We start from the raw sequence: 55772 nt of genomic DNA on the forward strand, positions 1-55772 counted from the left end.
TGGTTGACGGCGTGGTTGGTCGGCTCGCCCGTCTTCTCGTCGCGGCGCAGCCGGTGGTACGCCGCCACCTCGGTGAGGTCCGGGAAGTACTCGGCGAGCCCGCCCGGGACGGGCACGCTGCCGTGGTCCAGCAGCTCGGTCGTCATCCCGGACTGCTGGGCCACGATCGCGTCCACCGAGCCCAGCAGCCGCACGGGCGCCCCGCGCCGCACCCCGGGCTCGATGAACGTGCCGCGCCGCCGGTGACGGCTGATCAGCCCCTCGTCCTCCAGCTCCTTCAGCGCCTGCCGCATCGTCAGCACGCTCACGCCGTAGTGCTCGGCCAGCTGCTCCTCCGTGGGCAGCCGGAGCGGGTCCTCGGGGGAGCGGCCGAGTATCGAGGCGCGCAGCGACTGCGACACCTGGTACCACAGCGGCAGCTTGCGGTTCAGGACGATCGAATCCGGGGCGAAGGAGGTCACGCGGCTATCCGTACCTGTCGATGAACGTGAGGCGCAACCGAGGCGTCATGCGCGGAAATGGCGCTGGAGCCCCTGCCACACGTCGTCGTAACGCCGCTGGAGGTGGTCCGCGCCGGCCGCGTGCCCGGTGAGCGTGACCGGCCAGCGGGTCTCGAACATGAACGCCAGCCCGTCGTCGATCTTCTGCGGCCGCAGCTGCGCCGCGCTCGCCCTGTCGAAGGTCTCCCGGTCCGGGCCGTGCGCCGACATCATGTTGTGCAGCGAGCCGCCGCCCGGCACGAAGCCCTCCGCCTTGGCGTCGTAGGCGCCCTCGATCAGGCCCATGTACTCGCTCATCACGTTCCGGTGGAAGTACGGCGGCCGGAACGTGTCCTCGCCCACCAGCCAACGCGGGGCGAAGACGACGAAGTCGACGCCGGCCAGGCCGGGGGTGTCCGACGGGGAGGTCAGGACCGTGAAGATCGACGGGTCCGGGTGGTCGTAGGAGATCGTGCCGATCACATTGAAACGGCGCAGGTCATAGACGTAGGGCACATGGTTGCCGTGCCAGGCGACGACGTCCAGGGGGGAGTGGTCGTAGACGGCCGTCCAGAGGTTGCCGCAGAACTTGTTGACCACCTCCACCGGTCCGGACACGTCCTCGTACGCGGCGACCGGTGCGCGGAAGTCCCGGGCGTGGGCGAGCCCGTTGGCGCCGATCGGGCCGAGGTCGGGCAGTTGGAACGGGGCCCCGTAGTTCTCGCACACATAGCCTCGGGCGGACTCGTCCAGTAGCTCCACACGGAAGCGCACCCCACGCGGGATCAACGCCACATGGGCGGGCTCCACATGGAGTCGACCGAACTCGGTGTGCAGCAGCAGTCCGCCATGCTCCGGCACGATCAGCAGCTCGCCGTCGGCGTCGGAGAACACCCGCTCCATCGAGGCGTCGGCGTGGTAGAGGTGGACGGCCATGCCGGTGCGCTGGGTGGCGTCGCCGTTGCCGCCGAGCGTCCACAGCCCGGCGAGGAAGTCCGTGCCGGCCGGCGGCTCGGGCAGCGGGTTCCAGCGCAGCCGGTTGGGGTCGGGCACGGTCTCGGTGAACGGGGCCGTACGGATCGCACCGTTGTCGGCGCGGGTGAACGCCGGGTGCGCGGCCGACGGGCGGATGCGGTAGAGCCAGGAGCGGCGGTTGTGGGCGCGCGGCTCGGTGAACGCCGTACCGCTCAACTGCTCCGCGTACAGCCCGAGGGGTGCCCGCTGGGGCGAGTTGCGGCCCTCGGGCAGGGCGCCCGGCACCGCCTCGGAGGTGTGTTCATTGCCGAACCCGGTCAGATACGACAGTCCCGCGGCGGTCTTCCGCGCTTCCCCGCGCTCGAATTCCCTCGCGCGGGAGGTGCCCCCGTCGCTCATGATCGCTCCCTTGCGCTCTTGTCGCGCGCCTGATGCGCTCCCGATTCCTATGTATCACCGTAGGAATAGCGCGCGGCCGGCGCAAGAGGGCTCGGGGAACTCCGTCGGAGGGACTGCGAAAGGTGGCCGGAACCCGACTTCAGACGGATTCGGGGGACCGGAGGGCTGTTCTACTCTCCCGGACATGCCCATGACGTCGTGGATCCGCAGGACGCCCGCCGCGCTCGCGGTGTGCGTCCTGCTGCCGCTCGGCGTGGCGGGCTGCACGAGCGGCCATGCGCACGACGGCGCGGACTCGCCCTCACCGGTCGGCAAGGTCCTGGACGACACCGACGAGACCGGCCGGCATCTGCGCGAGGTCGACCGGAAGGACGCGCCCGAGGTCGGGGTCGAGGTGACCCCGTACCTCGGCGGCGGCTGGGACGTCCGGCTGACCTTCCGGCACTTCCACTGCTCGGCACCCGGCGCGGGGCGGACGGCGGTGACCGGGCGCGGGCTCGTGCACCTCCTCGTCGACGGCCGCGAGGTCACGCGGCTGCGCACCCGCGCGTACCGCCTGCCCGACCGGCTCGTCCCGCAGGGCACCCACCACGTCACCGCGCGCCTGTACGCCGACGACGGCACCGTGTGGGCCGTACGGCACAAGCCGGTGCAGAGCACCGCCGACATCACGGCGTCCGGTGCGCAGACGGCGACGGCCGAGCCCTCGACCGGCACGGCGGCCCCGGTCGTCGGGAAATGAGTGCGTCAGCCACTCTTCTCCGTACGGGAGGGCGAGGTTCACCGGACCCCGGCGGAGAGGCATCATGAAACCCGTGCCCCATGCGACAACGCTCCGCCGCGCGCCCGTTCAGCGGCGCAGCGCCGAACGGCTGACCAGGATCCTCGACGCCTGCGCCGAACTCCTCGACGAGGTCGGCTACGACGCCCTGAGCACCCGCGCCGTCGCCCTGCGCGCCGGTGTCCCCATCGGCTCCGTCTACCGGTTCTTCGGCAACAAACGGCAGATGGCCGACGCCCTGGCCCAGCGCAACCTGGAGCGGTACACCGAGCGCGTCACCGAGCGGCTGAAGCGGGCGCGGAGGGGGGACTGGCGGGAGGCGATGGACGCCGTCCTCGACGAGTACCTGGCCATGAAGCGCACCGCACCCGGCTTCTCCCTGGTCGACTTCGGCAACCAGATACCGGTCGGCGCGCGCCACACCGAGCCCAACACCCGTGTCGCCGACCGGCTCACCGGGCTGCTCTCCGGCTACCTCGGCCGCACGCCGGACGACGAACTGCGCCGGGTCTTCCTGGTCGCCGTGGAAGCCGCGGACGGCCTCGTCCAACTGGCCTTCCGGACCGACCCGGACGGAGACGAGGCGATCATCACGGAGACCCGGGAACTGCTGCGGGCGTACTTGGGACGCGTGCTCGACTGAGGCGGCCGGGACCGCCGGGGTGACGTGCTCGGCCACATCCGCGCCCGGTGGAGTGCGAACGGTCGTCCAAGGGGCTCCCCTCCATGCGTACCGGTCGGTATGCTCGCCCCGAGCCCTCCGTGCTCGCCCGGCATCGCCGCCGCCCCCCGGGAGGACCCGTGTCCCGCACCGCCCTGCGAATCTGTCCCCTGTGCGAGGCCACCTGCGGGCTGACCCTCACCGTCGAGGGCACCCGTGTCACCGGCGCCCGCGGTGACCGCGAGGACGTCTTCAGCAAGGGGTTCATCTGCCCCAAGGGCGCCTCCTTCGCGGCCGTCGACTCCGATCCCGACCGGCTGCGCACCCCGCTCGTGCGCAGGGACGGCGAACTGCGCGAGGCCACCTGGGAGGAGGCCTTCGACGCGGTCGCCGCCGGTCTGCGCCCGGTCGTGGAGAGCCACGGCCCCCACTCCGTCGGGGTGGTCCTCGGCAACCCCAACGTGCACACCGTGGCCGGCGCCCTCTACCCGCAGGTCCTCCTCGCCGGCCTGGGCACCCGCAGCCTGTTCACCGCCTCCACGGTCGACCAGATGCCCAAGCACGTCTCCAGCGGGCTGCTCTTCGGCGACGCGAACGCCATCCCCGTGCCGGACCTGGACCACACCGACCATCTGCTCCTCATCGGCGCCAACCCCCTGGAGTCCAACGGCAGTCTGTGCACCGCCCCCGACTTCCCCGGCAAGCTCAAGGCACTCAAGGCCCGCGGCGGACATCTGACCGTGGTGGACCCGCGCCGCACCCGCACCGCGAAGCTCGCCGACCGGCACCTGGCGATCCGCCCCGGCACCGACGCCCTGCTGCTCGCGGCGATGGCCCACACCCTCTTCACGGAGGACCTGGTCGACCTCGCCCACCTCGCCCCGCATGTCCGGGGGCTCGACGAACTCCGTGCCGCCATGGGCGACTTCACCCCCGAGGCCGTGGCCGAGGCCTGCGACATCGACGCGCCGGTCATCCGCGCCCTCGCCCGTGAACTCGCCGCCGCCCCCACCGCCGCCGTCTACGCCCGCATCGGCAGCTGCACCGTCCCGCACGGCACCCTCGCCAGCTGGCTGGTCGACGTCCTCAACGTCCTCACCGGCAACCTGGACCGGCCCGGCGGCGCCCTCTTCCCGCAGGCCGCCACCGACCGGACGCCCCGACCGGCGGGCCCCGGACGCGGCTTCGCGCTCGGCCGCTGGCACTCCCGGGTGCGGCAACTGCCCGAGGCCAAGGGAGAGTTGCCGCTCTCCGCGCTCGCCGAGGAGATCGACACCGCCACCGACGGGGGCGCACCGGTCCGCGCGCTGATCGCCGTGGCCGCCAACCCGGTGCTGTCCGCGCCCGACGGCGACCGCCTCGACAAGGCCCTGGACTCCCTGGACTTCATGGTCAGCGTCGACCCGTACCTCAACGAGACCTCGCGCCACGCCCATGTCGTGCTGCCCCCGCCGCCGCCCTCGCAGAGCCCGCACCACGACTTCGCCTTCAACACCCTCGCCGTGCGCAACCAGGTCCGCTACACCCGCCCCGCCGTCCCGCTGGAGCCCGGCCGGATGGCCGAGAGCGAGATCCTCGCCCGGCTGATCCTCGCGGCCACCGGTATGCACGGCGCCGACCCGGCCACCGTGGACACGATGGTCATCGACCAGACCCTCGGCAAGGCCGTGCGGGAGCGGCACTCGCCGGTGTACGGCCGCGACCCGCGTGAGCCGGCCGCACAGCTCACCGGCGAGAGCGGCCCCGAGCGGCGGCTGGACCTGATGCTGCGCCTCGGCCCCTACGGCGACGGCTTCGGCGCCCGGCCGGGCGGGCTGACCCTGGCCCGGCTGCTCGCCCACCCGCACGGCATCGACCTCGGCCCGCTGCGCCCGCGCCTGCCGCAGCCGCTGAAGACCGTCAGCGGCAGGATCGAGCTGCTGCCCGAGCCCCTCGCCGGCGACCTGCCCCGGCTCCGCGCGGCGCTGCGCGAACGCCCCGCGGGACTGGTCCTCGTCGGCCGCCGCCATCTGCGCTCCAACAACAGCTGGATGCACAACGTGCCCGCCCTCACCGGCGGCTCCAACCGCTGCACCCTGCACATCCATCCCGAGGACGCGGTCCGGCTCGGCGTGCGGGACGGGGCGGACGTACGGGTGAAGGGCGCGGGGGGAGAGGTGGTGGCGCCCGCCGAGGTCACCGACGCCGTACGGCCCGGTGTGGTGAGCCTGCCGCACGGCTGGGGACACGACCGCCCCGGCACCCGCCTCGGCCACGCCGGCACGGCACCCGGAGTCAACGTCAACCAGCTCCTCGACGGCACCCTGCTGGACCCGCTCTCGGGCAACGCGGTCCTCAACGGCGTCCCCGTCCAACTCGCCGCAAGCCTGTGACCTGGACTTTCGCGCTTATTGCTCACACGTCAACATCTTGTTAACGCCGGGAGACGGGACCTAACGTCATCGCACCGCCGACCCCCAGGTGGGATGTTCAAGGGCGAACGTTAGGTATCCATTCATGCTGACCATCCTCGGCTTCGCCATGATCGCGACCTTCCTGGTCCTGATCATGCTGAAGAAGATGTCGCCGATCGCGGCGCTCGTGCTGATCCCCGCACTCTTCTGTGTGTTCGTGGGCAAGGGCGCCAAGCTCGGCGACTACGTCATCGACGGCGTCACCGGCCTCGCGCCCACCGCGGCGATGCTCATGTTCGCGATCGTCTACTTCGGTGTGATGATCGACGTCGGCCTCTTCGACCCGATCGTGCGGGGCATTCTCCGGTTCTGCAAGGCCGACCCGCTGCGCATCGTCGTCGGTACGGCGGTCCTCGCCGCGATCGTGTCCCTGGACGGCGACGGCTCCACCACCTTCATGATCACCGTCTCGGCGATGTACCCGCTGTACAAGCGCCTGAAGATGTCCCTGGTGGTCATGACCGGTGTGGCCGCGATGGCCAACGGCGTGATGAACACGCTGCCCTGGGGCGGCCCGACCGCACGGGCCGCGACCGCGCTGAAGGTCGACGCGAGCGACATCTTCGTGCCGATGATCCCGGCCCTGGCGACGGGTCTGCTGTTCGTCCTGGTCCTCTCCTACGTCCTCGGCCGCCGCGAGCGCACGCGGCTCGGCGTGCTCACGCTGGACGAGGTGCTGGTGGAGGAGCAGGAGACGGTCCTGGTGGGCGCCGGGGCCGGCACGGGCACCCAGGCCGGGGGCGGTGCGGGAGCCGGCACGGACGCCGCCCCCGAGGAGCCCGAGGACGACGGCTTCCAGGGCCTCGACCCGCACCGGGCCACCCTGCGCCCCCGGCTGTACTGGTTCAACGCGCTGCTGACGGTCACCCTGCTCACCGCCATGATCATGGAGTGGCTGCCGATCCCGGTGCTGTTCCTGCTCGGCGCGGCCCTCGCGCTGACCGTCAACTTCCCGCACATGCCGGACCAGAAGGCCCGGATCGCCGCCCACGCCGAGAACGTCCTCAACGTCTCCGGCATGGTCTTCGCCGCCGCCGTCTTCACCGGTGTGCTCCAGGGCACCGGCATGGTCGACCACATGGCCGACTGGCTGGTGAACAACATCCCCGACGGGATGGGCCCGCACATGGCCCTCGTCACGGGCGTGCTGAGCATCCCGCTGACGTACTTCATGTCCAACGACGGCTTCTACTTCGGCATCCTGCCGGTGCTCGCCGAGGCGGGCCAGGCGCACGGAGTCTCCTCGCTGGAGATCGCCCGCGCCTCGATCGTCGGCCAGCCGCTGCACATGTCCAGCCCGCTCGTCCCCGCCGTGTACGTCCTGGTCGGCATGGCCAAGGTGGAGTTCGGCGACCACACCCGGTTCGTGGTCAAGTGGGCCGCGCTCACCTCACTGGTCGTGCTCGGCGCGGCCGCCTTGTTCGGCATCATCTGAACCTCCGGAGAGGGACCGACCCATGGCGCCCGGTGGGAACCGCGGCTGGCTGCTCCGCCTCGTCCTCGCCTTCGGCTTCGCGCAGGGGGCGGTGTCGATGGCCCGCCCCGCCGTCTCCTACCGGGCGCTCGCGCTGGGCGCCGACGAACGGGCCGTCGGCGTCATCGCCGGGGTCTACGCCCTGCTGCCGCTCTTCGCCGCCGTACCGCTCGGCCGGCGCACCGACCACGGCCGCTGCGCACCCCTGCTCCCGGCCGGTGTGGTCCTGATCTCCGGCGGCTGCGCCCTGAGCGGACTGGCCGACTCCCTGTGGGCGATGGCCCTGTGGAGCGGGGTGATGGGCCTCGGCCACCTCTGCTTCGTGATCGGCGCCCAGTCGCTGGTCGCCCGCCGGTCGGCGCCGCACGAGCAGGACCGCAACTTCGCCCACTTCACCATCGGCGCCTCCCTCGGCCAGCTCATCGGCCCGATGGCGGCCGGCGCCCTGATCGGCGGCCCCGACATGGCGGGCAGCAGCGCGCTGGCCCTCGTGGTCGCGGGGGCCGGTGCCGCGGTCGCCTTCACCTCGCTGTGGCACATCGAGGACCGTACGGCTCCAGGCTCCCGCGGCCCGCGAGGCGACCGGGTGCCGGTGGCCGGGATCCTGCGCGCCCGGGGCGTGCCCGCGGGCATGCTCGTCAGCCTCTCCGTGCTGTCCGCCACCGACATCCTCACCGCCTACCTCCCCGTGGTCGGTGAACACCGGGGCATCGCCCCCTCGGTGGTCGGGGTGCTGCTCAGCCTCCGCGCCGGTGCCACCATCGCCTGCCGGCTCGTCCTCACCCCGCTGCTCCGGCTGCTCGGCCGCCCCGCGCTGCTCACGCTGACCTGCTTCCTGGCGGCCCTGTTGTGCGCGGGAGTCGCGCTGCCGGTGCCGCTGTGGGCGCTGGGCGCGATGCTCACCGTCCTGGGCTTCTGTCTGGGCGTGGGCCAGCCGCTGTCGATGACGACGGTGGTGCAGGCGGCGCCCGACGCGGCGCGCTCGACGGCGCTCGCGCTGCGCCTGACCGGCAACCGGCTGGGCCAGGTGGCCGCCCCGGCCGCCGCCGGCCTGGTCGCGGGCGTGGCGGGGGTGGCTGCTCCGTTCGTGATGCTCGGGGCGTTGCTGCTGCTGTCCTCGGGGGTCGCGCTGCGCTCGCCCGAGCGGCCCGGCGGGCGGGAGCGTGCCGGGCGGCAGGGGGCGCGGCGTTCCGGATTGCGCCGCATGAGCGATCTCTGACGACGCGCCGGGTGTCGTTTCGTCAGGAGCGGCGTGTATCAAGCACAGTCCATTCGAAAGAACGATTTGTATGAAAATCGTCTGACTCGGAGGAATGTGCATGGTCACCCTCACCTCACCACGTGCCTTCGGCCCCCGTGCGCGCGCCACCGTCGTCCTCACCGCCCTGGTGGCGGGTGCGTCGTGGGTGGCGGCACCGACCGCGGCGGCCCAGGGGGAGAACGGCGACATCAGGGTGCACAGTGTGGGCGTGCCCTACGGTGTGACGAAGGACGAGCCGACGGTCTGCAAGTTCTACCTCGACGCCGTCAACTTCGACATCCTGCCCAATGTCGCCTACATCATCCAGGCGCAGCCTCCGCTGCCGACCTCCGCCACCATCACCGGCGTCATCCAGTTCGCGAGCGGCGCCGGGCACACCGACGCGATCGGGCTGACCGACGGGCAGTACAAGCTCACCTGGGTCGCCGCGGGCGCCGTCAAGGAGAAGCTCTTCCGCGTCAACTGCCATGACGGCCGGCACGACGGGGGGAACGGTCCAGGCGGCCAGATCGAGGACCACCAGGACCACCGGGACCACGACGACCGCCAGGACCAGCGGGACCACGACGACCGTCAGGACCAGCGCGACCATGACCGGGAGGACGGCTCGGGCTGGAGCAGGGGGGACCACGACGATCCGCCGAGGGGCAGTGTGCACGCGGGCGGGGGCGGTCTCATCGACACGGCCGCCGCGTACGCGCCGGTGGCCGCCGCGGGAGCCGTGGGCCTGATCGCGGTCGGCGGCGCCCTGTACATCCGGCGCGGCCGGCGACGTCCTCATGGCGCCGCGTAGGCGCAGACGCAGGCCCTGGTACCGCACCCGTGCCTATCGCCTCACCAGGACGGCCCTGCTGGTGACCGTCCTGGTGACGGTGGGGCACCGGTGCGAGGGGGGACAGACCGGGCCTGGCCGGGCCGGCGGCCCGGACGCGGTGGCGGCCGCCGGCGGAGAGGGCGCCGGCGAAGAGCGGTCCTGCAAGGCCCCTCCCGACTCGCCTCCGCCGCTGCCCCGGTCCCGGCCGACGTCCTTCCGCATCCCGTCCCTGGGTGTCGACGCCCCGATCACGGCCCTGCGGCTGGACGGCGAGCGGCAGTTGGAGAGTCCGCCCGTCGACAGGCCCAAGCTGGTCGGCTGGTACCAGGACGGCCCCACGCCGGGCGAGGCCGGTACCGCGATCGCCGTCGGCCACCGGGACACGGCGACCGGTCCGGCCGTCTTCGCCGCGCTCGCCCAGGTCAGACCCTGCAAGCCCATCGAGGTCAAGCGCGCCGACGGCCGCACCGCCGTCTACACCGTGGACCGGATGAAGGTCTACGACAAGGCGGGCTTCCCGGACAAGGAGGTCTACGGCCCCGCCCAGCGGCCCGAACTGCGCGTGCTGACCTGCGGCGGCCTCTACAGCCGGCGCACGGGCTACACCAGCAACGTGGTGGTCTTCGCCCACCTGACCGCGATCAAGTGACGAGTTCCGCCGCACCCGGACGAATGGGCGGCTGCCGCCCCGGCGATGATGTCCTGGTACGTCCGGCGGCACGTCTGGCGCTGAAAAACTAACGCCGCTAGTTTGTGTGCCGGACGACGCAGCCCCGCCGGGAGGAAGCAGCATGAAGGCACACGACGGCCTGTACATCGACGGCGCCTGGCGCCCCGCCGCGACCACGGAAGTCATCGAGGTGGTGAACCCGGCCGACGAGCAGGTCATCGCCCACGTCCCGGCGGCCGGCGCCCCGGACGTCGACGCCGCGGTCCGCGCGGCCCGCGCCGCCCTTCCCGCCTGGGCGGCCACCCCGCCGGCCGAGCGCGCGGCCCGCCTCGCCGCCCTCCGGGACGCCCTCGTGGCCCGCAAGGACGAGATCGCCGAGACGGTCACCGCCGAACTGGGCTCCCCGCTGCAGTTCTCCCAGGCCGTCCACGCCGCCGTACCGATCGCGGTCGCCGGCTCCTACGCCGAACTGGCCGCCACCCACTCCTTCGAGGAGAAGGTCGGCAATTCCACCGTCCTGCACGAGCCCGTCGGCGTGGTCGCCGCGATCACCCCCTGGAACTACCCGCTGCACCAGATCGTCGCCAAGGCCGCCCCGGCGCTCGCCGCGGGCTGCACGATCGTCCTCAAGCCCGCCGAGGACACCCCGCTCACCGCCCAGCTCTTCGCCGAGGCGGTGCACGAGGCAGGCGTACCGGCCGGTGTGTTCAACCTGGTCACCGGCCTCGGCCCGGTCGCCGGGCAGGCCCTCGCCGAGCACCCCGGCGTGGACCTGGTCTCCTTCACCGGCTCCACGGCGGTCGGCAGGCAGATCGGCGCGGCGGCCGGAGCGGCCGTGAAGCGGGTCGCCCTGGAACTCGGCGGCAAGTCCGCCAATGTCATCCTGCCGAGCGCCGACCTCGCCAGGGCGGTGCACGTCGGCGTCGCCAACGTGATGTCCAACTCCGGCCAGACGTGCAGCGCCTGGACGCGCATGCTGGTCCACCGCGACCGGTACGACGAGGCCGTCGGGCTGGCCCGGACGGCCGCCGCCAAGTACGCCGACCGCATCGGCCCCCTCGTCAACGCGGGGCAGCGGACCCGGGTGCGCGGCTACATCGAGAAGGGCATCGCCGAGGGCGCCCGACTGGTCGCCGGCGGCCCCGAATCCCCGTGCGAGAAGGGCTACTTCGTCAGCCCCACCGTCTTCGCCGACGTGACACCCGCGATGACCATCGCCCAGGAGGAGATCTTCGGGCCGGTCCTGTCGATCCTGCGCTACGACGACGAGGACGACGCGCTGCGCATCGCCAACGGCACGGTCTACGGCCTCGCGGGCGCCGTCTGGGCCGGGGACGCGGCCGAGGCCGAGGCCTTCGCCCGGCGGATGGACACCGGTCAGGTGGACATCAACGGCGGCCGGTTCAATCCGCTCGCCCCCTTCGGCGGATACAAGCAGTCCGGAGTCGGCCGGGAACTCGGCGCGCACGGACTGACCGAGTACCTCCAGACCAAGTCCCTCCAGTTCTAAGGAAGTACGCGACCCATGGCCGTACGAGCCGCCGTCCTGCCCGCCATCGGCGCCCCCCTGGAGATCACCGCCGTCGAACTGCCCGACCCGGGCCCGGGGCAGGTCCGGGTCCGCCTCGCCGCCGCGGGCGTCTGCCACTCCGATCTGTCCCTGTCCGACGGCACCATGCGCGTACCGGTCCCGGCCGTCCTCGGCCACGAGGGCGCCGGCACGGTCGTGGCCGTCGGCGAGAGCGTCACGCATGTCGCCGAGGGCGACCCCGTCGTCCTCAACTGGGCCCCGTCCTGCGGGCGTTGCCACGCCTGCGGGCTCGGCGAGGTCTGGCTGTGCGCCCATGCCCTCAGCGGCGCCGCCGACGTCTACGCCCGCACCGCCGACGGCACCGATCTCCACCCCGGACTCAACGTGGCCGCGTTCGCCGAGGAGACGGTCGTCTCCGCGTCCTGTGTGCTGCCCCTGCCGAAGGGGGTGCCGCTGGAGGACGCGGCCCTCCTCGGCTGCGCCGTCCTCACCGGCTACGGCGCCGTCCACCACTCGGCGAAGGTCCGCCCCGGCGAGACGGTCGCGGTGTTCGGCGCGGGCGGCGTCGGCCTCGCCACCCTCCAGTCGGCCCGCATCGCGGGCGCGTCCCGGATCATCGCCGTCGACGTCTCCCCCGAGAAGGAGGAACTGGCCCGCGCGGCCGGCGCCACCGACTACGTGCTCGCCTCCGAGACCACCCCCCGGGAGATCCGCGCCCTCACCGGCAAGCAGGGCGTCGACGTCTCCGTGGAGTGCGTGGGCCGCGCGGTCAGCATCCGCGCGGCCTGGGACTCCACCCGCCGGGGCGGCCGTACGACGGTCGTCGGCATCGGCGGCAAGGACCAGGAGGTCACCTTCAACGCCCTGGAGATCTTCCACTGGGGCCGCACCCTGTCGGGCTGCGTCTACGGCAACAGCGACCCGGCCCGCGATGTGCCGGTGCTCGCCGAGCACGTCCGGGAGGGCCGGCTGGACCTCTCCGCGCTCGTCACCGAGCGGATCGCCCTCGAGGGCATCCCGGCCGCCTTCGAGAACATGCTCGCCGGCAAGGGCGGCCGGGCCCTGGTGGTCTTCTGACGCTCAGCCGGCCTTCTCGGATCGCGGCCGCTCGCCGGCCGCGACCCGCACGACGCGGCTCCCGCCCGCCTGGGAGCGCGAGACGGCGACACCCGCGAGACACAGCACACCGCCGGCCAGCGTGAGCACGCCCGGCACCTCGCCGAGCACCAGCCACGACATCAGCACCACCAGCCCGGGTACGGCGTACGTCGTCGCGCCCATCCGGCTCGCGGTCCTGCGGGCGAGGGCGTATGCCCAGGTCGTGAAGGCGAGCGCGGTCGGGAAGACGCCCAGGTAGAGCATGTCCAGGGTGGCCGGCAGGGGAGCGTGGGCGGCCTGGTGGACCAACTGCCCGGCGAACGGCAGACAGCCCACGGCACCGACGAGGCAACCGAACGTCGTCACCTGCAGCGGGCTCCCGTGCCCCAGAGCGGGCTTCTGCGCGACGACCCCGCCGGCGTACGCCACGGCGGCCAGCAGGCACAGGACCACGCCGAGCAAGGAGTTGCCCCCGCCGCCGGACATCGACAGTCCGACGGTCACCGCTCCGGCGAACGACACGGCCATGCCCGCCAGCAGCCGCGGCGGCATCGGGTCGCCGAGCAGCCGGGTACCGAGCAGGGCGATCAGCAGCGGGCCGACGTTCACGACGAGGGCCGCCGTGCCCGCGTCCACCTGCTGCTCGCCCCAGTTCAGGACGACCATGTAGAACCCGAACCACAGCACCCCGGACAACAGGATCCCGCGCCAGGCTTCCCTCGGGGGCAGCCCTTCCCGGCGTATCGCCCAGATGACCCCGAGCGCGAGGGCACCCGACGCCAGCCGCCCGAGCGCGAGCGCACCGGGGGAGTAGGCCTCCCCGGCCCTGCGGATGGCCACGAAGGCGGAGGCCCAGAGGAGGACGGTGACGACGGCGGCGCCGGTGGCGAGTACTTCGGGCCGATTCCTGGTGGCGTTCATCATGCTCCCGAGGCTAGGCAGTGGGTTTTGTCGAGGGCCAGCGGATATCGGACGCCGCCGTCGCGGCGGAGCACTCCCGTAGCCGAATCTCACCGCAACGCATCGGGTGGGACACCCAACCGCGCCGCCAACTCCCGCTCCCCCGCCGCAGTCACCTTCACCGCCCGCTCCGACCCGATCCGCACGCACCACCCCGCGTCCAGCGCATGCCGGCACAGCGCGGCGCCCGCCGCCCCCGCGAGATGGGGCCGGCGTTCGGTCCAGTCCAGGCAGGCACGGGCCAGCGGGCGCCGACTCGACAGGTCGAGGGGGATGCCCGCCGTGGCGAACCACTCCACCCCCGCCTCCGTGAGCGCGAACCCCGTGTCCTGCCGCAGCAACCCCCGCAGGGTCAGCGCGTCCGTGACCGCCGTCCCGAGCCGCCCGGCGAGATGGTCGTAGCAGGTGCGGCCCCGCGCCATCGCGGATCTGGTGCTCGACTCCCGCAGCGAACCCGGAGGCCCGGCCGGCGCGGGCGTCTGCGCGGCGAGACTCTCCACGAGCCCCGCCGCACGCGCGTCGGCCAGCCGCACATAGCGATGGCGTCCCTGGCGTTCCTCCGCGAGCAGGCCCCCGGCCACCAGCTTGCCCAGGTGCTCGCTGAGCGTCGACGCGGCGACCCCGGCGTGCCGGGCCAGCTCACCGGCGGTCCAGGCCCGCCCGTCGAGCAGCGCCAGCAGACACGCGGCCCGTGTCTCGTCGGCGAGCAGTGCGGCGAGCGCGGCGAGAGCGGCGGCCCGGGGGTCCTTGGCGGTCATGTGTCCCAGCATGCGGCAGACATGCTTCGGCCCTCACCGAACCATGGACGCACGCTCGAAACCATGGACGCACGCTCGAACTACGGGCGAACGCTCTGCGGCAGCTGCTCGTACTGCTGCGCCAGCCCGTCCAGCAGCGCCGTGAGTCCCGTCTCGAAGGCCCGCTCGTCGATCTTCTCCTGCTGCTCGGCGAGCAGATGGGCCTGGCCGAGGTGGGGATAGTCGGCGGGGTCGTACGCGCTCGCGTCGTCCACGAAGCCGCGGGCGAACGAACCGAGCGCGGAGCCCATGATGAAGTACCGCATCAGCGCGCCGATGGAGGTGGCCTGGGCGGGCGGCCAGCCGGCGTCGACCATGGCGCCGTAGACCGCGTCGGCGAGCCGCAGGGCCGCGGGGCGGCGGCCGGGACCGCGGGCGAGGACGGGGACGATGTTCGGGTGGGCGCGCAGCGCGGCCCGGTAGGAGACGGCCCAGTCGTGCAGCGCGGTCCGCCAGTCGCGGCCGTCCTCGAACATCGACAGGTCGACCAGCCCGCTGACCGAGTCGGCGACCGCCTCCAGGATGTCGTCCTTGGTGCGGAAGTGGTTGTAGAGCGAGGGTCCGCTCACCCCCAGTTCGGCGGCGAGCCGGCGGGTGGACACGGCCGCCAGACCCTCCCGGTCCACGAGTTCCCGGGCCGCGGCGACGATCCGGTCGGTGCTGAGGAGGGGCTTGCGCGGTCGGGCCATGGCGCACATAGTAGGGCTGCGGATGGAAACTAGCAGTGCTAATTTAAATGTACGGCTTTCAAGATCCGCCGTCGGTGTCGTCTTCTGTGGGGTGATCGCGTGGTGAACCTGGAGCTGAGCGAGGAGCAGGCCGCCGTACGGCAGCTCGCCCGGGACTTCGTGGAGCGCGAGATCGCCCCGCACGTCGTGGCCTGGGACCGGGGCGAGGAGGTCGACCGGGCGATCGTGAAGAAGCTCGGCGAGGTCGGCTTCCTCGGGCTGACCGTCGACGAGGAGTACGGCGGCTGTGGCGGCGACCATCTCGCGTACTGCCTGGTCACCGAGGAGCTGGGACGCGGCGACTCCTCCGTGCGCGGCATCGTCTCCGTCTCCCTCGGGCTCGTCGCCAAGACGATCGCCGCCTGGGGCGACGAGGAGCACAAGCGCCGCTGGCTGCCGGGCCTGACCTCGGGGGAGTACGTCGGCTGCTTCGGCCTCACCGAACCCGGCACCGGCTCCGACGCGGGCAACCTCACCACCCGCGCCGTCCGCGACGGCGCGGGAGGCCATGTCCTCAACGGCACCAAGATGTTCATCACGAACGGAACCTGGGCGGACGTCGTCCTGCTGTTCGCCCGCTCCACCGACGCCCCCGGCCACAAGGGCGTCAGCGCCTTCCTCGTGCCCACCGACACGCCCGGCCTGACCCGCCGCACCATCCACGGCAAGCTCGGCCTGCGCGGACAGGCCACGGCCGAACTCGTGCTGGAGGACGTCCGCGTCCCCGCCTCGGCGATGCTCGGGGAGGAGGGCCAGGGCTTCTCGGTGGCCATGTCCGCGCTGGCCAAGGGGCGGATGTCGGTCGCGGCCGGCTGTGTCGGCATAGCCCAGGCCGCGCTGGACGCGGCCGTCGGATACGTCGGTGAACGCGAGCAGTTCGGCAAGCCGATCGCCCGCCACCAGCTGGTGCAGGAGCTGATCAGCGACATCGCCGTCGACGTCGACGCCGCCCGGCTGCTCACCTGGCGGGTCGCCGACCTGATCGACCGCGGGCGGCCGTTCGCCGTCCAGTCCTCCAAGGCCAAGCTGTTCGCCTCCGAGGCCGCCGTCCGCGCCGCCAACAACGCCCTTCAGGTCTTCGGCGGCTACGGCTACATCGACGAGTACCCGGTCGGCAAGCTCCTGCGCGACGCCCGCGTGATGACCCTCTACGAGGGCACCAGCCAGATCCAGAAGCTGCTGATCGGGCGCTCCCTGACCGGGGTCTCGGCGTTCTGAGCCCCGATCCCGCGCACACGGCCGCGAGAAGGTCCGAAAGCGCTCGGCGGCAGCACTAAGCGCTCGCTCACCTGGGGCGGTATGGTGGTGCTCCTGTCACCGAGAGGGGCGAGCGAGCGATGAGTACGGCGGAGGAGACGACCGGCGGCGAAGTGGAGCCGTGGGAAGAGGTCACCCCTGACGCGGCCCGGCGACTGCTGGTCGCCGCCGTGGAGGCCTTCGCCGAGCGCGGCTACCACGCGACGACCACGCGCGACATCGCGGGCCGGGCCGGCATGAGCCCGGCCGCGCTCTACATCCACTACAAGACCAAGGAAGAGCTGCTCCACCGGATCAGCCGGATCGGCCACGACAAGGCCCTCGACATCCTGCGCACGGCGGCGCGGCGCGAGGGCCCGGCGAAGGCGCGGCTGGCCGACGCCGTCGGCTCCTTCGTGCGCTGGCACGCGGGGCGGCGCACCACCGCGCGGGTCGTGCAGTACGAACTCGACGCCCTCGGCCCCGAGGCCCGCGCCGAGATCGTCGCGCTGCGCCGCCAGGTCGACGCCGAGGTGCGCGGGATCATCGAGGACGGCGTGGCCTCGGGCGAGTTCGACGTGCCGGACGTCCAGGGCACCACTCTCGCCGTGCTGTCGCTCTGCATCGACGTGGCCCGCTGGTTCACCGTGAACGGCCCGCGCACCCCCGAGGAGGTCGGCGCGCTCTACGCCGACCTCGTGCTCCGGATGGTCGGGGCCGAGTAGCCCGGCCCCGGGTCCGGGAGGCGAAAGGCCCCTGGCTCAGAGGTAGTACCGGGACACCGACTCCGCGACGCACACCGGCTTGTCGCCGCCCTCGCGCTCCACGGTGAAGGCGACGGCCACCTGGACACCGCCGGTGACATCCTCCACCCCGGTGATCTTCGCGGTGGCGCGCAGCCGGGAGCCGACGGGGACGGGGGAGGGGAAGCGGACCTTGTTCGTGCCGTAGTTCACGCCCATCTTCACGCCTTCGACCCGCATCAGCTGCGGGCCGAAGAGCGGGAGCAGGGAGAGCGTGAGATAGCCGTGCGCGATGGTGGCCCCGAACGGCCCCGACGCGGCCTTCTCCGGGTCCACATGGATCCACTGGTGGTCGCCGGTGGCCTCGGCGAACAGGTCGATGCGCTTCTGGTCGACGTCCAGCCAGTCGGTGTACCCCAACTGCTCGCCGACTGCCGCCTTCAGCTCGTCGGGGGAGGTGAAGGTCCTCGGTTCTGCCATGATCCCGGCCTCTCGCTCGCTTCTCTAAGCAACTGCTTAGCATGGTCGGGTGCGGGGCGCCTGTCAACGGACCGCGACGAGCGGCGGGCGGCGATCCGAAGGAGAGGCCGTAGGCTCTGAGGAGTGCCCCAGATTCCCGAGACGGTCCATGAGCTGACCGTCGGCCAGTTGTCCGCGCGCAGCGGCGCCGCCGTCTCCGCCCTGCACTTCTACGAGTCCAAGGGCCTGATCAGCAGCCGCCGCACGACCGGCAACCAGCGCCGCTACAGCCGTGACACCCTGCGACGGGTCGCCTTCGTCCGCGCGGCACAGCGGGTGGGCATTCCGCTGGCCACGATCCGGGACGCCCTGGCGGAGCTGCCGGAGGAACGCACGCCGACGCGGGAGGACTGGGCGGGGCTGTCGCAGAAGTGGCGCGCGGAGCTGGACGAGCGCATCCGTCAGCTGAACCGTTTGCGCGATCACCTGACCGACTGCATCGGCTGCGGATGCCTGTCCCTGGAGAACTGCGTCCTGTCCAACCCGGACGACGTGTTCGGCGAACGGCTCACGGGCTCTCGGCTGCTCGCCGAGGGGCGCTGAGAGCAGCGACACGGCTCCGCGCCCCTCGGGCACACGCGGCGGCGCCTCACTCGTACTCGGTGCCGCCCTTGCGGGTCAGATACGCCGGGCTGACCGCCTTGGCGATCGCTCGCCCCCCGGTCACCGCGCTGTACCGCTCGACCGCAGGCCGTACGACCACACCCTCCCGCAGATGCAGCCCCCGCCCGGACACCGTCTCGCGGCCGCTCGCGAACTCCAGCACCCGCTCGATGTCGTACGGCCCCGTGTACAGCCGGGGCACCACCGGCAGCTCCTTCGCCAGCAGTTCCGCCGCGTCCAGCCAGCGCACGGTGCCGTCCACCTCCGCCGAGACGTCGAACGCCGCGTACCCCAGCGTGTCCCGCCGTCCGTCGGCGCCGTACGGCAGGTCCTGCACTCCCGCGCCGTAGACCTCCCCGAAGATGCCGACCCGGCTCGCCCCGAGCCGCTCGGCCAGCCGGGCCGCCGCCTCGGCGACGCCGTGCCCGTGCACCGCCCGCCAGTACAGGTTCCGCGGATCCTCCTTCAGCGCCAGGGACTTGGCACCGAACCCCTTGGAGGACACGTACACCCGTCCCTCGCCGGCCACGTACGTCAGCAGGCAGGCCGAGCCATGGAGCTTCTCCGTCAGGACGACCGGCTCGCCCGGGGTGAAGATGTCCGGGTAGCGCTGGATGTTCTCGATGTCGACCCAGGGCAGCAGGCCGGGAGCGGACTCCACCTCGCCGTTCATGGTCGGCGGGATCGGCGGCACCCACTTGGTGATGCCCAGCCGCTCGGCGAAGTCCGTGCCCTCGGCCGCCGCCCGCGCCAGGTCGATCTCCGCGAGCGCCCGCGGCCGGCACACGATGCCCTGGGACAGCTCGCCGCGCAGCCGCACCGCCTTGACCCGGTCGGCCCCGCCGCCCGCCAGCCGTCCGGTCAGCCCCAGCTCCTCGATCAGATCCGGCGGGAGCACGGACTGCTCCGGGATGTACAGGGCGGCCTCACCGGTGCGATACGCGTCCTTGGCCACGACGGCTCGGTACAGGCCCACCTGGGCCAGCTCGAGCGCGTCGGCGTTCGGATGCGCGTGGACGGTCAGCACTTCGGCGGTGACGCGCAGCGTCGACATCACGACTCCTCGGGTGTGCGGGCACATAGATGCCCGTCAGATGTGTTTCATCGCCTCCAACTGTCCGCACGGGAAAGGGGTGGAGCGACCGGATTCGGGTCTGTTAACGTCACGCGCCCGGACGGGAGGTCATCCCTACGGCCGGCCCGGGAGCGCCCCGTACTGGGCCAGTCCCTCGGTCACCAACCGGGCGTTGTCCGCGGCTCGTTCGCCGTCCGGCAGGAACAGGGTGTCCTCCAGGCCGATCCGGGTCGCGAGGCCCAGCCGGCCGGCCAGCCGCAGCACCGGCCAGGTGCCGCCCTCCTCGCCGTGCAGCAGGATCGGGCGAGCGAACGCCCCGCCGAGGTCGGCGAGCAGGGACCGCGCCGAGGCCTCGGCGGTGGCCGGGTCCGGGTCCGTCACCTCCGCCAGCACCCGCAGCACCCTCGGTCCGAGCGCCGAGGCCGCGAACCGGGCCGCGCCGCCGGTGCCGGACCAGATGCCCGCCTCGACGCCCACGCCCAGGGCCAGCAGCTGTGCGGCGACCGCTTCGGCGCCCGGTTCATGCCAGTTGACCGAGGCGAAGTCGGGCAGCACCGTCCACGTCCGCACCCGGGCGAGCCGGGCCGCGGGATCGGGCTCCGCCCAGGCCCCGGTCGTCACCCCGACCGGCACGGTCACCCGCGCCCGGATCGCCTCCAGGGTCGGGGCGAGCACGCGCGGGGAGAGGCTGTCGTGCCCGCAGGGCGTCTTCGGATGGACATGCACCGCGGTCGCCCCGGCCTCGACCGCCTCCGCCGCGGAACGCGCCATGTCCTCGGGCGACATCGGCACGGATGCGCTGTCCGCCGGCGATCGCCGGCCGTTCAGGCAAGCCTGCATGATGCTCCGCTGGTAGTGCCGTGATGTCGTCGTGCCGCGCTGCGCCGTCGGTCGTCCGCTGCGGCGTCCTTCGGGTCCCGGCCCGCCCCACAGGGGTGCGGCATCCCCCTACGCACCCCCCAGGAATCCCCCCGACGCTCAGGCCGACATCAGCAGTTGCCCCCGCCTGGCCGATGCCAGTGCCTGCGGTGTGAGCACGGGGCGCGGGACGAGTATGCCGCAGTCCGTGCAGACCGGGCCGGACGACGGCGCGTGGTCCAGGCCGTACCGCCAGATCAGGCGGCCCCCGCCGCACACCGGGCAGTCCGAGCCCGGGTCCCGCTCCAGAGCGGTGATCAGCAGGCGCAGCACCTCGGCCAGCGGATCGCCGGGATGGATGCGCGGGTCGTCGCACCAGGCGACCCCGAAGCCACCCCAGGTCAGCCGGTGCCAGTCGTCCACACTGCCCGGCCGGCGCAGTCCGTCGTGCTTCTCCTTCCTGCGCCGCTCGGTGAAGTCCGTCTCATAGGCGAGCCAGACGGACCGCGCCTCCTCCAGCTCCTCCAGCGCGGCCACGAGCCGCGCCGGTTCGGGGGAGCGGTCCTCGGGGCCGAAGCCCGCCCGGGAGCAGAGATGGTCCCAGGTCGCCCGATGCCCGTAAGGGGCGAACTTCTCCAGGCACTTGCGCAGTGAGTAGCGCCGCAGTGCCAGATCGCAGCCCGGATCGCGTACCTGTCTCGCCAGACTCCGGAAACCGGCCATCGCCTTGCACCTCCGTCACACCTGCACCTGTACTTCGGTCACTTCGGCGTCGTCGCGCGGACGTCGCCGAATAGACGTATCGACAGGCGATTCGGCTCCATCTCATCTCGTGGTTCTGCTTGCTGACTCCAGAAAGTGACGCATGTTCATCTTTAAAGCTGGGGATACCGGCGGTAACGTTCGGCCACCCCTGTCGCTAGGAGCTGTTGCCATGCCACGGCGAACCCCACGTACCGCCCTTGACAGACTGAGAACGTCCCGCCGCTTCACCGGGTTCCTGAAGACCGCCTCGATATGCGTGCTCGTCGGCGGACTTCTCTCCCCTCTCACCCAGCAGGCCGCCGCCGCCGAGGCCACCGCCTCGAACGACTACTGCGGCGGCCAGTGCTCGGACATCCTGCCGCCCGGCGAGAACGGCAATGCGACGCTGGCGCAGATCCTGCTCAACCAGGCCTTCGGCACCCAGCCCTCGCACGCCGAGGACCAGCTCGGCCCGTACGCCAACCTGGCCACCGGCCATGCGGGCCTGACCGATTCGACCATCAACAACTTCTTCAACGACGCCTCCTTCGGCGTCCCGTCCGACCAGGTCGCCTCCACCGAGAAGCCGAGTGGGCGCAGCGACGTGACGATCGTCCGGGACAAGAAGACCGGTGTGCCGCACATCACCGGCACCACTCGGTACGGCACCGAGTACGGCGCCGGCTACGCCGCGGCCGAGGACCGGCTCTGGCTGATGGACGTCTTCCGGCACGTCGGCCGCGGCCAGTTGACCTCCTTCGCCGGCGGCGCCTCCGCCAACCAGGGCCTGGAGCAGGAGTTCTACCGCAACGCGCCGTACACCGAGGCCGACCTGCAGGCGCAGATCGACAACGCGGTGGCCCACAACGGCGCCCGCGGCCAGCAGGCCCTCGCCGACGCCAATGCCTACCTCGCCGGCATCAACGCCTATATCGACGCCTCCGACAGCGGCCGCTACTTCCCCGGCGAGTACGACCTGACCGGCCACAAGGACCCCATCACCAACGCCGGCACCATCGACCACTTCAAGATCACCGACCTCGTGGCGCTGGCCTCCGTGATCGGCTCGCTGTTCGGCTCGGGCGGAGGAGGCGAGGTCGACAACGCCGTCTCCCTGCTGGCCGCCCAGCAGAAGTACGGCGTCGAGGAGGGCACCAAGGTCTGGGAGTCCTTCCGCGAGCGCAACGACCCCGAGGCGGTCCTGACCGTCCACGACGGCGAGAGCTTCCCGTACGGCTCCAAGCCCGCCGACGCCAAGGGCCAGGCCCTGCCCGACCCGGGCACGGTCACCCAGGAACCGCTCGTCTACGACCGCACGGGCAGCGCGGCCACCACGGCCGCCAGGAGCACCTCCGCCAGTGCCGCCAAGACCACGCTCGGCTCGGCCAGGCGCGGGATGTCCAACGCGCTCGTCGTGAGCGGCAAGTACACCGCCAGCGGCCATCCGATCGCCGTCTTCGGGCCGCAGACCGGGTACTTCGCCCCGCAGCTGCTCATGCTCCAGGAGATCCAGGGCCCCGGGATCAGCGCGCGCGGCGCCTCCTTCGCGGGGCTGAGCATGTACGTCGAACTCGGCCGCGGCCAGGACTACTCGTGGTCCGCGACCACCTCGGGCCAGGACATCATCGACACCTACGCCGTCGAGCTGTGCCAGGACGACTACCACTACCTGTACCACGGCACCTGTACGGCCATGGACAAGGTCGAGCAGAAGAACGCCTGGTCACCGACGACGGCCGACGGCACGCCGGCGGGGTCGTACACCATGCGGGTGTGGCGGACGAAGTACGGCCCCGTGGAGTACCGCGCGACCGTCGGCGGCAAGAAGGTCGCCTACACCACGCTGCGCTCCTCGTATCTGCACGAGGCCGACTCGATCATCGGCTTCCAGATGCTGAACGACCCCGACTACGTCAAGGGCCCGAAGGACTTCCAGAGCGCGGCCCAGCACATCAACTACACCTTCAACTGGTTCTACGCCGACTCCCAGCACACCGCGTACTACAACAGCGGCGACAACCCGGTCCGGGCGTCCGGCGTCGACTCCGAGTTCCCGGTCTGGGCGCAGCCCGCCTACGAGTGGCAGAACTGGGACCCGGCGACCAACACCGCCGCCTACACCCCGGCCTCCGCCCACCCCAACTCCATCGACCAGGACTACTACGTCTCCTGGAACAACAAGCAGGCCAAGGACTACACGACCGCCTCCTGGGGCGACGGCTCCGTGCACCGCGGGAACCTGCTTCAGGACCGGGTGAAGAAGCTGGTCGCGGCCGGCGGGGTGACCCGCGCCAAGCTGGTGCAGGCCATGGCCGACGCGGCCCTCGCCGATCTGCGCGCCGAGGACGTGCTGCCCAAGCTGCTCAAGGTCGTCAACTCCTCGCCGGTGACCGACACCACGGCCGCCGGCGCGGTGAAGAAGCTCCAGGCGTGGCTGGACGCGGGCGCCCAGCGCACGGAGACGTCCGCCGGGTCGAAGACCTATGCCGACGCCGACGCGATCCGCATCCTGGACGCGTGGTGGCCGCTGCTGGTCAAGGCCGAGTTCGAACCGGGCCTCGGCAGCGACCTGTACACCGCCCTCACCGACAACCTGTCGATCGACGAGGCCCCGTCCGCCGGACACGGCCCGACCGGCTCGCACGCCGGAAGCTCCTTCCAGTACGGCTGGTGGAGCTATGTCGACAAGGACATCCGGGCCGTGCTCGGCGAGAACGTGCAGGGCGGGCTCGCCGAGAAGTACTGCGGCGGCGGCAGCCTCAGCGGTTGCCGGGACGCCCTGATCAGCACGCTCGACCAGGCGGCCGGGATGACCGCCGCCCAGGTCTACCCGGGCGACGACCAGTGCTCGGCCGGCGACCAGTGGTGCGCCGACTCGATCAACCAGCGCGCCCTGGGCGGCATCAAGCACGGCAAGATCAGCTGGCAGAACCGGCCGACCTTCCAGCAGGTCGTCGAGTACACATCACACCGGTGAGCCAGTGAGCCGGTGAGTGCGGACCGGTGTCGGCGGCGGGTCGGGATCAGGTGATCCGGCCCGCCGCCAGCACCAGCCGCGCCAGTTCGGGGTGCACGATGTCGCTGTGCGCCCCGGTCGGCGGGCCCCCGCGCCGGACCACGGCCGCCGCGTCGACGTTCACGCATCCGGACGCGGGCAGCGGTCCGTTCAGGGCCGCCGCGAGATCCAGTTGCGCCGTCCCCGGCACCGCCTGCACCCCGTCGTGCCCCATCGCGCCCCACTGCGGCCCCAGCACGGCCGCGATCTCGCCGCCCACGCACGAGCGGTCGTCCCCGGCCAGCCGGGAGGCCAGCGGATAGAACGTGCCGAGCGCCGCGTCGAAGTGCGAGTGGCAGCACACCAGCGGCCCGTCGATCCGCCGCTGCCGGCCCTTGAGCGCCCCCGCCTTGTCCGGGGCCTGTGGCACCCGGTCCGCGAACGCGTAGTGCGAGAAGGCGCCCTGGAGCAGGGTCACGGACTTCACCGAGCGCACCCCGTCCGGCAGCCCGCGCAGCGCGAACGACACCAGCCGCCCGCCGAAGCTGTGCCCCGCCAGATGCACCCGCACCCCGGGCGCCGCGCCGGCCAGCGCGCCGAGCACCGGCCCGAGCCCCCGCTCACCGACCGTCCCGGCCCGCCCCTTCATCCTGTAGTACGTCGCCTGCCGCAGCAGCTCCTTGGCGCCTTCCCACGGGTTCGGGATGCTGAACCCCTGCGACGGCGCACCGGGGGAGCGCACTGCCGCGAGCGCCTCGGCGAACTCCCCGCACGCGGTTGCCGCGTCCTCGGTGAACACGCGCGGCTCGCCCTCCTCCTCGGTGTCGGCCGTGCCGGGCCCCGGCCCCGCGTCGACCAGCTCCCGGACCAGCCGCCCGAACTCCGCCAACCCCTGGGCGCCGTCCGGCCGTTCGTCCAGTGTCCGGGCCAGCCGGTCGATCAGGTCCGCCCGGTCCGGGAAGACCGCGGCCAGTGCCCGCCGGGTGTCCGGGTCCAGCGCTGGCGTCGGGGGCGCCGTTGCCGCCACCGCCTTTGGGAAGTCGGGGATCGGCTCGTCGCTGAACTGCATCGACGGCCAGATCACCCCCACGTATCCGATGCGGGCCCGAGGGGCGAGCCCCGGGATCGGGGCGAAGAAGCGGCGGTACAGCGCGGTCGCGCCCGAGCGGTCGTTGTTCCAGCCGTGTGCGAAGACGATCAGGTCACGGACGCCGTGCTCCCCGACCTGCGCCACCAGACGGTCGCGTTCGGCGCCGTCCACATCCCCGTCCGCGTCGAAGGTCAGCTCCCAGTAGGGAGTCACGCTCATCCCAGGATCCGCCATGCCAGGCTCCCTCGTCCCCCCGGAAACGATGCGTTGCGCACGCATCGTCCTGCTCCGGGGCCGCCTTGGCCATAGGTCGCGCCTCACCCGTAGAGGAGATATTCCTTTCGAATCCGCCGGAACGCGGCCAGCTCCTCCTGCCAGGCGCCGGTCACCTCGTCGGTGCCCGCCCCCGCGTCGATCATCGTGCGCACCCGCGCGGAGCCGGTGAGCTTGTCGATCCAGTCGTCCGACCGCCACGCGAACCCGTGCCAGACCTTCTTCGCCGTCACCAGCAGCGCGATCCCGGTGCGTACGGGGTCGTAGGCGGCCCGGTCGAGCACATGGATCTGCACCCCGCCGACCGTCCTGCCCTCGAACTTGGAGAACGTGGGCGCGAAGTACGCCTCCCTGAACCGCACCCCGGGCAGCGCGAGCGCGTTCACGGCGGCGGCCCAGCGACCGTCGACGCCCTCGGCGCCGAGCAGTTCGAAGGGGCGGGTCGTGCCCCGGCCCTCGGAGACGTTGGTGCCCTCGAACATGCAGGTGCCGGAGTAGACGAGAGCCGTGTCGAGGGTCGGCATGTTCGGGCTCGGCGGCACCCACGGCAGCCCGGAGGCGTCGAAGAACTGGCTGCGCCTCCAGCCCGTCATCAGCACGGTCTCCAGCGGCACGGGCTTGCTCAGGAACACCCCGTTGAACAGCCGCGCCAGCTCCGCGACGGTCATCCCGTGCGCCTGCGCGATGGGCTCGCGGCCGACGAACGTGGCGAACTCCTTGTGCAGAACGGGTCCTCGGGCCTCGCCGCCGGTGACCGGGTTGGGCCGGTCGAGGACGACGAACCGCTTGCCCGCGAGCTGCGCGGCCTCCATGCAGTCGTAGAGCGTCCAGATGTACGTGTAGAAGCGGGCACCGACGTCCTGGATGTCGAAGACCACCGTGTCGACCGCCGAGGCGGTGAAGACGTCGGCGAGGGCCTTGCCGCTCTTGAGGTAGGTGTCGTAGACGGGCAGTCCGGTGGCCGGGTCGGTGGAGCGGCCCTCGGAGCCGCCCGCCTGCGCGGTGCCTCGGAAGCCGTGCTCCGGGCCGAAGACCGCGGTCAGCCGGACGCGGGGGTCCTGGTGCATGACGTCGACGATGTGCTGGGCGTCGCGGGTGATGCCGGTGGGGTTGGTGACGATTCCGACGCGCCGGCCCTTCAGCAGCGCGTAACCGTCGGCCGCGAGTCTCTCGAAGCCGGTGCGGAGTTCTTCGCGGTGTCGGGGCGCCATGGGAACGGCGGCCAGGGGCGCCGATGCGAGAAGGCTCCGTCGGGACAGGCGCATGGGGGTCCTCCGGTGGGTGGTGACGTACGGGCCGTGTGCGGCCCGTCGCGCAGTTCCCCGCGCCCCTAGAGGTTGGGACGGTTGCCCTTCCCTCACACATACCGACTGGTTAGTCTGGCCTGGATCAGAGCCGATGCGCGCCGCGCGAAGTCGCGTCGAAGGAGACCGATGGTGGAAGCCGTGCAGGATGCGGGAGTGGTCGTCACGGGGGCGGGCGGGGGGATCGGAGCCGCGTTGGCCCGGCGGTTCGCCGCCGAAGGGGCGCGGGTCGTCGTCAACGACCTGGACGCCGAGAAGGCGAAGGCGGTGGCCGAGGAGATCGGCGGGATCGCCGTGCCCGGTGACGCCTCCGCGATCATCGGCGACGCCCGGGACGCGCTCGGCGGCGCCGTGGACGTCTACTGCGCGAACGCCGGGGTCGCCTTCGGGGACGCGGGCGCGGGCGGGCCGCTCGACGAGAGGTCCTGGGCGCTGTCCTGGGACGTGAACGTCATGGCACACGTGCGTGCGGCCCATGAGCTGCTCCCGGACTGGCTGGAGCGGGGCGCCGGGCGGTTCGTGGCCACCGTGTCCGCCGCCGGGCTCCTCACCATGGTCGGCGCCCCCTCCTACAGCGTCACCAAGCACGGCGCCCACGCCTTCGCCGAGTGGCTGTCGCTGACGTACCGCCACCGGGGTCTGAAGGTGCACGCGATCTGTCCGCAGGGCGTGCGCACGGACATGCTGGCCGCGACCGGCAGCGCCGGGGACCTGGTGCTCCAGCCGACCGCGATCGAACCGGACGCCGTCGCCGACGCCCTGTTCCGGGGTATCGCGGAGGACCGTTTCCTGATCCTGCCGCATCCTGAGGTGGCCGAGTACTACCAGGCGCGGGCCACCGATCCGGACCGCTGGCTGAGCGGCATGAACCACATCCAGCGCAAGTGGGAGGAGACCCGGTGAGCGCATCCCGGTACGCGGACCGGCCCTGGCTGGCGCTGCTCGACGACGCCCAGCGCGGTCCGATCGAGCCCGCCGACTCCCTGGTGCACGCGCTGCGCGCCGCCGTCGCCGAGGCGCCCGAGCGCACCTTCCTCGCCTACTTCGACGCCCGGCTGAGCTACCGCGAGGTCGACGAGCTGAGCGACGGCGTCGCCGCCCGTCTCGCCGAGCGCGGACTGGAGCGCGGCGACCGGGTGGCCGTGCTGCTGCAGAACTCCCCGCACTTCGTGCTCGCCGTCCTCGGTGCCTGGAAGGCGGGCGCGACCGTCGTCCCGGTCAACCCCATGTACAAGTCGGCCGAGGTGGGGCACGTCCTGCGGGACGGCGAGGTGACCGCGCTGGTCTGCTCCGCGGGGGCCTGGGAGTCGTATCTGCGGGACACGGCCGCCGACTCGCCGGTGCGGATCGTGCTCACCGCGTGCGAGCTGGACTTCCAGACGCGGGGCGACGCGCGCGTGCTCGCCTTCGAGCGGCTGCCGCAGGCGCCGGACGCCGACGACCTCGTGACCGTCGCCCGGCAGGGCGGCAAGGCGCCGAAGGACCGCGCCCCGCGCCCGGACGACATCGCGCTGATCAGCTACACCTCGGGTACGAGCGGCACGCCCAAGGGCGCCGTCAACACGCACGGCAACATCATGCACAACGCCGAGCGGCAGCGGACCGGGCTCGCACTGCCCGAGGGGCCGGTCTACTACGCGCTCGCGCCGCTGTTCCACATCACCGGCATGGTCTGCCAGTTCGGCGCCTGCCTGAACAGCGCCGGCACCCTGGTGCTCGCCTACCGCTTCGAGCCCGGCCTGGTCCTGGAGGCCTTCGCCGAGCACCGCCCGCACTACACGGTCGGCCCGTCCACCGCCTTCATGGCACTCGCCGCGCACCCGGACGCCACCCCCGAGCACTTCGCCTCCTTCGTGAACATCTCCTCGGGCGGCGCCCCCGTGCCACCGGCCCTGGTGGAGGGGTTCCGGGAGCGCTTCGGGCCCTACATCCGGGTCGGCTACGGCCTCACCGAGTGCACCGCCCCCTGCGCCGCCGTCCCGCCCGGCCTGGAGGCGCCCGTGGACCCCGTCTCCGGGACGCTGTCGGTGGGCGTGCCCGGCGCCGACACGCTCGTGCGGATCGTGGACGAGCAGGGCGCTGAGGTGCCGTTCGGGGAGCAGGGCGAGATCGCCGTACGCGGCCCGCAGGTGATCCCCGGCTACTGGCGGCGCCCGGACGCCACCGCCGAGACCTTCCCCGACGGCGAGCTGCGCACCGGTGACATCGGCTTCATGGACGCGCAGGGCTGGCTGTACGTCGTCGACCGCAAGAAGGACATGATCAACGCGTCCGGCTTCAAGGTGTGGCCCCGCGAGGTCGAGGACGTGCTGTACACCCACCCGGCGGTGCGCGAGGCGGCCGTCGTCGGCGTCCCCGACGGCTACCGAGGCGAGACCGTCAAGGCTTATATCAGCCTTCGTCCGGGCGCCGACGCGGCCCCCGACGAACTGGCGGTCTACTGCAAGGAGAGACTGGCCGCCTACAAATACCCGCGACAGGTGGAGATCCTGCCCGACCTGCCCAAGACGGCGAGTGGGAAGATCCTCCGTCGGGAACTGCGTTCCCGCGCGCACGACGTTCGATAAGCACCAGGGAAAGGCAGGTGGCGGCAGTGGCCAGGACGACGGAGGGGGACGGGACACCCGTTCCGCAGCGGCTGCTGGCCGCCGCCACCCGGCTCTTCGCCGAGCAGGGGTACGACCGCACCTCCGTGCAGGAGATCGTGGAGGCGGCCGGTGTCACCAAGGGAGCGCTGTACCACTACTTCGGCTCCAAGGACGACCTCCTGCACGAGGTGTACGCGCGCGTGCTGCGCGTCCAGCAGGAACGTCTGGACCACTTCGCCGACATGGACGCGCCGGTGGAGCAGCGGCTCAGGGGCGCCGCGGCGGACGTGGTCGTCACGACCATCGAGAACCTCGACGACGCGTCGATCTTCTTCCGCTCGATGCACCATCTGAGCCCGGAGAAGAACAAGCAGGTCCGCGCCGAGCGCCGGCGCTACCACGAGCGGTTCCGTGCGCTGATCGAGGAGGGCCAGAAGGAGGGCGTCTTCTCCACGGCGACCCCGGCCGACCTGGTCGTGGACTACCACTTCGGCTCCGTCCACCATCTGTCGACCTGGTACCGCCCCGACGGCCCCCTCACCCCGCAGCAGGTCGCCGACCACCTCGCCGATCTGCTGCTGCGGGCGTTGCGCCCGTAGGACCTCTCGGCGACACGGGTGAGGGGCGCCTCGCCCGCGCGAGCGCCCCTCACCCGTGCCGTCTCACAGGTACTTCTTCAACTCCCGGCGCGCCAGTGACCGCTGGTGCACCTCGTCCGGCCCGTCGGCCAGCATCAGGGTGCGGGCGCTCGCGTACAGCTCGGCCAGCGGGAAGTCCTGGCTCACCCCGCCCGCGCCGTGCAGCTGGATGGCCCGGTCCAGGATCCCGACCACCGCGCGCGGGGTCGCGATCTTGATGGCCTGGATCTCCGCGTGGGCGCCCTTGTTGCCGACGGTGTCCATCAGCCAGGCCGTCTTCAGCACCAGCAGCCGCAGCTGCTCGACGGTGACCCGCGCGTCGGCGATCCAGTTCTGGACGACACCCTGCTGGGCCAGCGCCTTGCCGAACGCGGTACGGCCGACGGCCCGGCGGCACATCAGCTCGATCGCCCGCTCGGCCATGCCGATCAGCCGCATGCAGTGGTGGATCCGGCCCGGACCGAGCCGCGCCTGTGCGATGGCGAAGCCGCCGCCCTCCTCGCCGATCAGGTTGGCGACCGGCACACGCGCCTGGTCGAAGACCACCTCGGCGTGGCCGCCGTGCGAGTGGTCCTCGTAGCCGAAGACCTGCATCGCCCGCTTGACGGTCACGCCCGGCGTGTCGCGCGGCACCAGGATCATCGACTGCTGCCGGCGGATGTCGGCGCCGTCCGGGTCCGTCTTGCCCATCACGATGAAGATCTTGCAGTCCGGGTTCATCGCGCCGGAGATGTACCACTTGCGGCCGGTGATGACGTAGTCGTCGCCGTCCCGCTCGATGTGCGTGGTGATGTTGGTGGCGTCCGAGGAGGCCACCTCCGGCTCGGTCATCGCGAACGCCGAGCGGATCTCACCGGCCAGCAGCGGCTCGAGCCACTGCTTGCGCTGCTGCTCGTTGCCGAACTGGGCCAGCACCTCCATGTTCCCGGTGTCGGGTGCGGCGCAGTTCGTCGCGGTGGGCGCGAGGTGCGGGGAGCGGCCGGTGATCTCGGCGAGCGGCGCGTACTGCAGGTTCGTCAGCCCGGCGCCGTACTCGGCGTCGGGGAGGAAGAGATTCCACAGGCCCTGCCGACGGGCCTCGGCCTTCAGCTCCTCGACCACGGCCGGGGTGTCCCACGGGGAGGCCAGCTGCGCCCGCTGCTCCTCGGCGACCGGCTCGGCCGGGTGGACGTACTCGTCCATGAAGGCGAGCAGCTTGGCGCGCAGCTCCTCGGTGCGCGCGTCGAACGCGAAGTCCATGACCGGTCAGCCTTCCTGAAGAGTGGTCAGTCCGTGGTCGATGAAGACGGGCACGAGATCGCCGATCCGGTCGAAGCCGCGCCCGACCGTCTGGCCCAGCGTGTAGCGGTAGTGGATGCCCTCGAGGATCACGGCGAGCTTGAACCAGGCGAACGCCGTGTACCAGGAGACGGCGGAGACGTCGCGCCCCGAGCGCGCGGCGTACCGCTCGATCAACTCGGCGGGGGAGGGGTGTCCCGCCGCCGTGGCGGTCGTGGAGATGGGGGAGTCGGGCAGCTCCAGCGGCCGGCTGTACATCACGAGCAGACCGAGGTCGGTGAGCGGGTCGCCGAGGGTGGACATCTCCCAGTCGAGGATCGCCTTGATCTCGTCGTCGTCCCCGATGAGAACGTTGTCCAGACGGTAGTCGCCGTGGACGACGGTCGGCGCGGGGGAGTGCGGCAGCTCCCGGCCCAGCGCCGCGTGCAGCTCGTCGATGCCGGCCAGCTCGCGATTGCGGGAGGCGTCCAGCTGCTTGCCCCAGCGGCGCAGCTGCCGGTCCAGGAAGCCCTCGGGCCGGCCGAAGTCCGCGAGGCCCACCTCGACGGGATCCACCGAGTGCAGCTCGACCAGCGTGTCCACCAGGGACAGCACCGCGTTCCGGGTGCGCTCGGCGCCCAGCGGGGCGAGCTGGTCGGCGGTGCGGTACGGGGTGCCCTCGACGAACTCCATGACGTAGAACGGCGCCCCGAGCACCTCCTCGTCCTCGCACAGCAGCACCGGGCGCGGCACGGGCACCCGGGTCGGGTGCAGGGCGCTGATCACGCGGTGCTCGCGCTTCATGTCGTGCGCGGTGGCGAGGACATGGCCGAGCGGGGGCCGTCGTACGACCCACCTGGTGGTGCCGTCGGAGAGTGCGTAGGTGAGATTCGACCGGCCGCCCTCGATCAACCGGCCGGTCAGGGGGCCGGTCACCAGACCTGGGCGCTCGCGGTCGAGCAGGGCGCGCAGCCGGTCCAGGTCGAGTCCGGGCGGGTGGTCGGCGCTCATACATCACTCCTACGAACGGGTGAACAGGACCCGTTCATGATGCCGACCGGTCGGTATGCCGTCCAGTGCGCACGACGAACACAAGGGCAAACGTGACCGGAGCCACGATAGGCCGACGGCCCCCCTCCGCGCTGCCCGGGGAGCCGCCGGCCCCCTGCCCGCCGGTGTCAGTGGTCGTCCCAGTGGCCGTCGTGCTCGGCGTGCCGGTGCCCGTCGTGCAGGTAGTCGATGTGGTCGCCGTGCCGCACCTGGGCATGCCCGCACTCGTCGTAGTGCACATGCTCATGGCCCTCGTGGACGGTGTGTCCGCCGGGCTCGCACTCGTCCCAGTGGCCGTCGTGCTCGCGGTGCAGATGCCCGTCGTGGGCGTAGTCCAGGTGGTCGCCGTGCCGCACGGCGTCGTGCCCGCAGCCCGGACCGTGACGGTGCGCGCCGTGTGCGGAGTGTTCCTGGTGAAGGGTGGTCATGGTGCTCACCTTCGGGGGGTGCGGGGGTCTGACGGCGGACAGGCTACGCGCGAACAGGGACATATCGGCGCATACCACTTGCGTGGCGTTCGAGTACCCCGGAGGGTCGACGGCATGAAAGCCATCAGCTACCGCCGCTACGGCGGACCCGAGGTGCTGGAGTACGGCGAGGTGCGCGACCCGACGGTCGGTCCCGACCAGGTGCTGGTCAAGGTCCGGGCGGCGGCCGTCAACCCGGTCGACTGGAAGTGCCGCGAGGGCCGTCTGGACGCGCTCCTCGACGCCGTCTTCCCGGTGATCCCCGGCTGGGACGTCAGCGGCGTGGTCGTCCGGCCCGGCGCCGCGGTCACGGAGTTCGCCGCCGGCGACGAGGTCATCGGCTACTGCCGTGAGGACTTCCTCTCCCGCGGCACCTTCGCCGAGTACGTCGCCGCGCCCGTGCGCGCCCTCGCCCGCAAACCGCGCACCCTCTCCTTCGAGGAGGCCGCCGGACTCCCGCTCGCCGGTCTCACCGCCTACCAGGTGCTCGCCGGGGCGTTGGGCGTCAACCGCGGCGAGACGGTGCTGGTGCACGCGGCGGCCGGCGGGGTCGGCTCCCTCGCCGTCCAGATCGCCGTCCACCTCGGCGCCCGGGTCATCGGTACGGCGAGCGAGCGCAACCACGCCTACGTGCGCGACCTCGGCGGCGAGCCCGTGGCCTACGGCGAGGGTCTGGCCGGGCGGGTGCGCGCGCTCGTCCCGGAGGGCGTGGACGCGGTCTTCGACACCGTGGGCGGCGACACGCTGAAGACCTCGGCGAACCTGCTCGCTCCGGAGGGCCGGCTGGCGTCGATCGCCGACCCGGACGTGCTCGGGTACGGCGGCCGCTACTGCTTCGCCCGCCCGGACGCCGAGGACCTGACCGCGCTCTCCCGGCTGGCCGAGCAGGGCGTCGTCTCGGTGCACGTCCAGGAGACGTTCCCGCTGGAGCGGACGGCGGACGCGCACCGGCTGAACCAGGAGGGCCGTACCCGCGGGAAGATCGTGGTGACGGTGGATCGAGAGCCCCCGCAGGACACCGTCTGGACCACGGGCGAAGAGGGCACCCTCTACAGCAAGAGCCAGGAGGGCACCCTCTAGGTCCTGTCGTCAACGACAGGACCTGGCCGCGGGTTCTGTGCGACTACGCCACGAGCACCACCGCGGCGCACCCGGCCAGCGCCACCGCGCACAGCACCGCCGCCGTCGCCTGTCGGGGAGCGAGCGCGGGCGGGCGGGACTCGGCGGCGAGGACGCGGATGCGCTGGTGGGCCACCCAGAGGAAGCCGAGGAAGAGCACACAGCACAGGGCGCCGACGGTCACCGCGGTCGCCGAGGCGCCGCCGCGCAGGGTGGTCCGGACGGCGAGTACGGCGGCCACGGCGGCCGAGAGGGTCGTACGCCGCCAGGCCAGTCGTGTGCGCTCCGGTTGCAGGCCCGGGTCGCGCCCGGCCCGGCTCACCCCGCCCATCCGGCCAGCACCACCACGACCATCGCCACCGCCACCACCGCGACCACCAGGCTCAGCAGCGCCGGGAACCGGGACGCGGGCAGGTCCTCGCCGCGCCGGATCGCCCGCTCGCAGCGCACCCAGTGGTTCAGCGCGCGCAGCGAGCACAGCACCCCGGCGCCGAGCAGCGCCAGCGCGAGCCCCACCCGCCACGCCCGGTGCAGGTGCGGCAGGAACTGGTCCACCGCGAAGCCGCCGCCGATCAGCGCGAGCGCCGTGCGCAGCCAGGCGAGGAAGGTGCGCTCGTTGGCCAGCGAGAACCGGTAGTCGGGCGTGGGCCCCTCGCCGCGCACCTGCTCCGGCGCGAACCACAGCCGGATGTTCCGCACGAATTCGCTCACGCCGCCGACCCTACCGGCGTCTCACCGGCCCTCCCGGAAGGCTTTCAGCCGCTCGTACGCCGCCAGCCCGTCCGGCACCCACTCCCAGCTGCCCAGCCGCCGCTCGACCTCGTCCTCGGGCAGGAAGGCGTGCCATTGGACCTCCTCGACCTGAGGCCGTACGGGCAGCTCGCAGCGCACCTCGTACACCGCCGACCACCAGCTGTTCCCGGCCCCGTCGTCGTACAGGAACTTGAGGCGGAACTCGGGCTGCGGCAGCCCGCTGACGCCCAGCTCCTCCTCGGCCTCCCGCAGCGCGGCCTCGTCGTAGGACTCGCCCGCCCCGACGACCCCGCCGACGAACATGTCGTACAGGGCCGGGAAGACCAGCTTGGTGGCCGTGCGCCGGTGGACGAAGAGCCGGCCGGTCGCGTCCCGGGCCAGGACGAACACGCAGCGGTGGCGCAGTCCGCGCGCGTACGCCTCGCCGCGCGGACACCGGGCGACGACCTGGTCGTTCTCGTCGACGATGTCGAGGATCTCGTCAGCTGGGTTCATGCGCCCATCCAAGCAGCCGCCTCGCGGGGGCACGGGCCTCGCCGACGCAGGGACAGTCGGCTTCAGCGGCGCTGGAGGTCGCGGGCCGAGGGTTCCTCCTCGGCAGGGCCGCACGGCATCGCCGGGTGGAGCCCGAGCAGCACGATGCCCGCGACCACCGCCGCGAGCCCGGCCGCCTCCCAGGCCAGCGCCCCGGTGTCGGTGCGCAGCCGGTCACCGAGGAAACCGACGCCGCACAGGATCCCGGCGAGCGGCTCGGCGGCCGTGAGCGCCGGCAGCGACATGCGCAGCGGGGCCGTCTCGAACGCGCTCTGCACCAGGACCAGCCCGGTGACCCCGCACGCCAGCACGCCGTACGGCTGCCAGCCGGTGAACAGCTCGGCGAGGCCGCCCTCGGAGAACCGGATGCCGCTCACCCGGGTCAGCGCGTCCTGCACGCCGTACAGCAGCCCGGCCGCGGTGGCCAGCAGCACCGGGCCCCAGCTCAGCCGGGAGCGCTTGCCGTACGTCGTGAGCACCAGGGCCGCGCCGACCATCGCGCCGATGATCAGCCAGTGCCGCAGCGGATCGGAGACGGCGTGGCCGGCGCGCGGCTCGCCCGCCGTGATGAACGCGCTCACCCCGCCCGCGAGCAGCAGCAGCCCCGCCCAGCCCTGACGGCCCAGGGGCTGTCCGGTCTGGTACCGGGAGAGGGCGAGCGCGAACAGCAGATTGGTCGCGAGCAGCGGTTCGACCAGGGAGATCTCACCCTTGGCGAGGGCGATCGCGCCGAGCACCATGCCGGCCACCATCAGCCCGAGCCCGCCCAGCCAGCGCGGCACCCGCATCAGGTCCAGCAGCAGCCGGAAGGACAGGAAGTCGCTGAGCGGTGCCTTCTGGGCGGCGTTCTGCTGGAGTACGAACCCGAAGCCCAGACAGCAGGCCGCGCTCACGGCGAGAAGGAGAACCAGAACGGACACGCTGCGTACCTCGATCATCCGGCCGGACCACGGGCGCGTAGTGGCCGACTGTAGCGCTCCCGGGACCACATTGACCCGGAAGTACGCGGAACAGGGCAGTTGACTCGCCATGGTCCGCGGCCCGGCCGCCCGGCGCCATGGCGTACGCCACAGATGCCCACCGGGCATCCCCGCCCGTGCCCGTCCCACCTGCGCCGCGTGCCCCAAGTGCCCCGTGGGAAGCGGTAGTTGAAGCCAGTATGAGCATCGTTCGGCTTGACGCAAACCATGGCTGGGGGTTTGCTGTGCGTGATCGGTCGATGGCAGCCCGAGAAACAGGAAGTCCCGCGGTGCCCCCTCTCCCACCCCTGCTCGGCGCACGCCTGGCCGCCATGGAGCAGTCCGGCGACACCGCCCCGGACGACTCCGGCGGCTTCGACGACGCCCTCGACGACGCCGAACTGCGCACCGCGCGGGCCGCGTTGGCCCAGGGCCGTCGGCAGGCCGCCCGCTCCCTGCTGCTGCACACGGGTGACGACTGGGACCGCCGCGGCCACCGCCTCACCGCGCTCGCCCGGGAGCCGTACGCCGTCGCCTGGGCGAGTGACTGGCTGGTCGCCGAACCCGGCTCCGCCGAGGCCGCCACGCTGTACGCCCTCGCCCAGGTGCGGCGCGCCCTGCGCGGCAAGGAGGACCCCGACGTGGCCCGCGAGGCCTGCGCCACCGCCGCCGCGCGCGCCCCGGCCGACCCCACCCCCTGGCTCGGCCGGCTCCGGCTCGCCCGCACCCTCGGCCCCGAGCACGAAGTCCTCGGCACCTTCGCCGAACTGCGCCGCCGGCACCCCGAACACCACCATGCCCACCATCTGCTCCTGGCCCGTCTCGCCGAACGTCCCTCCGGCGGCCGGGCGGCCGAGGACCACGAGGTGTACGACCTCGCCGAGCTGGCCGCCGCCGAGGCCCCGGCCGACTCCCCGCTCGCCGTGCTGCCGGTCGTGGCCTATGCCGAGCGCTACCGGGTCCTCGCCGCCACCGGCCTGGCCGCCGCCGACCCGGCCGCCTCCGGGCACTGGTCCGGACCGCGGGCCCGGCGGATCCTGCGCGCCGGATTCGACTGGTGGCTGGAGTGGGAGCACGACGAACACCCCCGCCGCCACATCGACCTCAACCACCTCGCCCACGCCCTGTCCTGCGCCGGGCGCCCGGCCGAGGCGGCGCCCCTGTTCCAGCGCATCGGCCCGCACGCCACCGCGGCCCCCTGGTCCTACGCGCACCGCGACCCCCGCGCGGCCTTCCGGGCGGCCCGAGCCCGCGCGCTCGGTCCGCGTAAGAAGTGATTACGGAAGTCTGACCGCGGACCGGATCCCCTGGCCCCGACGGGCCCCGAGTGCTCGAATGATTGCGTGAACTCTGAACAATCCGAGGAACGGGACGGCAGGCCCCTCGGCCGCCGTGTCTTCCTCGGCACCCTCGGCCTGGGCGCGCTCGGCGTCGTCACCGCGCCGGTGCTGCAACGCGGCCTGGAGGGCTTCCTGGGCGCCGTCGCCGGCCAGGACCCGACGGGCCTGACCGGTCTGCTGCCCAACGGCGGTGGCTTCCGCTACTACTCGGTCGCCGCGTCGGTCCCGCACAAGAACGCCGCGAACTACCAGCTGAAGATCGACGGACTGGTCGACCACCCGCGCACCTACACCCTCGCCGACCTGCGCGCCCTGCCGCAGACCCGGCTGGTCAAGGACGTCCAGTGCGTGACCGGCTGGCGGGTCCCCGGCACCCCCTTCGAGGGCGTACGCCTCTCCCACCTGCTGGACGCGGCCGGGGTGGGCGCCACCGCGAAGGCGATCCGCTTCACCTGCTTCGACGGAACCTACAGCGAGAGCCTCACCCTCGACCAGGCCCGCCGCCCGGACGTCCTGGTGGCCCTGCGCATGCAGAACAAGGACATCGGCCACGACCACGGCGGCCCGGTCCGCCTCTATGTCGCCCCCATGTACTTCTACAAGTCCGCCAAATGGCTCTCCGGGATCACCGTCACCGACCGGGTCGAGCCCGGCTACTGGGAGCACCTCGGCTATGACGTCGACGCCTGGGTCGGCCGCTCGAACGGACGGACCGATGAGCCTACGAACTGACACCCCGGCGCCGCCGGGCGCCCGGATCCACCGCTTCAGCCGGGCCGAACGCTGGGTGCACCGCACCACGGCCGTTCTGATGGGCGTCTGCGTGCTCACGGCGGCCGTCCTCTACATCCCCCAGCTGGCGATCATGGTCGGCCGCCGGGAACTGGTCGTCCGTGTCCACGAGTGCGCGGGCCTCGCCCTCCCGGCGCCGGTCCTGCTGGGCCTCGCCTCCCGCGCCTTCCGCGCCGACCTGCGCTTCCTCAACCGCTTCGGCCCGCACGACCGCACCTGGCTGCGCGCCGCGCTGGTGCGGGACAAGCGCCGCTCCTCGCGCCCCGCGGGCAAGTTCAACGCCGGCCAGAAGGTCTACGCCGCCTGGATCGCCGGCGCCACGCTGGTCATGCTCGGCACCGGCCTCATGATGTGGTTCACGCACCTCACCCCGCTGATGTGGCGCACCTCGGCGACCTTCGTCCACGACTGGCTCGCCCTCACCATCGGCGTGGTGCTGGCCGGTCACATCGGCATGGCCCTGGGCGACCCGGAGGCGAGAAGGGGCCTGCGCACGGGGATGGTGAGCCGGGAGTGGGCGAAGCGGGAACACCCCTTGTGGCGTCCCTGATCCCGGTCAGAACTCCAGCAGCACCTTGCAGGAGCGCACCCGATCGGCGGCCAGGGCGAACGCCTCCTCGGCGCCCGACACCGGAACGACCGCGCTGATCAGCCCGTCGAACTCGCCCTTCGCGGCGAGCAGGTGCAGCGCGTCGTCGAACTCGGCGCCGAACCGGAACGCCCCCCGCAGCTCGATCTCCCGGCTCACCAGCAGATTTCCGGCGAACGGACTCTGCCCCGGCGGCAGCATCCCGAGCTGGACGACCACACCACCGCGCCGCACCAGCCGCAGGCAGGTGTCCAGCCCGGCCGCGGTCCCCGACGCCTCGACGGCCACGTCGACCTCCTCGGGCCACCCGGCGTCGTCCGGATCGTCGGCCCGTACGAGCGTGTCGGCCCCGCCCACGGCCGCGTACCCGAGCGCCTCGGGCACCGGATCGGTCGCCGTCACCCGCGCGGCGCCGGCCGTCTTCGCCGCCGCGACCACCAGGCACCCGATCGGCCCCGCCCCGGTCACCAGCACATGCCGGCCGGACACCTCGCCGGCCCGCCGCACCGCGTGCAGCGCCACCGACAGCGGTTCGGCGAGCGCGGCCCGGCGCGGCGCGAGCCCGCCGGGCAGCGCCCGCACCTGCCCGGCCGGTACGGCGATCCGCTCGGCGAACCCGCCCTGGACGTGCGGGAAGCGGGCCGCGCTGCCGAGATAGCGGGTGTCCCGGCACACGTGGGGCCGGCCGTCGGCGCACTCCGGGCAGTGCCCGCACGGGGTGGCGGGGTGCACGGCGACCGCCGTACCGGGCGCGGGACCCGTGGCCCCGGCGCCGTAGGACACCACCGTGCCCACCACCTCGTGCCCGAGCACCATCGGCTCGCGGAGCCGGAAGTCGCCGACCCCGCCGTGCCGCCAGTAGTGCAGATCGGACCCGCAGACCCCGCCGTAGCGGACGGCCACCAGGGCCTCGCCGGGCCCGGGTACGGGTACCGGCAGTTCCGTCACGCGCAGATCGCCCGCGCCGTGGATCACACAACCCAGCATTGCCGCGGCCCCTTCCTAAAGGACGCTCGTCATGCCGCCGTCGACGTACAGGATCTGCCCGTTCACGAAGTCCGCGGCGGGCGACGCGAGGAAGAGCAGCCCGCCGACCAGGTCCTCGGTGCGGCCCCAGCGGCCGGCGGGGGTGCGCCGGCGGACCCAGGCGCTGAACTCCTCGTCCGCCATGAGCGGCCGGGTCAGCTCGGTCTCGATGTACCCGGGGCCGAGACCGTTGACCTGGACGCCCGAGGGACCCCAGTCCGCGCACATGCCCTTCGTCAGCATCTTCAGCGCGCCCTTGGTGGCGGCGTAGGGCGCGATGCCCGGCCGGGCGACCTCGCTCTGCAGCGAGCAGATGTTGACGATCTTGCCGTGGCCGCGCCCGGTCATCCGCCGGGCCGCCTCCCGGCCCACCAGGAACGCGCTGGTCAGGTTGGTGTCCAGGATCCGGTGCCAGGCGGCGTCGGTGAACTCCAGCAAGGGCGCCCGCAGTTGCATGCCGGCGTTGTTCACGAGGATGTCCAGCGGGCCCACCCGCTCCTCGACGTCCGCGATCCCGGCGGCCACCGAGGCGCCGTCGGTCACGTCGAACACCGCCGTGCGGATCCGGTCCCCGGGGAGCCGCGCCGCCGCCTCGGACAGTCGGTCGGCGTCGCGCCCGTTGAGCACCACCGTGCAGCCCGCCTCGGCCAGGCCCAGGGCCAGCGCGTGGCCGATGCCCCGGCTGGAGCCGGTGACCAGGGCCGTACGGCCGCCGATGTCGAAGAGCGGGTGAGCCGTCATCGCCGTACCCCTAGATGATCAGTGAGAGGAGCAGGACCAGACCGCCGGCGACCACCGAGATGATCGTCTCCATCACCGACCAGGTCTTGACGGTCTGTCCGACGCTCAGCCCGAAGTACTCCTTCACCAGCCAGAAGCCGGCGTCGTTGACATGGCTGAAGAACAGCGAGCCGGCGCCGATGGCGAGGACGAGCAGGGCGGTGTGGGTGGTCGACATGTCGGCCGCGAGCGGTGCCACCAGGCCCGCCGCCGAGACCGTCGCCACCGTCGCCGAACCCGTGGCCAGCCGGATCACGACCGCGATCAGCCAGGCCAGCAGCAGCGCCGGGATCGACCAGTCCTTGGAGACGTCCAGGATCATCTGGCCCACGCCGCAGTCGATCAGCGTCTGCTTGAAGCCGCCGCCCGCGCCGACGATCAGCAGGATGCCGGCGATGGGCATCAGGCCCTTCTCGACGGTCTGCTGGAGCCGGTCCTTGGTGAACCCGGCGGGCCGGCCCAGTGTGAAGAAGCCGACGAGCACGGCGGCGAGCAGGGCGATCAGCGGGGAGCCGATGACGTCGAAGACCCGCTGGGTCCTGTCCGCCGGGTCGTCGACGACGATGTCCACCAGCGCCTTGGCCAGCATCAGCACCACCGGCAGCAGCACCGTGGCGAGCGTCGCGCCGAAGCCCGGACGGCGTTCGAGCGTGTCCGAGGCGCGCTGCGGGAGCATCCGGTCGGGCGCCTGGACGTCCACCCAGCGGGCGGCGACCTTCGAGAACAGCGGGCCGGCGATGATCACGGTCGGTACGGCGACCAGGATGCCGAGCGCCAGGGTCACGCCCAGGTTGGCCTTGACCGCGTCGATCGCGACCAGCGGGCCGGGGTGCGGCGGGATCAGCCCGTGCATCACGGACAGGCCGGCGAGCGCCGGGATGCCGATGCGCATCAGGGAGTAGTTGCCGCGCTTGGCGACCATCAGCACGACCGGGATCAGCAGCACGATGCCGACCTCGAAGAACAGCGGCAGGCCGATCACGGAGGCGATGAGCACCATCGCCCACGGCATCGCACGGCCACCGGCCTTGGCGAGGATCGTGTCCACGATCTGGTCGGCGCCGCCGGAGTCGGCGAGCAGCTTGCCCAGGATCGCCCCGAGCGCGATCAGGACGCCGACGCCGGCCACCGTCGAGCCGAGCCCGGTGGTGAAGCTGGTGATCGTCTTGTCGAGCGGAGCCCCGGCGACCGCCCCGAGCACGAGTGACCCGACGGTCAGCGCCAGGAAGGCGTGGAGCTTGAACTTGGTGATGAGCAGGACGATCACGGCGATGCCCACCAGGACGGCGATGCCCAGCTGGGCGTGGACTGCGGAGGTGATCGGCGGAGGCGCGTCCGCTGCCAGCATCTCGACGCTGAGTCTGGTCACGGGGGTTCCCTTGCGGTTACGGGGACTTTTTCGGGGGTGTCACGCGGAGGTGGGGGATGCGCGGAGGTGGTCGGAGGCGGTCGCGGGGGTCAGGCGGATGCGGCGGGCAGCGCGTCCAGCGCTCTGACGGCACGCTCGGCGATCTCCTCGGGGCCGCCGCCGACGTCCACGGCAACTCCCGCCTCGTCCGGCTCCAGCGGTTGCAGCGTGGCGAACTGGGAGTCCAGCAGCGCGGTCGGCATGAAGTGCCCCTGGCGCTGTGTCATCCGGTCCTCGATCAGCTTCCGGTCGCCCGTGAGGTGCACGAACACGATTCCGGGAGCGGCGGCCCTGAGCCGGTCGCGGTACGACCGCTTCAGCGCCGAGCTGCTGACCACCCCGCCCAGTCCGGCCCGCCCGTGCGCCCATCGGCCGATGGCGTCCAGCCAGGGCCATCGATCGGCGTCGTCGAGCGGGACGCCGGCCGACATCTTGTCGATGTTGGCCTGCGGGTGGAAGTCGTCGCCCTCGGCGTACGGGATGCCCAGCCGCGCGGCGAGCAGGGGACCGATCGTGGTCTTGCCCGTCCCCGCGACGCCCATCACGACGACGACCTGGGGGGTTCGCATGACTGCCTCGCTGTCTTCCTCGACATCCGACGCCACATCGGCGTCGCCACACTGAAACCCATTAGGTATGACGAATTCAAGAGTGTGTGACATATAAGTCTGACTTTTGCCCTCGGTGATCCACACCGTACGCTGAGTGCATGAGCACACCGGGCCGGGGGCTGCACGGCCATGTACTGGACACCCTCGGCCCCGCGATCACCGCGGGCGAGTACCCGCCGGGCAGTGTTCTGCGCACCGACGAACTCGCGCAGCGGTTCGAAGTGTCACGTTCCGTGATGCGTGAGGCGGTCCGTGTGCTGGAGTCCATGCACCTGGTCGAATCCCGCCGCCGGGTGGGCGTGACCGTCCGCCCGAAGGCCGAGTGGAACGTCTACGACCCGCAGGTCATCCGCTGGCGCCTCGCGGGCGCCGACCGCCCGCGGCAACTGCGCTCGCTGACCGTGCTGCGCTCGGCGGTCGAGCCGGTCGCGGCCGGCCTCGCCGCCAAGCACGCCACCGCCGAGCAGTGCGCCGAACTCACCGAGTGCGCACTCGGCATGGTGGCCAACTCACGCGGCCACAAGCTGGAGGGGTACCTGATCCACGACGTGGCCTTCCATCGCGCCGTCCTCACCGCCTCCGGCAACGAGATGTTCGCCCGGCTCGGCGACGTCGTCGCCGAGGTCCTGGCCGGCCGCACCCATCACGAGGTCATGTTCGAGGACCCCGACCCGGCCGCGGTCACCCTGCACGTACAGGTCGCGGAGGCGGTCCGCGCCGGCGACGCCGTCCGCGCCGAGCAGCTGACCAGGGAGATCACCGTGGGCGCGCTCCAGGAACTGGACATCCTGGCGCCCTAGGGCGCCCTACCGACCGGCTCAGTCCAGGAAGTCCCCGTCCACGTACACCCACGCCCCGTCCACCCGCTCGAAGCGGCTGCGCTCGTGCAGCGAGCCGCCCCGGTATGAGGCGCGGAAGGTCACCGTGCCCGTGGTGTGGAAGGCGGATCCGCCGGTGCTGCCGAGGATCTCCAGGCCCGTCCACGTCATCCGCGGGTCGAGGTCCAACTGCTCGGGCCGGGTCCGCGGATGCCAGGTGCGCAGCAGATATCCCGCGTCCCCCCTGACGAACGCGCAGTAGCGCGAGCGCATGAGCAGCTCGGCGGTCGGCGCGGCGGCCGGTCCGGCGTGGAAGCGGCCACAGCAGGCGTCGTAGGACTCGGGGAGTCCGCAGGGGCAGGTGCGCGAGGTCATGGGCCCATTCTGCCCGCGGCAGGGGAGGCGCCCGCGTCGGCCCGGATGCACAGTGGAAGGGCAGCGCAGCACAGTTAAGGAGTGACGGACCATGACCCGACCCGTGAGCAGCCGTCCTCCGGCCGTCAAGGAGTGGCGGTTGAACCTGTACCTCTCCGAGCACGACCCGGACACCACCGCCCGGATCGTCCTGGACACCGGCGACAACGTCCTGGAGAGCTGCGCCGAGGCCCGTCGCAGCCCGTACGACCCCGACGTACCGGAGATCGGCGACGAACTCGCGGCCGGACGCGCCCTGATCGCCATGGGCCGCGTCCTGCTGCGGGCCGCCGACGGGGACATGAAGGCGGTGGGCTCGAACGAGACGGACGACCCGTCGCCGCTGTGGATGGACCGCGAGTGAGGCTCATCCCCCCTTGCGCAGAAAGCGCCGCAGCCGGGTCAGCGGCCAGGTGTTGATCACGTCGTCGCGGGTCAGCCAGCCGCGCTGAGCGGTGCCGACGCCGTACCGCAGTTGCGCGAGGTGCGCCACGGCGTGGGCGTCGGTGTTCACGGCGAACTTCACACCGTGCTCCCGGGCGCGCAGGATGTCCACGTCGCACAGGTCGAGACGGTCCGGCTGGGCGTTGACCTCCAGCGCGGTGCCGGTGCGCGCGCAGGCCGCGAACACCTCGTCCCAGTCGGCGTCGACCCCCGCCCGCCTGCCGATCAGCCGGGTCGTCGGGTGCCCGATGATGTTGACGTACGGGTTCTCGCAGGCCCGCACCAGCCGCCGGGTCATCGCCCCGCGGCCCAGGCCGAAGTGCGAGTGCACGGAGGCCACGCACACGTCGAAACCGGCGAGGAACCCGGCCGGCCAGTCCACCTCGCCGTCCGGGTCGATGTTCAGCTCCGTACCGTGCAGCAGCCGCATCCGCCCCAGCGTGCCCGCCAGCTCCCGCAGCCGCTCCCGCTGGGCGAGGACCTTCTCGTCGGTCATGCGCTGCATGTACAGACGGGGCGCGTGGTCGGTGACCGCGTAGTACGCGTAACCGCGCTTCGAGGCGGCCGCCACCATTTCCTCCAGCGGGGCGAGGCCGTCCGTGAGATCGGTGTGGGTGTGCAGATCACCGCGGATGTCCCGCTCGGTCACCACCTCGGGCAGCTCGCCGTGCAGGGCCGCCTCGATCTCGCCGCGGTCCTCGCGCAGCGTCGGCGGGATCCAGGGCAGCCCGAGCCGGGCGTACACCTCCTCCTCGGTGCGCGAGGCCAGCGACTGACCGCTCCCGGCGTCGAACAGGCCGTACTCGGAGAGCTTCAGCCCCTGGTGCACGGCGATGGTGCGGGTCCGGATGTTGTGCCCCTTGGAGCCGGTGAAGTACTGCATCCCGGCACCCCACGACTCCTGCGGCAGCACCCGAAGATCGACCTGGAGCCCCTCGGCGGTACGCACCGACGTCTTCTTCGTGCCCCGCGCGACGACCTCCGCGGTGGCGGGCAGCTCGCACAGCGCCGCCATGAAGGGATCCGACCGCCTCGCCGCGACCAGGATGTCGAGATCCCCGACGGTCTCCCGCATCCGGCGCAGCGAGCCCGCACAGGCGCAGCGCCGGCACCCGGTCACCCGGGACAGCTCGGCGACGATCTCCTCCGCCGTGTCCAGGGCCGTCGACAGGGGCACCCGGGCGCCCGCCCGCCGCAGCAGCTCGATGCCGTGCCGGATGTTCTCCCGGCTCTTCTCGCCGAAGCCCCTCAGATCGGCCAGCGCATCCGCGTCGAGTGCCGCGGACAGCTGCTGCACTGACGAGATGTGCAGGTCCTCGTAGAGCCGCAGCGCCTTCTTCGGGCCCAGGCCGGGGACGGCGATCAGCTCCCGGACCCCGGCGGGGATCTTCGCCCGGCGCTCCTCCAGGACCGCCATCCTCCCCGTGCGCAGATACTCGACCACCTTGTCGGCGATCGACCGCCCCACGTTCGGGATCTCCTTCAGACCGTCCTCGTCCAGCCCGGCGATGTCCGCCGGATACCCGCCGATCGCACGCGCCGCCTTCTCGTAGGCGCGTGCCTTGAAGGCGTCGCCTCCCGTGATCGCGATGAGGTCCGCGTACTCCCGCAGGAGCGCCTCGACCTCGTCATTGGGCCGGGCCACCCCTCAAGTCTAGGGAACCTCCCTGAGCACCGGCAGCGGCGGCAGCAGGGCCCCGTACACCCAGGCGTCGAACAGCCCCTGCAGCGGCTCGTCCGCGAACCGGGCGGCATGCTCGGTGAACACCGCCGTCGTCACCGACCCGTTCCGGTGCAGCCGCACCCAGCCGCGCAGCATCCGGAAGAACGCCTCGTCGCCCAGCGCACAGCGCAGCGCGTGCAGGGTCAGCCCGCCGCGCTCGTAGAGCCGGTCGTCGAACATCGACCTGCGCCCCGGATCCGCCAGCCGCAGATCCTGCGGCTGCCCGGCCAGCAACCGGTGTGCGGCGGCGGCCAGTTGCTGGGCGCTGCGGCCGCCCGAACGCTCCGACCACAGCCACTCCGCGTACTTGGCGAAGCCCTCGTTCAGCCAGATGTGCCGCCAGTCGGCGATGGAGACGCAGTTGCCGAACCACTGGTGCGCCAGCTCGTGCGCCACCAGCCGCTCCGAGCCCCGCGCACCGTCCACGTGGTTGGAGCCGAACAGCGACAGCCCCTGTGCCTCGACCGGCACATCCAGCTCCTCCTCGGTCACCGCGACCGCGTACTCCTCGAACGGGTACGGCCCGAACAGCTCCTGGAACAGCTCCATCATCTGGGGCTGCCGCGCGAAGTCCCGGGAGAACTCGGGCAGCAGATGCGCCGGAATGTGCCCGTGCTGCGCCACCCCGCCCGGCCCCGGGTCGCCCAGCAGCACCGTCTGGAACTTGCCGATCGCGAGGCCGACGAGATAGCTGGACGTGGGCGCCGACTGCTCGTACACCCATGTGGTCGTCGAGGCCTTCGTCGTCCGGGTCAGCAGGCGCCCGCCCGAGACCACCGCGTACGCCGACGGCGTGGTGACCGAGATCAGATACGACGCCTTGTCGGCGGGCCGGTCGTTGCACGGGTACCACGACGGCGCCCCGATCGGCTGGCTCGCCACCAGCGCCCCGTCCGACAGCTCCTCCCAGCCGAGCCCGCCCCAGGGACTGGCCACCGGCTTCGGATTGCCGGACCAGTGCACCTCGACGGTGAAGGCCGCCCCGGCGCGGATCGGCTTGGCCGGCTTCACCCGCAGCCGGCCGCCCCGATGGGTGTAGTGCGGCTGCCGGCCGTCCACCCTGATCCGGCCGATCCTGAAGTCGGCCAGGTTGAGCTGGAACTCGGCCAGCGGCGACCGCCCGGCGATGGCGTTGATCCGGGCACTGCCGGCCAGCCGGTTGGGGCCGGGCCGGTAGTCCAGCGTGAGTTCATAGCGATGCACCCGGTACCGGGGATCGCCGTTGTCCGGGAAGTACGGGTCCGGACCCGCCGACTGCTGCACTGCCACTTCCGCGTTCGCTCCCTGCGCCTTGCTCGAACCATCCGGTGCACCGACGCCCGAGACACTTCTCGAATGGCCCGCGCTCAGGGACGCCATGCCTCGATCGGGTTGCCGAGCCAGCGAGTGTCGTCCGGGACGGACTCCGCGGCCATGACGAGCGACGCGGGACCCAGGGTCGTACGGGCCCCGATCGTGCTGCCGGGCAGCACGATTCCGCCAGGGCCCAGCGTGGCGCCCTCACGGAGAACCACAGTATCCGTCCGCAAGATCCGGTCGTGGAAGAGGTGCGTCTGCAGAACGCAGCCCCGATTGACGGTGGCGGCGTCCTCCAGGGTCACCAGATCCGTCTCCGGCAGCCAGTAGCTCTCCACCCAGACGCCCTTGCCGATGCGCGCGCCGAGCCCACGCAGCCACGCCGTCATCACCGGCGTGCCGGGCACGGCACCGGCCAGCCACGGCACGGCCAGCACCTCGACGAACGTGTCCGCCAGCTCGTTGCGCCACACGAAGGAGCTCCACAGCGGATGCTCCCCGGTCCGGTGCCGCCCCACGAGCAGCCACTTCGCGACGACCGACACGACCGCCGCGGCGGCACCCGCCCCGAGCAGCACGAGACCCGACAGCGCCCAGGCCCACGGCCCCAGCGCACTCAGCGCCGCCACCGTCAGCCCGGCCAGCGCGGCCGAGCACAGCACCGGCACGATCCGGCACAGCTCCACCAGACCGCGCGCCCACAGCAGCCGGGCCGGCGGGTCGTAGGTACGGCTCTGATCCGCGTCGGCGGCACTGCGCGGCAGCTTCACCGGCGGCAGCCCCAGATACGAGGTGCCCTTCTTCGCCTTCTTCGGCGTCGCCGACAGCACCCCGACCAGACCGCCGTCGGGCACCCGCCGGCCCGGCGCGGTCATCCCGGAGTTCCCGAGGAAGGCCCGCCGTCCGATCCGCGCGTGCCCGATCCGCACCCAGCCGCCGCCCAGCTCGTACGGCGCGGTCAGGGTGTCGTCCGCGAGGAAGGCCCCCTCGCCGACGGTGGTCAGGCTCGGCAGCGCGAGCACGGTCGACACCTCGGCGCCCCGCCCGATCCGCATCCCCAGCAGCCGCAGCCACACCGGCGTGACCAGTCCGGCGTACAGCGGGAACAGGGTCTCGCGGGCCCGGTCCATCAGCTGGGTCACGGTCCACGCCTGCCAGCCGACCCGGCTGTGCGTGGGATGCGTCCCCTCGCTCAGCCCCAGGCTGAGCGCGCGTACGGCGACCAGGATCAGCAGCGCGTACGCCAGCCCGAAGGCCAGCGTGGCCGGGACCAGCCCGAGCGCGGCCCCGCGCAGCGCCTCGCCGAGAGAGGCGCCGGGGGCCACGAACTGCCGGGCGACCAGCAGCGCGGCCAGGCCCGCGACCAGCGGCAGAGCACTCAGCGCGAGACCGGTGATGCCGTACATGACCCGCCAGTACGTGCCCCGCTGCGGGCGCTCCTTGGGCCAGTTGCGCTTGGCCTTGCCCAGCTTGACCGCGGGCGCGCCCGCCCACCGCTGGCCGGTCGGGACCTGCCCGCTCACCGCCGAGCCGGGAGCCACCTCGGCCCGCTTGCCGACGCGGGCGCCCGGGAAGAGCATGCTGCGGGTGCCGACGACGGCGTGCGCGCCGACCTTGACCGTGCCGACCTCCAGCCGGTCACCGTCCAACCAGTACCCGGACAGATCGACCTCGGACTCGACGGCCGCGCCCCGGCCCAGCTTGAGCATGCCGGTGACCGGCGGCAGCGAGTGCAGGTCCACCTCGGGCCCGACCTTGGCGCCCAGCGCCCGCGCATAGCGCTCCAGCCAGGATCCGGTCAGGGTGGTGGCCCCGCTGAACTCGGCGAGCCGCTCGGCCGTCCACAGCCGCAGATGCACGCTTCCGCCGCGCGGATACCGCCCGGGTGCGAGGCCTCGCAGCAGCAGTCGTGCCCCGCCCGCCGCCACCGCGATCCGGCCGGGCGGCGCGAAGAACAGCAGGGCACCGGGCGCGAGCAGCCACCAGGGGGCGGTCGGCAGCCAGGCGTAGCCGGGCAGCAGATTTCCGGCGGCGGCCAGGACCAGCGTCCAGCGCAGCCCGAGCAGCGTGACCAGCGGGACGAGCAGCAGGAGCTGAAGGGCTTGGGCACGGACCGGGACCGGCACGATCGTCCGCTCGGCGGCGTCGTCCGGGGCCGAGGCCTCCAGCCGCCGGGCCAGCTTGCGCAGCACGGGCTGCTGGTAGATGTCGAGGACGGCGGCGCTCGGGTAGCGGGTGCGCAGCCGGGTGGTGAGCTGGGCGGCGGCCAGGCTGCCGCCGCCGATCGCGAAGAAGTCGTCGGTGGCGCTCGTCACCGGGATGCCCAGGACCTCCGCCCACTGCTCGGCGAGCCACGCCTCGGTGCCGTACAGGTCGGCCTTGGGGGTCGCCACGCCCTCCAGGGGCCAGGGCAGGGCGGCCCGGTCGACCTTCCCGGACGTCCGGGTCGGCAGCTCGGCGACGGGCGCGAGCAGCGGGACCAGGGCGGCGGGCAGCGCGGCCCGCAGCTTCTCGACGGCCGTCGCCTGGTCCCAGCCGTCCTGGGTGACGACATAGCCGACGAGCAGCTGGTTCCCGCTGCGCGCGGTGCGCACGGCGGCCGCGGCCCCCGCCACACCCGGCAGTGCCTGCAGCGCGGCGTCCACCTCGCCCAGCTCGATCCGCCGCCCGCCGAGCTTGATCTGCTCGTCGGCCCGGCCGAGGAAGATCAGCCCCTCCGGGTCGGCCTTGACCAGGTCGCCGCTGCGGTACGCCCGCTCCCAGCCCAGCGACTTCAGCGGCGCGTACTTCTCCGCGTCCTTCTCGGCGTCCAGATACCGTGCGAGCCCGACCCCGCCGATCACCAGCTGACCGCTGCCTCCCATCGCCACGGGCTCACCGGCCTCGTCGACGACGGCCAGCTCCCAGCCGTTCAGCGGCAGCCCGATCCGGATCGGCTCCTCGCCGGTGAGCAGCGCCGCACAGGCCACGACGGTCGCCTCGGTCGGCCCGTAGGTGTTCCACACCTCGCGCCCCTCGGTGACCAGCCGCTGAGCCAGCTCCGGCGGGCAGGCCTCGCCGCCGAAGATCAGCAGGCGTACGTCGTTGAGCGTCTCGGGCTCCCACAGCGCGGCCAGCGTCGGCACGGTCGAGACGACGGTGATCTCCTGCTCGACCAGCCAGGGACCGAGATCGGCACCGCTCCTGACCTGCGACCGCGGCACCGGCACCAGACAGGCGCCGTACCGCCAGGCCAGCCACATCTCCTCGCAGGACGCGTCGAAGGCGACGGACAGGCCCGCCATGACCCGGTCGCCGGGCCCGATCGGCTCCTCCGCGAGGAACAGGGCCGCCTCGGCGTCCACGAACGCGGCGGCGCTGCGGTGCGTGACGGCGACGCCCTTGGGCTTCCCGGTGGACCCGGACGTGAAGATGATCCAGGCGTCGTGCTCGGTGCCGGGCCGTGCGGCGCCGGAGCCGGAGTCGGACGCGCCCGGCTCAGGGGAGTCGGGCGTGCCCTGGGCGGTGATGGTGTGCCCGGCGCCGACGACGGCCCGTACCTCCGCCTCCCCGAACACCAGCTCGGCCCGCTCGTCCGGGTCCTCGGCGTCGACAGGCACATAGGCGGCACCGGCGGCGAGGACGGCGAGGATCGCGACGTACAGCTCGTTGGTCCCCGAGGGAACCCGCACCCCGACCCGGTCCCCGCGCCCGACCCCCGCGCCCGCGAGCCGTCGCCTCAGCCGCTCCACCTCGACGGCCAGCGCACGGTAGGTGAGACACCTCGTACCGTCGTCCAGGGCGGGCTCGTCCGGATGGGACCGCACGGTCGCGTCGAAGACGTCGACCAGGGTGCGCGGCGAGGCGGCGGGCCCGGCGGAAAAGCGCGCCCGGTCACCGAAGTGCGTGCGGATCTCTTCGTCGAGCAGGCCGAGAGCGCTGCTCTCGTCTATGGCTGCCATCGGGTCCTCACGTCGGCCGGCTGAAGTGACAAGCCGGATATTTTAGTACGACGCTAGGGTCCACCGCTTCGACCTGCAGCTCAGGAGGGCTGTCCGGCTGAGTGGTACGGGCCGTCTCGCGTCGCTGACCTGCTGATCTTGAGGCCGGAGGAGAGATGGCCCACACACACGACTGAGGGCCCCTGATCAACAGGGGCCCTCACTGGTGTCCGAGGGGGGACTTGAACCCCCACGCCCGATAAAGGGCACTAGCACCTCAAGCTAGCGCGTCTGCCATTCCGCCACCCGGACAAGGTGTGTGTCATGCGGAGGATTCCCTTTCGGCGGGGTTTCCCTCGCGGCGACGAAGGAAACATTACCAGGCTTTCCGGGGTGGCTGATCACCCCCCGCCGACGCCGGCCGGTGGCGCGTGAACGGTGTGTGACGGGCCGGGACCGGTCTTGGGCGGCGGGCGGGGCGGAGAGAGGATGAAAGGACCACCGGCGCGCCGGCCCGGCCGGCACGCCGGGCGAACGCGGCCGACGCGACAGCAGCAGTGACAGCGGGAGGAAGCACGTGAGCGAGACGGACACGGCCAGGAGCGTCACCGGCGAGGACGAGGTCGTGGACCTCTGCCGCGAGCTGATCCGGTTCGACACCAGCAACTACGGCGACCACTCGGGCCCCGGCGAGCGGCAGGCCGCCGAGTGGGCCGCCGAGAAGCTGGCCGAGGTCGGGCTGGAACCGCAGATCTACGAGTCGCACCCGGGCCGCGCCTCGACCGTGGCCCGCATCGAGGGGGAGGACCCGTCCAGGCCCGCGCTGCTGATCCACGGCCACCTGGACGTCGTACCGGCCAACGCCGACGACTGGACCCACCACCCGTTCTCCGGCGAGGTGGCCGACGGGTGCGTGTGGGGGCGCGGCGCCGTCGACATGAAGGACATGGACGCGATGACCCTCGCGGTCGTGCGCGACCGGCTGCGCAGCGGCCGGCGGCCCCCGCGCGACATCGTGGTCGCCTTCCTCGCCGACGAGGAGGCCGGCGGCACCTACGGCGCCCGCCACCTGGTCGACCGCCACCCGGACCTCTTCGAGGGCGTCACCGAGGCGATCAGCGAGGTCGGCGGCTTCTCGTTCACCGTGAACGAGCAGCGTCGGCTCTATCTGATCCAGACGGCCGAGAAGGGCATGCACTGGATGAAGCTGACCGTGGCCGGCACCGCCGGGCACGGCTCCATGATCCACCGGGACAACGCCATCACCGAACTGTCCGAGGCCGTGGCCCGCGTCGGCCGGCACAAGTTCCCGGTGCGGGTCACCAAGACGACCCGGGCCTTCCTCGACGAACTCGGCGACGCGCTCGGCACCGAGCTGGACCCGGAGGACATGGAGTCCACCCTCGCCAAGCTCGGCGGCATCGCCAAGCTCATCGGCGCGACCCTCAGCAACACCGCCAACCCGACCCAGCTGAACGCCGGCTACAAGGTCAACGTCATCCCGGGCGAGGCCACCGCGCACATCGACGGCCGCTTCCTGCCCGGCTACGAGGACGAGTTCCTTACCGATCTCGACCGGCTGCTCGGCCCGAACGTCCGGCGCGAGGACGTGCACGCCGACAAGGCCGTGGAGACCGGCTTCGACGGGGCGCTGGTGGAGGCCATGCAGTCCGCGCTGCTCGCCGAGGACCCCACCGCCAAGGCGATCCCCTACATGCTCTCCGGCGGCACCGACGCCAAGTCCTTCGACGACCTCGGCATCCGGGGCTTCGGCTTCGCCCCGCTGAAGCTGCCGCCGGAGCTGGACTTCGCGGGCATGTTCCACGGCGTGGACGAACGGGTGCCGGTCGACGGGCTGCGGTTCGGGGTGCGGGTGCTGGACCGGTTCATCGACGCGTCGTGAGGTTCTGGGCCTGGATATTCGGGCGCGCGTACGGGATCGACTGGAACGAGTGAATGCGACGATCGGTTCGTAGCTTCATTAGTTCCTCCTCGTTACAGGTGATGTGACTCCGCGCCTTGGAGTCGTATTGCCAACAAGGAGGAATAATGATCAAGAAGGTCGTCGCTGCTGCGGCTGCCACCGGTGGGCTGGTTCTCGCGGGCGCGGGCCTCGCCGTCGCAGACTCCGGAGCCCAGGGTGCCGCTGTGCACTCCCCGGGCGTTGTCTCCGGCAACGTCATTCAGGCGCCCATCCACGTCCCGGTGAACGTCTGTGGCAACACGGTCAACGTGATCGGGCTCCTGAACCCCGCCTTCGGCAACACCTGCGTCAACAAGTGACGCCGACCTCCTGAGGGGGGCGTCATTTTCGAGCCGTCGGCCCCGGAGCGCGTGCCTTGCGCTCCGGGGCCGACCGGCCTCTTGCGCGGAGTCACGATCCGCGCGGTTCGCATATCGCGAGGCACAGCAGGATCGAAGGCAGGGGAAATCAGAACATGCGACAGGGCACCCGCAAGGGCCTGATGACGATGGCGGCGGCCACCGGTGTGATCGCCGCCGCGAGCGGCTATGCCCACGCCGACGCGGGCGCGTCCGGCGCCGCCGCCGGCTCGCCCGGCGTACTGTCCGGCAACACGGTGCAGGCGCCGGTGCACGTGCCGGTGAACGTGTGCGGCAACACCGTGAACGTCGTCGGGCTGCTCAACCCGTCGGTGGGCAACAGCTGCACCAACCACGGCGGCACTTCGGGGAGCCACGGCGGCTCCGGCGGGTCGCACGCGGGCGGGCGCACCGGCGGCTCGCCGGGCGTCGGTTCCGGCAACACCGTGCAGGCGCCGATCGATGTGCCGGTGAACGTCTGCGGCAACAGCGTGGACGTCATCGGTGTCGGCAACGGCACGACGGGCAACGACTGCACCAACGGCGGCGGCCACCACACCCAGCCGCCGGGCGGCGGCCACGGAAACCCGCCCGGGAAGCCGGGCCACCCCGGTCACCCGGGCCACCCGGGTCATCCTGGCCACCCGGGCCATCCCGGTCAGCCGGGACACCCCGGCCACCCGGGCCAGCCGGGACACCCGGGTCATCCTGGGCACCCCGGTCAGCCGGGCCATCCGGGCCACCCGACGACCCCGCCCGGCAACGGTGGCCACACGCCCCACAGCCCCCAGGGGTCCACGCCGGTCGGGCAGCAGGGCGGCCACTCCACCCAGCCCCTGACCAACGGCCAGCTCGCCCACACCGGCAGCGATCTGCCGGTCGGTCTCGCGCTGCCGGTCGGCGCGGGCGCGCTGCTCGCGGGCGCGGTGCTCTACCGCAAGGCGCGGGCCACGGCCTGACCGTCCACGCCGAACACACCGCGTCCGGAGAGACCGGCATCGCGCGGTGAGCCGTGACGTGCGGCACATCGGAGCGGGCCCTGCCATGACGGCGGGCCCGCTCCGTTCAGCTCTCCGGGCTCACCATGTGGCACGCACCTGGCGGATGATCCGTCGGCGCAACCGCACCCTGCGGCTGCCGTCACGCAGCAGGCTCAGTCGGTCCAACTCCCAGTGTCCGTACTCGGCATGGTCCGTCAGCAGACGTGTGGCCTCCTTGCGGGACACCCCGCGAGGCACATACACGTCGACAAATTCGTATTCCGGCATCGCATCTATTGTGCGGGCTGGGGCCCGGTACGGATAGCGTCTGCACTATGTCTGATGCTGCGCAGCCCACCGCTGCCGAGGTACGCGCCGCCGCCGAGGCGGTCAAGACCGCGCTCGATCGTCATCTGGCGGCCGTCGAACGCAGGTCGGGGGAGGACGACCCGGCTGTCTTTGAGGCGTTCAACCAGCTGGCCGCGGCCGCCGAGGTGTACGACGAGCTGCTCTACGACCGCTACGACGAGGTCACGCCCTTCGAGATCCCCGGGTCCGAGGAGCTGCCGCCTTACGCGGGCCCCGAGGAGCCGAACGCGATCAGTGTGCTGATCCGCCGCGACTACGCCGTGGCGGAACCACAGCGGCTGCTGGCGCAGGCCCAGCGGGTCGAGGCGGCGGAGTACGACGCCGCCGGCGGCCTGGCCGAGGATGCCGCCGGTACGGTTCCCGGGGCGCTGGGCGTCCTGTTCGGTGAGTTCGAACCGGACGAGATCGCCTCCCGGCACAAGGAGTTCGGCCTGGAGGAGGGCGACTCCACGCTCTGGGTCACCGCGGCGGACGAGGCACCCGAGGCGGGCGAGTGGCTGGAGGCGCCGTTCGACCACGTCGATGCGCAGCGGGTGGTGTGCCGTTTCGATGTGAGCGCGGTGTTCGACGACGACGTCTCCGAGGGCGACGAGGAGGACGATCTCGAGTTCGTCGAGGACGAGGATCTGGAGCCGCTCGACGCCGAGAAGTGAGCGACGTCCGGCGGCACCGAGTCCGGCGGGGCCGAGCGGCCCGCGGCCGGTTCGGTCCCGCCGGACCGCGCCGTCTCGACCGGGCGCGGTCCGGTCGGGCGAAGGACTACGCCGGGACCTGTGTACGCAACAGCGTCTGCAAGCGGGTCGTGCGAGGCTTGGCCTGCGTCTGCGCCACCGCCTTCGGCAGGGCCTGCTCCACTCCGTGGACGACGGACAGATGCCGCTCCGCCCGGCCGAAGGCCGTGTACACCCAGGGTCTGCTGAGCGTCTGCGCCGCATCGCCGGGCAGCACCACGACCACCGCGGGCCAGCGGGCGCCCACCGCCTGGTGCGCGGTCAGCGCCCAGCCGTGCCGCACGGCGCCCTCCACCCGCTCGCGCGGCACGATCACCGGGGCG

The 55772-nt window shown here is 72.3% G+C and carries 54 protein-coding genes and 1 tRNA gene (2 of these 55 only partly in view); 26 read left to right on the forward strand and 29 right to left on the reverse strand.

The window, feature by feature from the left end; translation table 11 throughout:
• Together AQI95_RS33425 and hmgA are read right to left on the reverse strand one after the other, a co-directional pair.
• On the reverse strand, positions 1-461 hold the 5' portion of the coding sequence (locus tag AQI95_RS33425) for a GntR family transcriptional regulator (protein WP_067132738.1). It extends 289 nt beyond the left edge of the window; 461 of the gene's 750 nt are visible here — the first part of the coding sequence; its start codon is at positions 459-461; its stop codon lies off the left edge, out of view.
• A gap of 45 nt (positions 462-506) precedes the next feature.
• Positions 507-1853 carry a homogentisate 1,2-dioxygenase gene (gene hmgA / locus AQI95_RS33430; RefSeq protein ID WP_067132741.1) on the reverse strand — a complete coding sequence of 449 codons (1347 nt, stop codon included), beginning with the start codon at positions 1851-1853 and terminating at the stop codon, positions 507-509.
• 184 nt (positions 1854-2037) lie between these two features.
• Here hmgA and AQI95_RS33435 point away from each other — a divergent pair, with 184 nt between their 5' ends.
• From AQI95_RS33435 to AQI95_RS33475, 9 genes are all read left to right on the forward strand, one after another.
• A complete protein-coding gene (locus tag AQI95_RS33435; RefSeq protein ID WP_067132744.1) occupies positions 2038-2595 on the forward strand; it encodes a hypothetical protein in 558 nt (185 codons plus the stop codon).
• 64 nt (positions 2596-2659) lie between these two features.
• Positions 2660-3277 carry a TetR/AcrR family transcriptional regulator gene (locus AQI95_RS33440; RefSeq protein WP_067132747.1) on the forward strand — a complete coding sequence of 206 codons (618 nt, stop codon included), beginning with the start codon at positions 2660-2662 and terminating at the stop codon, positions 3275-3277.
• A 158-nt stretch (positions 3278-3435) separates the two neighbouring features.
• Positions 3436-5667, forward strand: coding sequence for a molybdopterin oxidoreductase family protein (locus tag AQI95_RS33445; RefSeq protein WP_067132750.1), 2232 nt, complete (start codon positions 3436-3438; stop codon positions 5665-5667).
• A gap of 124 nt (positions 5668-5791) precedes the next feature.
• Positions 5792-7183 carry a CitMHS family transporter gene (locus AQI95_RS33450; RefSeq protein ID WP_067132753.1) on the forward strand — a complete coding sequence of 464 codons (1392 nt, stop codon included), beginning with the start codon at positions 5792-5794 and terminating at the stop codon, positions 7181-7183.
• Between the two features lie 22 nt (positions 7184-7205).
• A complete protein-coding gene (locus AQI95_RS33455) occupies positions 7206-8441 on the forward strand; it encodes an MFS transporter (protein ID WP_067132755.1) in 1236 nt (411 codons plus the stop codon).
• 100 nt (positions 8442-8541) lie between these two features.
• Positions 8542-9276: a hypothetical protein gene (locus AQI95_RS33460; RefSeq protein ID WP_067132759.1), complete on the forward strand. Its 735-nt coding sequence runs from the start codon at positions 8542-8544 to the stop codon at positions 9274-9276.
• Entirely contained in the window at positions 9263-9946 is a 684-nt protein-coding gene (locus AQI95_RS33465) for a class F sortase (protein ID WP_067132761.1), read from the forward strand. The genes AQI95_RS33460 and AQI95_RS33465 overlap by 14 nt, the downstream gene beginning before the upstream one ends.
• A 142-nt stretch (positions 9947-10088) precedes the next feature.
• Entirely contained in the window at positions 10089-11477 is a 1389-nt protein-coding gene (locus tag AQI95_RS33470; RefSeq protein WP_067132764.1) for an aldehyde dehydrogenase family protein, read from the forward strand.
• A 15-nt stretch (positions 11478-11492) separates the two neighbouring features.
• Complete coding sequence (locus AQI95_RS33475; protein WP_067132766.1) at positions 11493-12575, forward strand: Zn-dependent alcohol dehydrogenase; 1083 nt, start codon at positions 11493-11495, stop codon at positions 12573-12575.
• A gap of 3 nt (positions 12576-12578) precedes the next feature.
• Here AQI95_RS33475 and AQI95_RS33480 read toward each other — a convergent pair whose 3' ends face one another.
• From AQI95_RS33480 to AQI95_RS33490, 3 genes are all read right to left on the reverse strand, one after another.
• Entirely contained in the window at positions 12579-13520 is a 942-nt protein-coding gene (locus tag AQI95_RS33480; protein ID WP_107121824.1) for a DMT family transporter, read from the reverse strand.
• Between the two features lie 86 nt (positions 13521-13606).
• Positions 13607-14314, reverse strand: a complete 708-nt coding sequence (locus AQI95_RS33485; RefSeq protein WP_067132948.1) for an ArsR/SmtB family transcription factor — start codon at positions 14312-14314, stop codon at positions 13607-13609.
• A gap of 80 nt (positions 14315-14394) precedes the next feature.
• Positions 14395-15042, reverse strand: a complete 648-nt coding sequence (locus AQI95_RS33490) for a TetR/AcrR family transcriptional regulator (protein ID WP_067132773.1) — start codon at positions 15040-15042, stop codon at positions 14395-14397.
• A gap of 102 nt (positions 15043-15144) precedes the next feature.
• On the opposite strand from AQI95_RS33490, the gene AQI95_RS33495 reads away from it, so the two are divergent.
• The gene (locus tag AQI95_RS33495) at positions 15145-16299 is read left to right on the forward strand and encodes an acyl-CoA dehydrogenase family protein (protein ID WP_067132951.1); all 1155 of its coding nucleotides are present in this window, start codon (positions 15145-15147) and stop codon (positions 16297-16299) included.
• A 119-nt stretch (positions 16300-16418) separates the two neighbouring features.
• On the forward strand, positions 16419-17042 hold the full coding sequence (locus AQI95_RS33500; RefSeq protein WP_067132777.1) for a TetR/AcrR family transcriptional regulator: 624 nt from the start codon (positions 16419-16421) through the stop codon (positions 17040-17042).
• 36 nt (positions 17043-17078) lie between these two features.
• Here AQI95_RS33500 and AQI95_RS33505 read toward each other — a convergent pair whose 3' ends face one another.
• Positions 17079-17540 (reverse strand): MaoC family dehydratase, encoded by a 462-nt coding sequence (locus AQI95_RS33505; protein ID WP_067132780.1) that lies wholly within the window; start codon positions 17538-17540, stop codon positions 17079-17081.
• A gap of 123 nt (positions 17541-17663) precedes the next feature.
• Here AQI95_RS33505 and soxR point away from each other — a divergent pair, with 123 nt between their 5' ends.
• Positions 17664-18122 (forward strand): redox-sensitive transcriptional activator SoxR, encoded by a 459-nt coding sequence (soxR, locus tag AQI95_RS33510; protein WP_067132783.1) that lies wholly within the window; start codon positions 17664-17666, stop codon positions 18120-18122.
• 46 nt (positions 18123-18168) lie between these two features.
• Here soxR and AQI95_RS33515 read toward each other — a convergent pair whose 3' ends face one another.
• The 3 genes from AQI95_RS33515 to AQI95_RS33525 all read right to left on the reverse strand — a co-directional run bounded on the left by AQI95_RS33515 (position 18169) and on the right by AQI95_RS33525 (position 20838).
• Positions 18169-19236, reverse strand: coding sequence for an RNA ligase (ATP) (locus AQI95_RS33515; protein WP_067132786.1), 1068 nt, complete (start codon positions 19234-19236; stop codon positions 18169-18171).
• Between the two features lie 135 nt (positions 19237-19371).
• The gene (locus tag AQI95_RS33520) at positions 19372-20100 is read right to left on the reverse strand and encodes a 3-keto-5-aminohexanoate cleavage protein (protein ID WP_067132789.1); all 729 of its coding nucleotides are present in this window, start codon (positions 20098-20100) and stop codon (positions 19372-19374) included.
• Between the two features lie 135 nt (positions 20101-20235).
• Positions 20236-20838, reverse strand: coding sequence for a hypothetical protein (locus AQI95_RS33525; protein WP_067132792.1), 603 nt, complete (start codon positions 20836-20838; stop codon positions 20236-20238).
• A gap of 211 nt (positions 20839-21049) precedes the next feature.
• On the opposite strand from AQI95_RS33525, the gene AQI95_RS33530 reads away from it, so the two are divergent.
• Complete coding sequence (locus AQI95_RS33530; protein WP_067132795.1) at positions 21050-23836, forward strand: penicillin acylase family protein; 2787 nt, start codon at positions 21050-21052, stop codon at positions 23834-23836.
• A 46-nt stretch (positions 23837-23882) separates the two neighbouring features.
• On the opposite strand, the gene AQI95_RS33535 is transcribed toward AQI95_RS33530, so the two are convergent.
• Positions 23883-25178 carry a serine-threonine protein kinase gene (locus AQI95_RS33535; RefSeq protein ID WP_067132798.1) on the reverse strand — a complete coding sequence of 432 codons (1296 nt, stop codon included), beginning with the start codon at positions 25176-25178 and terminating at the stop codon, positions 23883-23885.
• Between the two features lie 83 nt (positions 25179-25261).
• A complete protein-coding gene (locus AQI95_RS33540) occupies positions 25262-26482 on the reverse strand; it encodes an exo-beta-N-acetylmuramidase NamZ family protein (protein ID WP_067132801.1) in 1221 nt (406 codons plus the stop codon).
• Between the two features lie 168 nt (positions 26483-26650).
• On the opposite strand from AQI95_RS33540, the gene AQI95_RS33545 reads away from it, so the two are divergent.
• The 3 genes from AQI95_RS33545 to AQI95_RS33555 are packed head-to-tail and all read left to right on the forward strand — an operon-like array spanning position 26651 to position 29708.
• Positions 26651-27424 (forward strand): SDR family oxidoreductase, encoded by a 774-nt coding sequence (locus tag AQI95_RS33545; RefSeq protein ID WP_067132804.1) that lies wholly within the window; start codon positions 26651-26653, stop codon positions 27422-27424.
• Positions 27421-29088, forward strand: a complete 1668-nt coding sequence (locus AQI95_RS33550) for a class I adenylate-forming enzyme family protein (RefSeq protein ID WP_067132807.1) — start codon at positions 27421-27423, stop codon at positions 29086-29088. The genes AQI95_RS33545 and AQI95_RS33550 overlap by 4 nt, the downstream gene beginning before the upstream one ends.
• 26 nt (positions 29089-29114) lie before the next feature.
• The gene (locus AQI95_RS33555; RefSeq protein WP_067132810.1) at positions 29115-29708 is read left to right on the forward strand and encodes a TetR/AcrR family transcriptional regulator; all 594 of its coding nucleotides are present in this window, start codon (positions 29115-29117) and stop codon (positions 29706-29708) included.
• A gap of 63 nt (positions 29709-29771) precedes the next feature.
• Here the strand turns inward: AQI95_RS33555 and AQI95_RS33560 are convergent, their stop codons facing one another.
• The 3 genes from AQI95_RS33560 to AQI95_RS33570 form a co-directional block, all read right to left on the reverse strand.
• Positions 29772-30986: an acyl-CoA dehydrogenase family protein gene (locus tag AQI95_RS33560; RefSeq protein ID WP_067132813.1), complete on the reverse strand. Its 1215-nt coding sequence runs from the start codon at positions 30984-30986 to the stop codon at positions 29772-29774.
• A 6-nt stretch (positions 30987-30992) separates the two neighbouring features.
• Complete coding sequence (locus AQI95_RS33565; RefSeq protein ID WP_067132816.1) at positions 30993-32015, reverse strand: phosphotransferase family protein; 1023 nt, start codon at positions 32013-32015, stop codon at positions 30993-30995.
• Positions 32016-32182: 167 nt separating this feature from the next.
• Positions 32183-32482 (reverse strand): hypothetical protein, encoded by a 300-nt coding sequence (locus AQI95_RS33570; protein ID WP_067132819.1) that lies wholly within the window; start codon positions 32480-32482, stop codon positions 32183-32185.
• A gap of 114 nt (positions 32483-32596) precedes the next feature.
• Here AQI95_RS33570 and AQI95_RS33575 point away from each other — a divergent pair, with 114 nt between their 5' ends.
• Positions 32597-33601, forward strand: coding sequence for an NADP-dependent oxidoreductase (locus tag AQI95_RS33575; protein ID WP_079071639.1), 1005 nt, complete (start codon positions 32597-32599; stop codon positions 33599-33601).
• A 43-nt stretch (positions 33602-33644) separates the two neighbouring features.
• Here the strand turns inward: AQI95_RS33575 and AQI95_RS33580 are convergent, their stop codons facing one another.
• From AQI95_RS33580 to AQI95_RS33595, 4 genes are all read right to left on the reverse strand, one after another.
• Positions 33645-33971 carry a DUF202 domain-containing protein gene (locus tag AQI95_RS33580; protein WP_067132822.1) on the reverse strand — a complete coding sequence of 109 codons (327 nt, stop codon included), beginning with the start codon at positions 33969-33971 and terminating at the stop codon, positions 33645-33647.
• On the reverse strand, positions 33959-34351 hold the full coding sequence (locus AQI95_RS33585) for a YidH family protein (protein WP_067132825.1): 393 nt from the start codon (positions 34349-34351) through the stop codon (positions 33959-33961). Before AQI95_RS33585 ends, AQI95_RS33580 begins: the two co-directional genes overlap by 13 nt.
• Before the next feature lie 21 nt (positions 34352-34372).
• Complete coding sequence (locus AQI95_RS33590) at positions 34373-34888, reverse strand: NUDIX domain-containing protein (RefSeq protein WP_067132827.1); 516 nt, start codon at positions 34886-34888, stop codon at positions 34373-34375.
• A 62-nt stretch (positions 34889-34950) separates the two neighbouring features.
• Complete coding sequence (locus AQI95_RS33595; RefSeq protein WP_067132954.1) at positions 34951-35847, reverse strand: DMT family transporter; 897 nt, start codon at positions 35845-35847, stop codon at positions 34951-34953.
• Between the two features lie 329 nt (positions 35848-36176).
• Here AQI95_RS33595 and AQI95_RS33600 point away from each other — a divergent pair, with 329 nt between their 5' ends.
• The 3 genes from AQI95_RS33600 to AQI95_RS33610 all read left to right on the forward strand — a co-directional run bounded on the left by AQI95_RS33600 (position 36177) and on the right by AQI95_RS33610 (position 38568).
• Entirely contained in the window at positions 36177-37163 is a 987-nt protein-coding gene (locus AQI95_RS33600; RefSeq protein WP_067132830.1) for a hypothetical protein, read from the forward strand.
• 66 nt (positions 37164-37229) lie between these two features.
• On the forward strand, positions 37230-37958 hold the full coding sequence (locus tag AQI95_RS33605) for a molybdopterin-dependent oxidoreductase (RefSeq protein ID WP_067132833.1): 729 nt from the start codon (positions 37230-37232) through the stop codon (positions 37956-37958).
• Entirely contained in the window at positions 37942-38568 is a 627-nt protein-coding gene (locus tag AQI95_RS33610; RefSeq protein WP_067132836.1) for a cytochrome b/b6 domain-containing protein, read from the forward strand. The genes AQI95_RS33605 and AQI95_RS33610 overlap by 17 nt, the downstream gene beginning before the upstream one ends.
• 6 nt (positions 38569-38574) lie before the next feature.
• Here AQI95_RS33610 and AQI95_RS33615 read toward each other — a convergent pair whose 3' ends face one another.
• The 4 genes from AQI95_RS33615 to AQI95_RS33630 form a co-directional block, all read right to left on the reverse strand.
• The gene (locus tag AQI95_RS33615) at positions 38575-39594 is read right to left on the reverse strand and encodes an L-idonate 5-dehydrogenase (protein ID WP_067132839.1); all 1020 of its coding nucleotides are present in this window, start codon (positions 39592-39594) and stop codon (positions 38575-38577) included.
• A gap of 15 nt (positions 39595-39609) precedes the next feature.
• Positions 39610-40374 carry an SDR family oxidoreductase gene (locus AQI95_RS33620; protein ID WP_067132842.1) on the reverse strand — a complete coding sequence of 255 codons (765 nt, stop codon included), beginning with the start codon at positions 40372-40374 and terminating at the stop codon, positions 39610-39612.
• 10 nt (positions 40375-40384) lie between these two features.
• Positions 40385-41782, reverse strand: coding sequence for a GntP family permease (locus tag AQI95_RS33625; RefSeq protein WP_067132844.1), 1398 nt, complete (start codon positions 41780-41782; stop codon positions 40385-40387).
• An 89-nt stretch (positions 41783-41871) separates the two neighbouring features.
• Positions 41872-42390: a gluconokinase gene (locus AQI95_RS33630; RefSeq protein ID WP_067132847.1), complete on the reverse strand. Its 519-nt coding sequence runs from the start codon at positions 42388-42390 to the stop codon at positions 41872-41874.
• A gap of 140 nt (positions 42391-42530) precedes the next feature.
• Here AQI95_RS33630 and AQI95_RS33635 point away from each other — a divergent pair, with 140 nt between their 5' ends.
• Positions 42531-43232 (forward strand): FadR/GntR family transcriptional regulator, encoded by a 702-nt coding sequence (locus AQI95_RS33635; protein WP_067132850.1) that lies wholly within the window; start codon positions 42531-42533, stop codon positions 43230-43232.
• An 18-nt stretch (positions 43233-43250) separates the two neighbouring features.
• Here AQI95_RS33635 and AQI95_RS33640 read toward each other — a convergent pair whose 3' ends face one another.
• Positions 43251-43625, reverse strand: a complete 375-nt coding sequence (locus tag AQI95_RS33640; RefSeq protein WP_067132853.1) for a YchJ family protein — start codon at positions 43623-43625, stop codon at positions 43251-43253.
• A 91-nt stretch (positions 43626-43716) separates the two neighbouring features.
• Between AQI95_RS33640 and AQI95_RS33645 the strand changes: the two genes are divergently transcribed.
• On the forward strand, positions 43717-44028 hold the full coding sequence (locus tag AQI95_RS33645) for a dsRBD fold-containing protein (protein ID WP_067132857.1): 312 nt from the start codon (positions 43717-43719) through the stop codon (positions 44026-44028).
• 3 nt (positions 44029-44031) lie between these two features.
• On the opposite strand, the gene polX is transcribed toward AQI95_RS33645, so the two are convergent.
• The 4 genes from polX to AQI95_RS33665 all read right to left on the reverse strand — a co-directional run bounded on the left by polX (position 44032) and on the right by AQI95_RS33665 (position 51359).
• Positions 44032-45753, reverse strand: coding sequence for a DNA polymerase/3'-5' exonuclease PolX (polX, locus tag AQI95_RS33650; RefSeq protein ID WP_067132860.1), 1722 nt, complete (start codon positions 45751-45753; stop codon positions 44032-44034).
• 9 nt (positions 45754-45762) lie between these two features.
• A complete protein-coding gene (locus tag AQI95_RS33655) occupies positions 45763-47100 on the reverse strand; it encodes a M1 family metallopeptidase (RefSeq protein ID WP_067132864.1) in 1338 nt (445 codons plus the stop codon).
• 77 nt (positions 47101-47177) lie between these two features.
• Positions 47178-51068 (reverse strand): Pls/PosA family non-ribosomal peptide synthetase, encoded by a 3891-nt coding sequence (locus tag AQI95_RS33660; protein ID WP_067132867.1) that lies wholly within the window; start codon positions 51066-51068, stop codon positions 47178-47180.
• Between the two features lie 203 nt (positions 51069-51271).
• Positions 51272-51359 (reverse strand) — tRNA-Leu (locus AQI95_RS33665).
• A gap of 265 nt (positions 51360-51624) precedes the next feature.
• Here AQI95_RS33665 and AQI95_RS33670 point away from each other — a divergent pair.
• The 3 genes from AQI95_RS33670 to AQI95_RS33680 all read left to right on the forward strand — a co-directional run bounded on the left by AQI95_RS33670 (position 51625) and on the right by AQI95_RS33680 (position 54328).
• Complete coding sequence (locus tag AQI95_RS33670) at positions 51625-52950, forward strand: M20/M25/M40 family metallo-hydrolase (RefSeq protein ID WP_067132870.1); 1326 nt, start codon at positions 51625-51627, stop codon at positions 52948-52950.
• Between the two features lie 146 nt (positions 52951-53096).
• Positions 53097-53330, forward strand: coding sequence for a chaplin ChpH (gene chpH, locus AQI95_RS33675; RefSeq protein WP_067132873.1), 234 nt, complete (start codon positions 53097-53099; stop codon positions 53328-53330).
• A gap of 155 nt (positions 53331-53485) precedes the next feature.
• Positions 53486-54328, forward strand: coding sequence for a chaplin (locus AQI95_RS33680; protein ID WP_067132876.1), 843 nt, complete (start codon positions 53486-53488; stop codon positions 54326-54328).
• Between the two features lie 120 nt (positions 54329-54448).
• Here the strand turns inward: AQI95_RS33680 and AQI95_RS33685 are convergent, their stop codons facing one another.
• Positions 54449-54637, reverse strand: coding sequence for a DUF5703 family protein (locus AQI95_RS33685; protein ID WP_014671721.1), 189 nt, complete (start codon positions 54635-54637; stop codon positions 54449-54451).
• Positions 54638-54684: 47 nt separating this feature from the next.
• Here AQI95_RS33685 and AQI95_RS33690 point away from each other — a divergent pair, with 47 nt between their 5' ends.
• The gene (locus AQI95_RS33690; RefSeq protein ID WP_067132879.1) at positions 54685-55371 is read left to right on the forward strand and encodes a hypothetical protein; all 687 of its coding nucleotides are present in this window, start codon (positions 54685-54687) and stop codon (positions 55369-55371) included.
• 106 nt (positions 55372-55477) lie between these two features.
• Here the strand turns inward: AQI95_RS33690 and AQI95_RS33695 are convergent, their stop codons facing one another.
• Positions 55478-55772, reverse strand: partial view of a helix-hairpin-helix domain-containing protein gene (locus tag AQI95_RS33695; protein ID WP_067132882.1) — the end only. The gene runs 1916 nt beyond the window's last position; 295 of the gene's 2211 nt are visible here — the last part of the coding sequence; its start codon lies beyond the right edge, outside the window; the stop codon is at positions 55478-55480.

The organism is Streptomyces yokosukanensis, assembly GCF_001514035.1.
In the GTDB taxonomy this organism is placed as follows: domain Bacteria; phylum Actinomycetota; class Actinomycetes; order Streptomycetales; family Streptomycetaceae; genus Streptomyces; species Streptomyces yokosukanensis.

Excerpts from the sequence above, each read along its gene's own strand:
- hmgA (WP_067132741.1), bottom strand. The coding sequence starts at position 1,853 with ATGAGCGACGGGGGCACCTCCCGCGCGAGGGAATTCGAGCGCGGGGAA.
- AQI95_RS33435 (WP_067132744.1), top strand. The coding sequence starts at position 2,038 with ATGCCCATGACGTCGTGGATCCGCAGGACGCCCGCCGCGCTCGCGGTG.
- AQI95_RS33440 (WP_067132747.1), top strand. The coding sequence starts at position 2,660 with ATGAAACCCGTGCCCCATGCGACAACGCTCCGCCGCGCGCCCGTTCAG.
- AQI95_RS33450 (WP_067132753.1), top strand. The coding sequence starts at position 5,792 with ATGCTGACCATCCTCGGCTTCGCCATGATCGCGACCTTCCTGGTCCTG.
- AQI95_RS33455 (WP_067132755.1), top strand. The coding sequence starts at position 7,206 with ATGGCGCCCGGTGGGAACCGCGGCTGGCTGCTCCGCCTCGTCCTCGCC.
- AQI95_RS33460 (WP_067132759.1), top strand. The coding sequence starts at position 8,542 with ATGGTCACCCTCACCTCACCACGTGCCTTCGGCCCCCGTGCGCGCGCC.
- AQI95_RS33465 (WP_067132761.1), top strand. The coding sequence starts at position 9,263 with ATGGCGCCGCGTAGGCGCAGACGCAGGCCCTGGTACCGCACCCGTGCC.
- AQI95_RS33470 (WP_067132764.1), top strand. The coding sequence starts at position 10,089 with ATGAAGGCACACGACGGCCTGTACATCGACGGCGCCTGGCGCCCCGCC.
- AQI95_RS33475 (WP_067132766.1), top strand. The coding sequence starts at position 11,493 with ATGGCCGTACGAGCCGCCGTCCTGCCCGCCATCGGCGCCCCCCTGGAG.
- AQI95_RS33480 (WP_107121824.1), bottom strand. The coding sequence starts at position 13,520 with ATGATGAACGCCACCAGGAATCGGCCCGAAGTACTCGCCACCGGCGCC.
- AQI95_RS33485 (WP_067132948.1), bottom strand. The coding sequence starts at position 14,314 with ATGACCGCCAAGGACCCCCGGGCCGCCGCTCTCGCCGCGCTCGCCGCA.
- AQI95_RS33490 (WP_067132773.1), bottom strand. The coding sequence starts at position 15,042 with ATGGCCCGACCGCGCAAGCCCCTCCTCAGCACCGACCGGATCGTCGCC.
- AQI95_RS33500 (WP_067132777.1), top strand. The coding sequence starts at position 16,419 with ATGAGTACGGCGGAGGAGACGACCGGCGGCGAAGTGGAGCCGTGGGAA.
- AQI95_RS33505 (WP_067132780.1), bottom strand. The coding sequence starts at position 17,540 with ATGGCAGAACCGAGGACCTTCACCTCCCCCGACGAGCTGAAGGCGGCA.
- AQI95_RS33515 (WP_067132786.1), bottom strand. The coding sequence starts at position 19,236 with ATGTCGACGCTGCGCGTCACCGCCGAAGTGCTGACCGTCCACGCGCAT.
- AQI95_RS33525 (WP_067132792.1), bottom strand. The coding sequence starts at position 20,838 with ATGGCCGGTTTCCGGAGTCTGGCGAGACAGGTACGCGATCCGGGCTGC.
- AQI95_RS33530 (WP_067132795.1), top strand. The coding sequence starts at position 21,050 with ATGCCACGGCGAACCCCACGTACCGCCCTTGACAGACTGAGAACGTCC.
- AQI95_RS33535 (WP_067132798.1), bottom strand. The coding sequence starts at position 25,178 with ATGGCGGATCCTGGGATGAGCGTGACTCCCTACTGGGAGCTGACCTTC.
- AQI95_RS33540 (WP_067132801.1), bottom strand. The coding sequence starts at position 26,482 with ATGCGCCTGTCCCGACGGAGCCTTCTCGCATCGGCGCCCCTGGCCGCC.
- AQI95_RS33545 (WP_067132804.1), top strand. The coding sequence starts at position 26,651 with ATGGTGGAAGCCGTGCAGGATGCGGGAGTGGTCGTCACGGGGGCGGGC.
- AQI95_RS33560 (WP_067132813.1), bottom strand. The coding sequence starts at position 30,986 with ATGGACTTCGCGTTCGACGCGCGCACCGAGGAGCTGCGCGCCAAGCTG.
- AQI95_RS33565 (WP_067132816.1), bottom strand. The coding sequence starts at position 32,015 with ATGAGCGCCGACCACCCGCCCGGACTCGACCTGGACCGGCTGCGCGCC.
- AQI95_RS33570 (WP_067132819.1), bottom strand. The coding sequence starts at position 32,482 with ATGACCACCCTTCACCAGGAACACTCCGCACACGGCGCGCACCGTCAC.
- AQI95_RS33575 (WP_079071639.1), top strand. The coding sequence starts at position 32,597 with ATGAAAGCCATCAGCTACCGCCGCTACGGCGGACCCGAGGTGCTGGAG.
- AQI95_RS33580 (WP_067132822.1), bottom strand. The coding sequence starts at position 33,971 with ATGGGCGGGGTGAGCCGGGCCGGGCGCGACCCGGGCCTGCAACCGGAG.
- AQI95_RS33590 (WP_067132827.1), bottom strand. The coding sequence starts at position 34,888 with ATGAACCCAGCTGACGAGATCCTCGACATCGTCGACGAGAACGACCAG.
- AQI95_RS33610 (WP_067132836.1), top strand. The coding sequence starts at position 37,942 with ATGAGCCTACGAACTGACACCCCGGCGCCGCCGGGCGCCCGGATCCAC.
- AQI95_RS33615 (WP_067132839.1), bottom strand. The coding sequence starts at position 39,594 with ATGCTGGGTTGTGTGATCCACGGCGCGGGCGATCTGCGCGTGACGGAA.
- AQI95_RS33620 (WP_067132842.1), bottom strand. The coding sequence starts at position 40,374 with ATGACGGCTCACCCGCTCTTCGACATCGGCGGCCGTACGGCCCTGGTC.
- AQI95_RS33630 (WP_067132847.1), bottom strand. The coding sequence starts at position 42,390 with ATGCGAACCCCCCAGGTCGTCGTCGTGATGGGCGTCGCGGGGACGGGC.
- AQI95_RS33635 (WP_067132850.1), top strand. The coding sequence starts at position 42,531 with ATGAGCACACCGGGCCGGGGGCTGCACGGCCATGTACTGGACACCCTC.
- AQI95_RS33640 (WP_067132853.1), bottom strand. The coding sequence starts at position 43,625 with ATGACCTCGCGCACCTGCCCCTGCGGACTCCCCGAGTCCTACGACGCC.
- AQI95_RS33645 (WP_067132857.1), top strand. The coding sequence starts at position 43,717 with ATGACCCGACCCGTGAGCAGCCGTCCTCCGGCCGTCAAGGAGTGGCGG.
- AQI95_RS33660 (WP_067132867.1), bottom strand. The coding sequence starts at position 51,068 with ATGGCAGCCATAGACGAGAGCAGCGCTCTCGGCCTGCTCGACGAAGAG.
- chpH (WP_067132873.1), top strand. The coding sequence starts at position 53,097 with ATGATCAAGAAGGTCGTCGCTGCTGCGGCTGCCACCGGTGGGCTGGTT.
- AQI95_RS33680 (WP_067132876.1), top strand. The coding sequence starts at position 53,486 with ATGCGACAGGGCACCCGCAAGGGCCTGATGACGATGGCGGCGGCCACC.
- AQI95_RS33685 (WP_014671721.1), bottom strand. The coding sequence starts at position 54,637 with ATGCCGGAATACGAATTTGTCGACGTGTATGTGCCTCGCGGGGTGTCC.
- AQI95_RS33690 (WP_067132879.1), top strand. The coding sequence starts at position 54,685 with ATGTCTGATGCTGCGCAGCCCACCGCTGCCGAGGTACGCGCCGCCGCC.